At 72.2% G+C, this 55,308-nt stretch carries 57 protein-coding genes and 1 pseudogene (2 of these 58 only partly in view); 24 read left to right on the top strand and 34 right to left on the bottom strand.

The features are described 5' to 3' along the window. The 4 genes from BXA11_RS28275 to BXA11_RS28290 all read left to right on the top strand — a co-directional run. On the top strand, positions 1-1,038 hold the 3' portion of the coding sequence (locus BXA11_RS28275) for a L,D-transpeptidase (protein WP_239105180.1). 144 nt of this gene lie to the left of the window's left edge; the window shows 1,038 of its 1,182 coding nt (coding positions 145-1,182); the start codon falls outside the window, past its left edge; the stop codon is at positions 1,036-1,038. A 46-nt stretch (positions 1,039-1,084) separates the two neighbouring features. Continuing rightward, positions 1,085-1,507 (top strand): VOC family protein, encoded by a 423-nt coding sequence (locus BXA11_RS28280; RefSeq protein WP_076439427.1) that lies wholly within the window; start codon positions 1,085-1,087, stop codon positions 1,505-1,507. Between the two features lie 112 nt (positions 1,508-1,619). Next, on the top strand, positions 1,620-2,051 hold the full coding sequence (locus BXA11_RS28285; protein WP_030509138.1) for an NfeD family protein: 432 nt from the start codon (positions 1,620-1,622) through the stop codon (positions 2,049-2,051). Positions 2,052-2,054: 3 nt separating this feature from the next. Next, positions 2,055-3,149 carry an SPFH domain-containing protein gene (locus BXA11_RS28290; RefSeq protein ID WP_076439429.1) on the top strand — a complete coding sequence of 365 codons (1,095 nt, stop codon included), beginning with the start codon at positions 2,055-2,057 and terminating at the stop codon, positions 3,147-3,149. Between the two features lie 93 nt (positions 3,150-3,242). Here the strand turns inward: BXA11_RS28290 and BXA11_RS44890 are convergent, their stop codons facing one another. Further along, positions 3,243-3,593: an FAD-dependent monooxygenase gene (locus tag BXA11_RS44890; protein WP_239105181.1), complete on the bottom strand. Its 351-nt coding sequence runs from the start codon at positions 3,591-3,593 to the stop codon at positions 3,243-3,245. 69 nt (positions 3,594-3,662) lie between these two features. Beyond that, positions 3,663-4,621: pseudogene (locus BXA11_RS28295) on the bottom strand (FAD-dependent monooxygenase); the annotation flags it as partial. A 248-nt stretch (positions 4,622-4,869) separates the two neighbouring features. Here BXA11_RS28295 and BXA11_RS28300 point away from each other — a divergent pair. The 3 genes from BXA11_RS28300 (at position 4,870) to BXA11_RS28310 (ending at position 7,365) form a co-directional block, all read left to right on the top strand. Continuing rightward, positions 4,870-6,324, top strand: a complete 1,455-nt coding sequence (locus BXA11_RS28300; protein WP_083744645.1) for an MFS transporter — start codon at positions 4,870-4,872, stop codon at positions 6,322-6,324. 121 nt (positions 6,325-6,445) lie between these two features. Continuing rightward, complete coding sequence (locus BXA11_RS28305) at positions 6,446-6,925, top strand: DoxX family protein (RefSeq protein ID WP_076439431.1); 480 nt, start codon at positions 6,446-6,448, stop codon at positions 6,923-6,925. A gap of 80 nt (positions 6,926-7,005) precedes the next feature. After that, positions 7,006-7,365 (top strand): carboxymuconolactone decarboxylase family protein, encoded by a 360-nt coding sequence (locus BXA11_RS28310; protein WP_076439433.1) that lies wholly within the window; start codon positions 7,006-7,008, stop codon positions 7,363-7,365. A gap of 4 nt (positions 7,366-7,369) precedes the next feature. Here BXA11_RS28310 and BXA11_RS28315 read toward each other — a convergent pair whose 3' ends face one another. The 9 genes from BXA11_RS28315 to BXA11_RS28355 form a co-directional block, all read right to left on the bottom strand. Further along, a complete protein-coding gene (locus BXA11_RS28315; protein ID WP_204053908.1) occupies positions 7,370-9,082 on the bottom strand; it encodes a YfjP family GTPase in 1,713 nt (570 codons plus the stop codon). Further along, positions 9,079-10,806, bottom strand: coding sequence for an ABC transporter (locus BXA11_RS28320; protein ID WP_076439435.1), 1,728 nt, complete (start codon positions 10,804-10,806; stop codon positions 9,079-9,081). The genes BXA11_RS28315 and BXA11_RS28320 overlap by 4 nt, the downstream gene beginning before the upstream one ends. Positions 10,807-10,884: 78 nt before the next feature. After that, entirely contained in the window at positions 10,885-11,445 is a 561-nt protein-coding gene (locus BXA11_RS28325) for a hypothetical protein (RefSeq protein ID WP_076439437.1), read from the bottom strand. An 11-nt stretch (positions 11,446-11,456) separates the two neighbouring features. Next, positions 11,457-13,064 carry a sensor histidine kinase gene (locus BXA11_RS28330; protein ID WP_239105183.1) on the bottom strand — a complete coding sequence of 536 codons (1,608 nt, stop codon included), beginning with the start codon at positions 13,062-13,064 and terminating at the stop codon, positions 11,457-11,459. After that, positions 13,048-13,734, bottom strand: coding sequence for a response regulator transcription factor (locus tag BXA11_RS28335; RefSeq protein ID WP_076439439.1), 687 nt, complete (start codon positions 13,732-13,734; stop codon positions 13,048-13,050). Before BXA11_RS28335 ends, BXA11_RS28330 begins: the two co-directional genes overlap by 17 nt. Beyond that, a complete protein-coding gene (locus tag BXA11_RS43335; protein ID WP_159454849.1) occupies positions 13,731-14,354 on the bottom strand; it encodes a hypothetical protein in 624 nt (207 codons plus the stop codon). Before BXA11_RS43335 ends, BXA11_RS28335 begins: the two co-directional genes overlap by 4 nt. A 28-nt stretch (positions 14,355-14,382) precedes the next feature. Then, a complete protein-coding gene (locus tag BXA11_RS28345; RefSeq protein WP_076439443.1) occupies positions 14,383-15,666 on the bottom strand; it encodes an ABC transporter permease in 1,284 nt (427 codons plus the stop codon). Beyond that, complete coding sequence (locus BXA11_RS28350) at positions 15,663-16,397, bottom strand: ABC transporter ATP-binding protein (protein ID WP_030509151.1); 735 nt, start codon at positions 16,395-16,397, stop codon at positions 15,663-15,665. The genes BXA11_RS28345 and BXA11_RS28350 overlap by 4 nt, the downstream gene beginning before the upstream one ends. Before the next feature lie 62 nt (positions 16,398-16,459). Continuing rightward, the gene (locus BXA11_RS28355) at positions 16,460-17,623 is read right to left on the bottom strand and encodes an efflux RND transporter periplasmic adaptor subunit (RefSeq protein ID WP_076439545.1); all 1,164 of its coding nucleotides are present in this window, start codon (positions 17,621-17,623) and stop codon (positions 16,460-16,462) included. Positions 17,624-17,768: 145 nt separating this feature from the next. Between BXA11_RS28355 and BXA11_RS28360 the strand changes: the two genes are divergently transcribed. Both BXA11_RS28360 and BXA11_RS44040 read left to right on the top strand, forming a co-directional pair. After that, positions 17,769-19,631 carry an efflux RND transporter periplasmic adaptor subunit gene (locus BXA11_RS28360; RefSeq protein WP_076439446.1) on the top strand — a complete coding sequence of 621 codons (1,863 nt, stop codon included), beginning with the start codon at positions 17,769-17,771 and terminating at the stop codon, positions 19,629-19,631. A gap of 16 nt (positions 19,632-19,647) precedes the next feature. Continuing rightward, positions 19,648-20,217 carry a PIN domain-containing protein gene (locus BXA11_RS44040; RefSeq protein ID WP_204053909.1) on the top strand — a complete coding sequence of 190 codons (570 nt, stop codon included), beginning with the start codon at positions 19,648-19,650 and terminating at the stop codon, positions 20,215-20,217. A gap of 288 nt (positions 20,218-20,505) precedes the next feature. On the opposite strand, the gene BXA11_RS28370 is transcribed toward BXA11_RS44040, so the two are convergent. From BXA11_RS28370 to lhgO, 4 genes are all read right to left on the bottom strand, one after another. Further along, a complete protein-coding gene (locus tag BXA11_RS28370) occupies positions 20,506-20,877 on the bottom strand; it encodes a hypothetical protein (protein ID WP_076439547.1) in 372 nt (123 codons plus the stop codon). A gap of 62 nt (positions 20,878-20,939) precedes the next feature. After that, positions 20,940-22,334: a sensor histidine kinase gene (locus tag BXA11_RS28375; protein ID WP_275409738.1), complete on the bottom strand. Its 1,395-nt coding sequence runs from the start codon at positions 22,332-22,334 to the stop codon at positions 20,940-20,942. Between the two features lie 3 nt (positions 22,335-22,337). After that, positions 22,338-23,060, bottom strand: a complete 723-nt coding sequence (locus tag BXA11_RS28380) for a response regulator transcription factor (protein ID WP_030509157.1) — start codon at positions 23,058-23,060, stop codon at positions 22,338-22,340. 18 nt (positions 23,061-23,078) lie between these two features. Then, on the bottom strand, positions 23,079-24,263 hold the full coding sequence (gene lhgO, locus BXA11_RS28385) for an L-2-hydroxyglutarate oxidase (protein ID WP_076439447.1): 1,185 nt from the start codon (positions 24,261-24,263) through the stop codon (positions 23,079-23,081). An 88-nt stretch (positions 24,264-24,351) separates the two neighbouring features. Here lhgO and BXA11_RS28390 point away from each other — a divergent pair, with 88 nt between their 5' ends. Together BXA11_RS28390 and BXA11_RS28395 are read left to right on the top strand one after the other, a co-directional pair. Next, on the top strand, positions 24,352-24,726 hold the full coding sequence (locus BXA11_RS28390; protein WP_030509159.1) for a hypothetical protein: 375 nt from the start codon (positions 24,352-24,354) through the stop codon (positions 24,724-24,726). Between the two features lie 51 nt (positions 24,727-24,777). After that, positions 24,778-25,212, top strand: coding sequence for a CBS domain-containing protein (locus BXA11_RS28395; protein WP_076439449.1), 435 nt, complete (start codon positions 24,778-24,780; stop codon positions 25,210-25,212). Positions 25,213-25,416: 204 nt separating this feature from the next. Here the strand turns inward: BXA11_RS28395 and BXA11_RS28400 are convergent, their stop codons facing one another. The 3 genes from BXA11_RS28400 to BXA11_RS43340 are packed head-to-tail and all read right to left on the bottom strand — an operon-like array spanning position 25,417 to position 27,384. Beyond that, positions 25,417-26,079 carry a response regulator gene (locus BXA11_RS28400; protein WP_076439451.1) on the bottom strand — a complete coding sequence of 221 codons (663 nt, stop codon included), beginning with the start codon at positions 26,077-26,079 and terminating at the stop codon, positions 25,417-25,419. Further along, entirely contained in the window at positions 26,076-27,206 is a 1,131-nt protein-coding gene (locus BXA11_RS28405) for a sensor histidine kinase (RefSeq protein ID WP_083744647.1), read from the bottom strand. Before BXA11_RS28405 ends, BXA11_RS28400 begins: the two co-directional genes overlap by 4 nt. 10 nt (positions 27,207-27,216) lie before the next feature. Beyond that, positions 27,217-27,384 (bottom strand): hypothetical protein, encoded by a 168-nt coding sequence (locus BXA11_RS43340; RefSeq protein WP_159454850.1) that lies wholly within the window; start codon positions 27,382-27,384, stop codon positions 27,217-27,219. Here BXA11_RS43340 and BXA11_RS28410 point away from each other — a divergent pair. Continuing rightward, positions 27,383-27,790 carry a hypothetical protein gene (locus BXA11_RS28410; RefSeq protein WP_076439454.1) on the top strand — a complete coding sequence of 136 codons (408 nt, stop codon included), beginning with the start codon at positions 27,383-27,385 and terminating at the stop codon, positions 27,788-27,790. The two genes, BXA11_RS43340 and BXA11_RS28410, sit on opposite strands and share 2 nt — an antisense overlap. Further along, positions 27,787-29,307, top strand: coding sequence for a multicopper oxidase family protein (locus BXA11_RS28415; protein WP_076439455.1), 1,521 nt, complete (start codon positions 27,787-27,789; stop codon positions 29,305-29,307). The genes BXA11_RS28410 and BXA11_RS28415 overlap by 4 nt, the downstream gene beginning before the upstream one ends. Positions 29,308-29,335: 28 nt before the next feature. Here BXA11_RS28415 and BXA11_RS28420 read toward each other — a convergent pair whose 3' ends face one another. Both BXA11_RS28420 and BXA11_RS28425 read right to left on the bottom strand, forming a co-directional pair. Then, positions 29,336-30,391, bottom strand: a complete 1,056-nt coding sequence (locus BXA11_RS28420) for a hypothetical protein (protein WP_239105184.1) — start codon at positions 30,389-30,391, stop codon at positions 29,336-29,338. A gap of 121 nt (positions 30,392-30,512) precedes the next feature. Continuing rightward, positions 30,513-31,646, bottom strand: a complete 1,134-nt coding sequence (locus BXA11_RS28425; RefSeq protein WP_076439459.1) for an epoxide hydrolase family protein — start codon at positions 31,644-31,646, stop codon at positions 30,513-30,515. Positions 31,647-31,708: 62 nt separating this feature from the next. On the opposite strand from BXA11_RS28425, the gene BXA11_RS28430 reads away from it, so the two are divergent. Next, on the top strand, positions 31,709-32,707 hold the full coding sequence (locus tag BXA11_RS28430; protein ID WP_076439460.1) for a helix-turn-helix transcriptional regulator: 999 nt from the start codon (positions 31,709-31,711) through the stop codon (positions 32,705-32,707). On the opposite strand, the gene BXA11_RS28435 is transcribed toward BXA11_RS28430, so the two are convergent. From BXA11_RS28435 to BXA11_RS28450, 4 genes are read right to left on the bottom strand one after another with little or no spacing between them, the layout of a single operon-like run. Then, positions 32,699-33,451, bottom strand: coding sequence for an SDR family NAD(P)-dependent oxidoreductase (locus tag BXA11_RS28435; RefSeq protein ID WP_076439462.1), 753 nt, complete (start codon positions 33,449-33,451; stop codon positions 32,699-32,701). The two genes, BXA11_RS28430 and BXA11_RS28435, sit on opposite strands and share 9 nt — an antisense overlap. Then, positions 33,452-34,807: an MFS transporter gene (locus tag BXA11_RS28440; RefSeq protein WP_076439464.1), complete on the bottom strand. Its 1,356-nt coding sequence runs from the start codon at positions 34,805-34,807 to the stop codon at positions 33,452-33,454. Between the two features lie 31 nt (positions 34,808-34,838). Next, a complete protein-coding gene (locus tag BXA11_RS28445; RefSeq protein WP_076439466.1) occupies positions 34,839-35,420 on the bottom strand; it encodes a TetR/AcrR family transcriptional regulator in 582 nt (193 codons plus the stop codon). 37 nt (positions 35,421-35,457) lie between these two features. Continuing rightward, on the bottom strand, positions 35,458-36,630 hold the full coding sequence (locus BXA11_RS28450; RefSeq protein WP_076439467.1) for an FAD-dependent oxidoreductase: 1,173 nt from the start codon (positions 36,628-36,630) through the stop codon (positions 35,458-35,460). 55 nt (positions 36,631-36,685) lie between these two features. Here BXA11_RS28450 and BXA11_RS28455 point away from each other — a divergent pair, with 55 nt between their 5' ends. Continuing rightward, entirely contained in the window at positions 36,686-37,255 is a 570-nt protein-coding gene (locus BXA11_RS28455; protein ID WP_036407348.1) for a PadR family transcriptional regulator, read from the top strand. A 50-nt stretch (positions 37,256-37,305) separates the two neighbouring features. Beyond that, entirely contained in the window at positions 37,306-38,274 is a 969-nt protein-coding gene (locus BXA11_RS28460) for an aldo/keto reductase (RefSeq protein ID WP_076439469.1), read from the top strand. Between the two features lie 97 nt (positions 38,275-38,371). On the opposite strand, the gene thpR is transcribed toward BXA11_RS28460, so the two are convergent. From thpR to BXA11_RS28485, 5 genes are all read right to left on the bottom strand, one after another. Continuing rightward, positions 38,372-38,941, bottom strand: coding sequence for an RNA 2',3'-cyclic phosphodiesterase (gene thpR, locus BXA11_RS28465; protein ID WP_030509170.1), 570 nt, complete (start codon positions 38,939-38,941; stop codon positions 38,372-38,374). Then, positions 38,904-40,157: an MFS transporter gene (locus BXA11_RS28470; RefSeq protein WP_076439470.1), complete on the bottom strand. Its 1,254-nt coding sequence runs from the start codon at positions 40,155-40,157 to the stop codon at positions 38,904-38,906. Before BXA11_RS28470 ends, thpR begins: the two co-directional genes overlap by 38 nt. Positions 40,158-40,162: 5 nt before the next feature. After that, complete coding sequence (locus BXA11_RS28475) at positions 40,163-40,606, bottom strand: MarR family winged helix-turn-helix transcriptional regulator (protein ID WP_030509172.1); 444 nt, start codon at positions 40,604-40,606, stop codon at positions 40,163-40,165. Positions 40,607-40,764: 158 nt separating this feature from the next. Then, positions 40,765-41,190, bottom strand: a complete 426-nt coding sequence (locus BXA11_RS28480) for a VOC family protein (protein WP_076439472.1) — start codon at positions 41,188-41,190, stop codon at positions 40,765-40,767. A gap of 10 nt (positions 41,191-41,200) precedes the next feature. Continuing rightward, entirely contained in the window at positions 41,201-41,683 is a 483-nt protein-coding gene (locus BXA11_RS28485; RefSeq protein WP_051761914.1) for a helix-turn-helix transcriptional regulator, read from the bottom strand. A gap of 96 nt (positions 41,684-41,779) precedes the next feature. Between BXA11_RS28485 and BXA11_RS28490 the strand changes: the two genes are divergently transcribed. Together BXA11_RS28490 and BXA11_RS28495 are read left to right on the top strand one after the other, a co-directional pair. Beyond that, the gene (locus BXA11_RS28490) at positions 41,780-42,343 is read left to right on the top strand and encodes a TetR/AcrR family transcriptional regulator (RefSeq protein ID WP_076439474.1); all 564 of its coding nucleotides are present in this window, start codon (positions 41,780-41,782) and stop codon (positions 42,341-42,343) included. A gap of 34 nt (positions 42,344-42,377) precedes the next feature. Then, entirely contained in the window at positions 42,378-42,848 is a 471-nt protein-coding gene (locus tag BXA11_RS28495; RefSeq protein WP_076439476.1) for a hypothetical protein, read from the top strand. A gap of 52 nt (positions 42,849-42,900) precedes the next feature. On the opposite strand, the gene BXA11_RS28500 is transcribed toward BXA11_RS28495, so the two are convergent. After that, a complete protein-coding gene (locus BXA11_RS28500; protein ID WP_076439477.1) occupies positions 42,901-44,406 on the bottom strand; it encodes an NCS2 family permease in 1,506 nt (501 codons plus the stop codon). A 94-nt stretch (positions 44,407-44,500) separates the two neighbouring features. Here BXA11_RS28500 and BXA11_RS28505 point away from each other — a divergent pair, with 94 nt between their 5' ends. After that, positions 44,501-44,761: a DUF2530 domain-containing protein gene (locus tag BXA11_RS28505; RefSeq protein ID WP_239105186.1), complete on the top strand. Its 261-nt coding sequence runs from the start codon at positions 44,501-44,503 to the stop codon at positions 44,759-44,761. Between the two features lie 11 nt (positions 44,762-44,772). Here the strand turns inward: BXA11_RS28505 and BXA11_RS28510 are convergent, their stop codons facing one another. After that, a complete protein-coding gene (locus tag BXA11_RS28510) occupies positions 44,773-45,201 on the bottom strand; it encodes a nuclear transport factor 2 family protein (protein WP_076439481.1) in 429 nt (142 codons plus the stop codon). 89 nt (positions 45,202-45,290) lie between these two features. Between BXA11_RS28510 and BXA11_RS28515 the strand changes: the two genes are divergently transcribed. Beyond that, positions 45,291-46,079 carry a helix-turn-helix transcriptional regulator gene (locus tag BXA11_RS28515; protein ID WP_076439483.1) on the top strand — a complete coding sequence of 263 codons (789 nt, stop codon included), beginning with the start codon at positions 45,291-45,293 and terminating at the stop codon, positions 46,077-46,079. On the opposite strand, the gene BXA11_RS28520 is transcribed toward BXA11_RS28515, so the two are convergent. Together BXA11_RS28520 and BXA11_RS28525 are read right to left on the bottom strand one after the other, a co-directional pair. Further along, complete coding sequence (locus tag BXA11_RS28520; RefSeq protein WP_076439485.1) at positions 46,076-49,048, bottom strand: sacsin N-terminal ATP-binding-like domain-containing protein; 2,973 nt, start codon at positions 49,046-49,048, stop codon at positions 46,076-46,078. The two genes, BXA11_RS28515 and BXA11_RS28520, sit on opposite strands and share 4 nt — an antisense overlap. 2 nt (positions 49,049-49,050) lie before the next feature. Next, on the bottom strand, positions 49,051-49,848 hold the full coding sequence (locus tag BXA11_RS28525; RefSeq protein WP_076439487.1) for a DUF3027 domain-containing protein: 798 nt from the start codon (positions 49,846-49,848) through the stop codon (positions 49,051-49,053). A gap of 107 nt (positions 49,849-49,955) precedes the next feature. Between BXA11_RS28525 and BXA11_RS28530 the strand changes: the two genes are divergently transcribed. Next, positions 49,956-51,215 (top strand): MFS transporter, encoded by a 1,260-nt coding sequence (locus BXA11_RS28530; protein WP_239105187.1) that lies wholly within the window; start codon positions 49,956-49,958, stop codon positions 51,213-51,215. 163 nt (positions 51,216-51,378) lie between these two features. Here the strand turns inward: BXA11_RS28530 and BXA11_RS28535 are convergent, their stop codons facing one another. Next, the gene (locus BXA11_RS28535) at positions 51,379-51,777 is read right to left on the bottom strand and encodes a cold-shock protein (protein WP_030509184.1); all 399 of its coding nucleotides are present in this window, start codon (positions 51,775-51,777) and stop codon (positions 51,379-51,381) included. 207 nt (positions 51,778-51,984) lie between these two features. Here BXA11_RS28535 and BXA11_RS28540 point away from each other — a divergent pair, with 207 nt between their 5' ends. The 3 genes from BXA11_RS28540 to BXA11_RS28550 all read left to right on the top strand — a co-directional run. Beyond that, positions 51,985-54,357, top strand: a complete 2,373-nt coding sequence (locus BXA11_RS28540) for a helicase-associated domain-containing protein (RefSeq protein ID WP_076439491.1) — start codon at positions 51,985-51,987, stop codon at positions 54,355-54,357. Positions 54,358-54,404: 47 nt separating this feature from the next. Beyond that, positions 54,405-54,917: a hypothetical protein gene (locus BXA11_RS28545; RefSeq protein WP_076439493.1), complete on the top strand. Its 513-nt coding sequence runs from the start codon at positions 54,405-54,407 to the stop codon at positions 54,915-54,917. 72 nt (positions 54,918-54,989) lie between these two features. Continuing rightward, a protein-coding gene (locus tag BXA11_RS28550) for a DNA repair helicase XPB (protein ID WP_030509187.1) crosses the window boundary here: on the top strand, positions 54,990-55,308 show its beginning. Its footprint extends 1,337 nt past the window's final position; only the first 319 of its 1,656 coding nucleotides appear in the window; it begins with the start codon at positions 54,990-54,992; the stop codon falls past the right edge of the window.

Consider the following 55,308-nt stretch of genomic DNA (forward strand, 5'->3'; position numbering starts at 1 on the left):
GTCCCGCCGGACGCGGGACTGGTCGTCAGGGCGGAGGGCGGCAGGCTGACCAGTGTGCTGGCGTTCGCGGGACGCGACCCGGTGCCCGGCGCGTTCGATCCGGCCCACACGGTGTGGCGGTCGTCGTGGACGCTGCGTCCGGGCACCCAACATGTCGTCAACGCCGTCGCGACCGGGCCCCAGAGCGTCACCGCCCAGGTCGCGGGCCGGTTCCGCACACTCACCCCGCGCCACGAGCTCGCCGTGGCCTCGGTCGTCCCGTCCGACGGGGAGACCGTCGGGGTCGGCATGCCGGTCATCATGACGTTCACCGGTCCGGTCGAGGACCGCGCGGCGGTCGAGCGGGCGCTGGAGGTCCGGGGCCCGGCCGAGGGCGCCTGGCACTGGGCGAGCTCCACCCAGGTCGTCTACCGGCCGCGGAAGTGGTGGCCGGCCGGTGGCGAGGTGCGCGTCACCGCCCATCTCGCCGGCGTCCGCGCCGCCCCCGGCACGTACGGCTCCGCGGACCGGACCGTGGCCTTCACCGTGGGGCGGGCCATGGTCAGCACCGTCGACACCCGCACCCACCAGATGGTGGTGCGGCAGGACGGGAAGCCGGCCCAGCACATACCGATCAGCGCGGGCAGGGCGACCACCAGGGAATACACGACCACGAGCGGGATCCACCTCACAATGGACAAGGGCAACCCCGTCCGCATGGTCTCGCCGGGCCGCCGCAAGGGCGACCCCGGCTACTACGACAAGCTCATCGACTACGCCGTGCGGATCTCCAACAGCGGGGAGTACGTCCACGCGCTGGACAACGTGTGGGCGCAGGGCCGGGCGAACGTCAGCCACGGCTGCGTGAACGTCCGTCCCGACCAGGCACGGTGGTTCTACGATCACGCGCTGCGCGGCGATCCCGTCATCGTCACCGGCACCACACGCGAGCTGGAGTGGAACAACGGCTGGGGCTACTGGCAGCTCTCCTGGCCCCGGTGGCTGGCCGGCAGCGCCCTCCGGCACGAGGGCGCCACGACCCCTTCCGCCGCCTCTTGACAGAGGTGGCCGCATTCAAGTCAGCGTTCTGCATTACGGTCGAGTCATGGCAGTAGCAATCGATCTGACCCTTTACTGCGAGAACGCGCGGCTCGTCGCCGAGTTCTGGAAGACGGCGCTCGGCTACGTCGACGAGGTCCCGGCAGCCGGGCACGCGACCGGTGAGGAGTCGTTCGCGCTGCCGGCCGGCGGCGCGGAGGACGACGGCGCCTGCCTCCGCGACCCCGAGGGGGCCGGTCCCCGGCTCTCCATCTTCCGCGTCCCGGAGCGGAAGACGGCGGAGAACCGGCTCCACATCGACGTCCGCGTGCCGGGGGACGGCACAGCCGCCGACCGGTGGGAGCGGATCAGGGCGGAGGCCGCCCGGCTGGTGCGCGCCGGCGGCACGATTCTGGAGGCGTTCGACGACCACATCCTGATGGCCGACCCCGAGGACAACGAGTTCCGCGTCACCGCTTCCCCTGCGTGAGGCTCCGAGTCCCCTGGGTGAGGCCCGGCCTCTGGGACAACGCGACCTAACGCGTTAGGTTTGAGGAGGAACCCCACCCGAGCGGTGTTCGTTCATCGCTATGGAGGCGGCAATGGACCCGTGGATCATTTGGCTCATCCTGGCGGCGGCGCTGGGCGTGGCGGAGATCTTCACGCTGACCGCGTCATTGGGGCTGCTGTCCATCGCGGCGCTGCTCACGACCGCCGTCGCGGCCGTCGGGCTGCCGCCCGCGCTCCAGCTGGCCGTGTTCGTCATCGCCTCCGCCGCCGGCCTCGCCGGAGTGCGCCCGATCGCGCTCCGGCACATCAAGCAGCCGCCGCTGAAGCGCTTCGGGGTGTCCGCCCTCGTCGGCAAGTCCGCGTACGTGACCAAGGAGGTCACCGGCAGGGACGGCCGGGTGCAGATCGGCAGCGAGGAGTGGTCGGCCCGTGCCTACGACGAGACGCTCGTGATCCCACCGGGGGCCACGGTCGACGTCATAGAGATCGAGGGCGCCACCGCCCTCGTATATCCCCGGGAGTGAGCAATGGACGCTGCACTGATCGCCGGAATCGTCATCGCGTTCGTCGCGATCCTGACGGTGCTGCGAGCGGTCCGGATCGTGCCCCAGGCCAGAGCCGGCAACGTCGAGCGCCTGGGCAGGTACTACCGCACGCTGGGCCCCGGCCTGAACTTCGTCATCCCCTACATCGACCGGGTCCGCCCGCTGCTGGACCTGCGCGAGCAGGTGGTGTCGTTCAAGCCGCAGCCGGTCATCACCGAGGACAACCTCGTCGTGGACATCGACACGGTGCTGTATTTCCAGGTCACCGATCCCCGGGCGGCGGAGTACGAGATCGCGAACTTCATCCAGGGCGTCGAGCAGCTCACCGTGACGACGCTGCGCAACGTCGTCGGCGGCATGGATCTGGAGAAGACGCTCACCTCCCGTGACATGATCAACAGTCAGCTGCGCGGCGTGCTGGACGATGCCACCGGCAAGTGGGGCATCCGGGTCAACCGGGTCGAGATCAAGGCGATCGACCCGCCGAAGACCATCAAGGACGCCATGGAGAAGCAGATGCGCGCCGAGCGGGACAAGCGGGCGGCGATCCTCACCGCCGAAGGCCAGCGGCAGTCGCAGATCCTCACCGCCGAGGGCGACAAGCAGAGCGCGATCCTGCGCGCCGAGGGCGAGCGCACCTCCCAGATCCTCAAGGCCCAGGGTCAGTCGCAGGCGATCGACGAGGTGTTCCAGGCCGTGCACCGCAACGACCCCGACCCCAAGCTGCTCGCCTACCAGTACCTCCAGGTGCTGCCCCAGCTCGCCCAGGGCCAGGGCAACACGATGTGGGTGATCCCGAGCGAGGTCACCTCGGCGCTCAACACGTTGTCCAAGGCGTTCACCGAGTCGCTGCCCGCGAGCCGGGCCACCGTGACGGACGCCAGGGAGCACGAGCGGAGGACGGTGCGCGACGAGGCGGTCGCCGAGGCCGAGCGCGCCGCCGCCGAGGCAAAGGCGGCGGCCGAGGACAGCGAGCTGGGGCCGCGCCAGATCGAGGCGGGCCGCCCCGCCCTCGGCACGGACGGCGTGCCCAACCCCGACCCGGCCCACGCCGTACGCCCGGACGAGCGGCCGTAGCTCCCGGACGGCTCGCCCCCTGCCCGGCCGCGGCTTCCCGGCCTCCGGGCGGGGCGCCGCCCCGGCTGTGCACGACCGGTCCTCAGCCCGGCGTCAGACCATGGCCAGGTAGGCGGCGAGCTCCTCGTTCGAGGACGTGGAGACTCCGACGTATCCGTCCGGGCGCACGAGGGTGTGCCGCTCGCCGCCGTACGGCTCGGCCGGCGCGTACGCGCGCACCGCGGGACCGCCGGGGACGCGCGGAGCGGGGCCGGGGGACAGCAGGGTGAAGTGCGGGCCCCGCAGCAGGTCGAACATGCGGGCCCGCGTCCCTCCCGCGAGCGTCAGCGGGCCGTCCGGCACCCGGTCGCCGCCGCGCCGGGCGAGCGAGCCGCCCCGATAGCTCAGCGAGAGCTGGTAGGTCTCCTCTCCGCGTTTGTAGGACTTCTTGCCGGCGAGATCCACGCTGAGTCCGAGCACCCGGGCGGCGACGGGCCTGCGCTCCTCCTCGTAGGTGTCCAGCAGCGCCTCCGGCGCTCCCGCGAGCACCCTGGCGAGCTTCCAGCCCAGGTTGTAGGCGTCATGGACGCCGGTGTTGAGCCCTGCCCGCCCGCCGGCGGGTGCACGTGGACGGCGTCCCCGGCCAGGAAGACCCGGCCGGACCGATAGCGGTCGGCGAGGCGGATGTTCACCCGATAGAGGGAGGACCACAGCAGCTCGGTCAGGCGCACCCCGCGCAGCATGGACCTCTCGGCGAGGATCCGCTGATACGCGGGCAACGTCTGCTCCGGCGCGGCCCCTGGCTTCAGCGAGGCGATCATCTGGAAGGTGCCGGTGCCGGCCATCGGGTAGAGCGCCACCATCCCCCTGCCCGGCCGCACCCAGACGTGGATGTGGTCCCGGTCGATCCCCTCGGCCCGTACGTCGCCGAGGGCCATCCGCTCCTCCTCGCGGGTCTCGCCGGTGAAGCCGATGCCGAGGGCCTTGCGCACCGGGCTCCTGCCGCCGTCCGCCGCGACCAGGTAACGCGCCCGCAGGCGCTCTCCCGTGCCGAGCCTGGCGGTCACCCCGTCCGCGTCCTGCTCGAAGCCGGTCAGCGCGCTGCCCTGCTCCACCTCTCCGCCCAGCTCGGCCAGGCGCTCGCGCAGCACCGCCTCGGTGCGCCACTGCGGATGCATCAGCACCATCGGGTACGGCACGGCGTCCGTGGCCGCGGCCGACCTGTGCATGCGGGCCCGCCAGATCGGCACCGCGCCCATCCTGACCCGCAACGGCGGGTAGGGCGTCGCCGCGGCCAGGATCGGGCCGATCACCCCGAGGTCGTCGAAGACCTCCTGCGTACGCGGTTGCAGGCCCTTGCCCTTGGAGCCGGCCGCGGGCTCGGGCGCCTGGTCGACGATGCGGAAGGCGACGCCCCGGCGGGCCAGGTCCACCGCGAGGGTGAGCCCGGTGGGACCGGCCCCGGCGATCAGTACGTCCGTGTTCTCATGCATGTCCTGACCGTGACAGGCCGCTCTGCCGAATCCCTGTCAGGCGCCTGCCACGCCCTGCCGCCGCGTCGCCCCACCAAATTCCCGTGACGACTGTCGTCGCTGTAGGTGAGGAGGGAGTTGACGGGTACCCGGTCAGGGGGACTACTGCTGCCGGACGCGTGGGGGGAAGGCTTTGACCGGGTGCGTGGACATCTCCGGGGAGGGTGAGCGGTTCCCCGCCGCTTCGCCAAGACGAGGTGCGCGTACCGGTGCCTGACCGGGTCAGCAGCGGAGTCCCCGCAGGTGGGACGCCCGGCAGGCACGGGCAGAAGGTCGCCGACCCCCGCCGCTGGAAGGCGCTGACCGTCTGCCTGATCGCCGGTTTCGTCACCTGGCTGGACATCAGCATCGTCAACGTGGCGCTGCCCTCCATCCGCATCGCGCTGAACGCCCCGCCGAGCGACCTGCAGTGGGTGGTGTCGGGATACGCGTTCGCCTTCGGGCTGCTGCTGGTGCCCGCCGGGCGATTCGGTGACACGCACGGCCGGCGCAACGTGTTTCTCTTCGGCGCGGCCCTGTTCACCCTGGCCAGCGCCGCCGCGGGAGCCGCCCCCGAATCGAGTTGGCTGATCGTGGCACGAGTCGCCCAGGGGGCGGCAGCGGGAGTGATCGCTCCGCAGGTCACCGGTCTGATCCAGCAGCTTTTCCAGGACGCGGAGCGCGGCCGGGCGTTCGGCCTGCTGGGTGCCACGATGAGCATCTCGACCGCGGTCGGCCCGCTGCTCGGCGGCCTGCTCATCCGGTTCAGCGGTGAGCGGGAGGGGTGGCGCCACGTCCTGCACGTCAGCATCCCCATCAGCCTCATCGCCATGATCTTGGCGTACCTGTACATCCCCGGGCGGCCGGCCGGGAAGCGGCGGCGGCGGGAAAGCATGGATCCTGTGGGAGTGCTGCTCCTGGCCGCCGGCGTCCTGCTGCTGATCCTTCCGCTCGTGGAGGGGCGCGCATGGCCGGGATCGAGCAAGTGGCTGCTGATACTGGCCGGGGCCGTCGTGCTCACCGGCTTCGTGGGCTGGGAGCGCTGGTATGGGAAGCGCCACGACCCGATAGTCGATCTTTCTTTGTTCCGCCGAGGCTCGTATGCCCTCGGAACCCTGCTCGCGCTGCTCTACTTCGGCGGATTCACCGCGATCTTCTTCCTCATCACCCAATATCTGCAGGAGGGCCTGCACTACTCCGCGCTGCGAGCGGGCTGGGTGAGCGCGGCGTTCGCGCTGGGATCGGCACTCAGCGCCGCGTTCGGTGGCCGGGTCGTCGTCCGGTTCGGCCGCCCGCTGGTCGTGTTCGGGCTGGTGCTCGTCACCCTCGGATTGGCCGCCACCGAACCCGCCATGCGGCTGGTTTCCGGCCAGAACGCGGCCTGGGCGGTCGCGGCGCCCTTGTTCGTCGCCGGGGTGGGCAACGGCCTGATCGTCTCGCCCAACCAGACGCTGACCTTGTCGGCTGTGCCTGTCGCCGAGGCAGGGGTTGCCGCCGGCGTGTTGCAGATGGGACAGCGCATCGGCGCCTCCATCGGTATCGCGGCGGTGGGCTCGGCTCACGGCATCTATGCGGCGTCGTTTCAGCAAGCACTGCTGGTCAACATCGTGTTCGTGCTGGCCGCCCTGGCCGCCGGGGTCGCCGACGTGTTCGTCGAGCGCCGCGCCGACCGGCAGCCCGGATGAAGCATTCGGGCAGGACGGCCCGTGGATAACCGGACGGACCATTGACCGGACAGGGCTTGTCCGGCTGTCCAACCGGACCATAGCGTCGTGAATATGTCGCCTCGTCGCTCGGTAGGCCGCCATGGACGCGCGTGCGGGTAGCCCCACGTCGAACGATCAGCCGGCGCTGATCGAGAGGGCACGGCGGATCTCGCTGCTACTCGCCCGCATCGGCCTGGGCACCGTCTTCATCGCGAACGGGTGGGAGAAGTTCGCGATGTCGGGCATCGGCGGCACGGCGGCATTCTTCAAATCTCAGGGCGTGCCCTTCCCGTGGGTGTCGGCCCTAGGGATCGCGACCTTGGAGCTGGCCGGAGGCATCGCACTGGTGCTCGGGCTGCTGCTGCCGGTGGTCGGCACGCTGCTCACGCTCGACATGCTGGGAGCGATCGTCTTCGTTCACGGCAGCAAGGGCTTCTTCATCGCCGACGACGGCGTCGAGTTCGTCCTGGGTCTCGCGGCGGCGAGCCTCGCCATCGCCTTCAGCGGAGGAGGCGCCCTCGCCGCCGACAACCTGTGGCAGGGGCGCAGGGCGAAGGTCATGGAACACACGTCCCGATGACGCCCGTATGACGTGCCGAGGCTTGACGACGCTCGGGCTCACCGGCACCACCGCATGCCTACGGAAAGGAAGGCGACGGCGTGACCGAGCCCGTCTACCACAGGACCACGCCTGAGATCGCGAAGTGGCGCAGGCGACTCGCCCCGGACATTCACGAGGCGTTCGACGACTTCGGCCGTGCCGTGTTCGCCGACGGTGCGCTGCCGGAGAAGACGAAGCAGCTGATCGCGGTGGCGGTCGCGCACGTCACGCAGTGCCCGTACTGCATAGACGGGCACACCCGTCTGGCCCGTCGCAAGGGGGCCAGTCCGGAGGAGATCATGGAGGCGATCTGGGTGGCCGCGGAGATGCGCGCCGGCGGCGCCTACGCGCACTCCACCCTTGCCCTGCACGCGATGCGCGAAGCCGCGCCGGACAAGGGTGGCTCCTCCGCCCGTTGAAGGGTCAGGAGGTGGCACGGGTGATGCGATCGGCGAAACGGGCGTAACGCGCCAGCTCGTCGCGTGTCGGTGCGACGATCAGCTCCCCGGCGACCTGTGCGATGCCGGCGCGCAGCGCCTTGGCGGCTCTGCGGGCCCTGCGCCGCCCTCCCGCCCAGGCGAACACCCGGCACAGCGCGGCGATCACCACCCCCGCCAGCGCGCCGCCCAGCAGGAGCACCGTCGGCCACGGCGCGCGGCCGACCGTGGGGGTGGGAAGCCCGGGCAGCATGAGATAGTCCAGCGCGAAGCGCACGAGAAGCCAGAGCGCGCCGGCGACCATCGCGGCGACGGTCAGCCACTGCGCCGTCCCCGCCACACGCCACCACCGAGGGGCGCCGGAGACGCGGCCCGAGGTCGCCGCCGCGACCGTGCGGTCCAGGGCGTCCGTCAGCTCCTCCGACCGCGACCGCGCCGCGTGCCGTACGGCCGTCGCCCACGGCTCGGGCACCGTGGCCGAGGCGGCGGCCCCGACGTCGCGCAGGGCGGTGTCCACGGCCGAGACCTCCACGGCGGTGGCCGCGGGCAGCGAGGAACGGGCGCCCTTGGCCAGGTGGAGACGGCGCAGCGGGTCGGGCCGCAGCCTGCGCAGCCAGCGCGTCACCGGCCAGCCCGTCGCGGCGATCGAGCGGTGCCGATGCGACTTCGCGACCGCCTCGACCACGGCGGGCACCCCCGCCGCCCGGGCCAGCGCCCGCGTCAGCGCCCTGCTCACGGCGACCTCCGGCACCGCGACCTGTCCCGGCGCGGGCGGCGCGCCGGCCGCCTCCGGCTCCCGCGCGGCCGGCAGGGCGCCCGGAGGCTGCGCGTCCAGCGAGAAGACGTCCGGGGGCTGCGCGTGTGGGGACGGGGTGTCCGGGGAGAGGGCGTCCGGAGGCCGGGTGCCGGCCCAGAGCGCGGCGGCGGCCGAGGCCACGTCGGCGGCGAGCCGGGACGACCATGCGCGGCGGCGGGAGACCTGCCGGTCGAGCAGCGCCCGCAGCTCGGGGACACCCTCGCCGGTGCGGGCGGAGACGCCGAGCACCGGCACCCCTTCGAGCCCGTCGGCCGCGAGCAGGCCGCGCAGGTCGTCGAGGCAGCGCTTGACCGACCGCTCCGGCAGCCGGTCCACCTGGTTGAGCACGACGACCATGACGTCGCGGTGCCGGGCGAGCGGGCGCAGGTAGCGCTCGTGCACGGCGGCGTCGGCGTACTTCTGCGGGTCGAGGACCCAGACCAGCAGGTCGACCGCGGCGACCAGGCGGTCGACCTCCCTGCGGTGGGACAGCTCGATGGAGTCGTGGTCGGGCAGATCGAGCAGGATCAGCCCCGACGCGTCGGCCTCGACCGTGTGACGCAGCGGGACGTCGAGCCAGTCGAGCAGCGGTCCCGAGCCGCCGGCGCCCCACAGGGCCGCCTGCGCCTTGGCCGTCGTCGGCCGGGTCACCCCCACCGTCGCCAGCTCGGTCCCGGAAAGGGCGTTGAACAGCGACGACTTGCCGCTCCCCGTCGCCCCGGCGAGGGCGACCGCGGTGTGCTCGACCGACAGGCCGCGCCGTACGCCGGCCCGGGCGACCACGGCGCGCGCGTGGTCCACGGCCTCCTGGCCGAGCCGGCCCTCCGCCAGGTCGCCGGCCTCCGCGAGCGCCTCCAGCCGGTCGTCCAGCGACACCTCCGTCTTCCTGCCCAGGAGCTTCACAGGAGGCCCCTCTCCTGCACGGCCTTGGCGGCCTCCCGCAGCCGGGCCGCCGTCTCCGGGGCCGGGCCCAGTCCCTCCACGAGGGAGATGAAGCGGGCGCGTTCCTCGTCGAGCAGCGCGCGGACGCGCCGCCGCAGGTCCTCGCGGGCCTCCTGGGTCAGCGTGCGCACGGCCTGGTCGCCGAAGACGGCTTCGAGCAGCTTCTGGCTGAGCACGCCGGTGCCACCGGCGATGCCCAGCTCGATGCCGGTGATCCCGCCGGTCGTGGAGAACACCGCCAGCATGATCAGCACGCCGAGACTGTTCACGCCGAACGACGCCGCCCGGGCGAGCGTGCGCCGGTCGGCGCCCTCGGAGCGGACGAGGTCGAGCACGTGCCCCTGCCAGGCGCGTACGGCCGCGCCGGCCCGGCCGGGCAGATCGGCGGACGCGCGGCCGAGCCGCCCGGAGACGGCGACACCCGACTTCTCCAGCAGGTCACGCCCGGCGGGAAGCGCCAGCCACGCCTCCACGGCCCGCTCCGCGGCGGCGTCGGCGGTGGCGCGGATCAGTGACTCCACCCCGCTCTCCAGCGCGATCCGCAGCTCCCTGTCGGGCGCAGGACGGCCCCGGAACGTGGCGACGAGGCGGTCGCGCAGCCAGCCGATGCGGGACTCCAGGGCCCGCATGAGGTCGCCGGTGCCGACGAAGTCCTGCCAGCGGGCCAGCACCTCGCCGCGCAGCAGCCTGCCGTCGCGCATCCCCTCGTCGAACGCCGACATCGCCACGTCGTACGCCCTGCTCGCGATGTCGCGCAGCTCGGCGATCCCTGCCCGCTGGCGCTCCACCCGGTCGGCCAGGTCGGGCACCCGGGTGCCGAGGCTGTCCAGTGCGCCGGTCAGAGTCCGCCGTACGACCTCGGCCCGCGCCTTGGCGTCCACGGTCAGATCGGCGAGCCAGGTCGCGATCGGCTGCACGACGTGGGCGGGCAGCCGGGCGCGCTCCGACGGCAGCTCCAGCTCGGGGACGGCGAACAGCGGTGTGCCGCCCAGGCCGTTCTCGTGCAGGAGCCGGGTCAGGTCGGCGGCCACGGGCTCGCGTGCCTCGGCCGGGACCCGCTGGAGGATCACCGCGAGCGCCGTGCTCCGCTCCCGGGCCAGGCGCAGGAAGCTCCACGGCACCTCGTCGGCGTACCGCGCGGCGGTCGTGACGAACAGCCACAGGTCGGCCGCGGCGAGCAGCTGCGCGGCCAGTTCGCGGTTGGCCGTCACGACCGAGTCGATGTCGGGGGCGTCGAGCAGCGCCAGCCCTGGAGGCAGCGCGTCCACGGGGGCGATCCGCAGGGTGCCCGGCTCGCCGCGTCCCGCGCAGGCCGCCCCGCCCGTCACCCTGGCCAGCCCGGGCAGGACGGTGGCGGAGGTGAACCAGGCGACGTCGGCGGGGCTGCACACCAGGGTCGGCGCGAGCGTGGTGGGCCGCAGCACCCCGGGCTCGGTCACGATCACACCGGCCAGCGAGTTGACCAGGGTGGACTTGCCCGCCCCCGTGGAGCCGCCGACCACGGCGAGCAGCGGCGCGTCGATGGCCGACAGGCGGGGCAGCAGGTAGTCGTCGAGCTGCCCGCGCAACTCTCCCAGGACGCGCCGGTCGGCCGCGGCGTCCCCGATTGCCAGGGGGAACAGGTCCTGATCGAGGTGACGCCGCAGGCTCTCCAGGGCGGCCCGCAGCCTGTCGTTCCCCGCCATACTTGCGACCTTCCCTGTGGAAGGCCGCCGAATCAGCCGCTCCGGCTAGCTCCGGGTGGCTCCGGCCGCTCTCGGGGGTCAGCCGGTGGGCGCGGCTGTGGGCGTCGGGAGCAGCACCTTGCACTTGTCGTACGCCTTGGCCACCTTGGGGTCCGCTGTGGCCAGGCCGCGTACGCGGCCGTCGGCGGGCAGTTCGGCGCCGTTGTCCTTCATGCAGGTGCGGAACGCCTGCATGGCCTGGGGGTCGGCGCCGCGCCGGCCGCCGAACCCGCCCCGGCCGCCTTGCGGCATCAGGGAACGGCACGCCTCGAACGCCTTGCTCATGGCGGGGTCCATCGACCGGAACCCGCCGAATCCGCCGCTGGGCCGCCCGCTCGGCCAGGCGCTGGGCCGTTCTTTCGGCCAGGTGCTGGGCCTGCCGCTCGGCCGTCCGTCCGGCCCCCGGGAAGGACGCCCGGTGGGCAGCGTGACGCCGTTCTTGCGCAGGCACTCGGTGAACGCGGCCCGGGGGTCGGCGCTCGAACCACCGCCGGCGGCGGCCTGCGTGGTGGTCGTGGCGGCGGTGTCGTCACCGCCGCCGCAGCCGGTCACCGTGAGGGCCAGGGCCGCCGCGGCGACGGCGATGGACAGGTATCGCAAGGGGGATCACCCTAGCCTTTCGTCGGAGCCTCTTGTCGAGGGGTCTCTCTTCGAGGAGGGCACGCGGGGAGGCGGACGCGGAACACCGCGCCGCGGCCGGGCTCGCTGTCGGCCGTGATGGTGCCGCCGTGGGCATGCACGAGAGCGGCGGCGATGGACAGCCCGAGCCCCGTGCCGCCGGAGTGCGACCGGCTGCGCGAGGGATCGGCGCGGTAGAACCTCTCGAAGACGCGCTCGGCGTCGCCGGGGCCCAGGCCGGGCCCGTCGTCGGCCACCTCGATCAGGGCCTGCGATCCGGACACGATCCCCACACCGACGCGGAACGCGGTGCCCGCGGGGGTGTGCCTCAGGGCGTTGCCGACGAGGTTGCCGACGACCTGGCGCAGCCGCGCCTCGTCGCCGAGCACCCGCACCGGTTCGTCCGAGTCGTCCAGCCGCAGCAGGTCGATCTCCCGGTCCGGCGCGAGGGTCTGCGCGTCGAGCACCGCCCCCGCCGCGAGGCTGAGCACGTCGACCGGGCGGCGTTCGAGGGGGCGCTGCTGGTCGAGCCGGGCGAGCAGCAGCAGGTCGTCCACCAGCAGGCCCATGCGTACGGCCTGGTCCTCGATGCGGCGCAGCAGCAGGACGGGGTCCTGCGAATTCTGCTGCCGGTACAGCTCGGCGAAGCCGCGGATCGAGGTGAGCGGGGTGCGCAGTTCGTGGGAGGCGTCGGCCATGAACCGGCGCATCCGCTCCTGCGACGCCTCCCGCTCCCGGAAGGCCGTCTCGATCTGGGCGAGCATGCCGTTGATCGACCGGCCGAGACGGCCCATCTCCGTGCGCCGGTGCCGGAGCGGGACGCGCCGTGACAGGTCGCCCGCCGCGATCGCCTCCGCCGTCCGTTCGATCTCCCCCAGCGGGCGCAGGCTGCGCCGTACAAGCCAGTAGCAGGCGACCCCGAGCGCGACGAGCACCGCCAGGCCGACCCCGAGGACGATCACCGCCAACCGGGAGACCGTGCCGTCGATGTCGGCCAGGCTGATGGCCGCGACGCGGAAGCGGGTGCCGTCCTCCTCGCGTACGGCGATCGCCCGCCACAGCGCTCCCGAAGGGTCCTCGACCGTGAACAGCCACTGCCTGCGGTCCTGCCGGGGGGTGGGCAGCGCGGGCAGCGGGTCGGCGTTCGGCGGCTCCTGGACGGTGCGGACGACGGTGCCGTCCCGGTCGAGCAGGACGATGTAGAACGAGCCGAACTGCCGCGGCGGCCGGAACGCGTTGCCCATGACCTGGGGCGGAGGCAGTTCCGTCGGGCGCCGGCCGACGGCCGTGAGCTGCGCGTCGACCCGGTCCACCAGGTAGCCCCGCAGGAGCTGTACGGCGAAGCCGCCGGTGAGCGCGATCGCGAGAGTCACGAGCAGCAGCGTCCCCGCCACGAGCCGCAGCCACAGCGGGGTCCTCGCGGCCCGCCGCCGCAGCTCGCGGATGCTCAGCAGGCGCAGCACACCGGCCATGCGCGGCAGCCGGGGCCACCGGCGGGCGCGCTCGGACTCACCGGCCGCAGCTCCGGCTTTCGCACCGGCCTCGGCGCCGGCGTCGCCGGCCGGCCTGCGGGCGTGGAGCAGGTCACTGACGCGGCGCACGGAGGACATAGCCCACGCCGCGGAGCGTGTGGATCAGTTTGGGCTCGGCGGTGTCGATCTTTCGCCGCAGATAGGAGACGTACGACTCGACGACGTTGTGGTCGCCGCCGAAGTCGTAGTGCCAGACGTGGTCGAGGATCTGCGCCTTCGACACCACCCGGCCCTGGTTGACCATGAAGTAGTGCAGCAGCTTGAACTCGGTGGGCGACAGCCGTACGGGGGCGCCCTCCCGCCAGACCTGGCGGGATTCCTCGTCGAGCTCCAGATCGCCGACGCGCAGCCGGGCGGGGGCGGCGTCGCCGCGTGTGCGCCGCAGCACGGCCCGGATCCGCGCGAGCAGCTCCTCCAGGCTGAACGGCTTGGTGACGTAGTCGTCGCCGCAGCCGAGCCCGATGATCTTGTCCTCGTTCGCGTCTCTGGCGGTGAGGAACAGCACAGGGATCCGCCGCCCGGAGGCGTGGAGCCGGTCGGAGACGGCGAAGCCGTCCAGATCAGGCAGCATGACGTCGAGCACGATCAGGTCGGGGCGCACCTTGCCGGCGATCTGGACCGCGTCGCGGCCGGAGGACGCGGTGATCACCTCGAACCCGGCGTAGCGCAGGCTCGCCGACAGCAACTCCCTGATGTCGGGCTCGTCGTCGACGACCAGCAGACGGCCTTCCCCGATCACGACCCCACCCTCCGGCCCGTGGCCGCGCCCTCGGTGACGGACGTCGCCGCCACCTGGCCCTCCGCGTCGGCGGTCCCCGCGACGGTGACGAAACTGCCCGGCTTGAGGTCGGAGACCTTCCCCGACCGGGTGACCCGCACCTTGGTGCCGCCCGAGGTCGTCACCGTGACCACGCCGCCGTTCACGGTCTGGACGTAGATCTTGTCGCCGTCGACCAGCTTGACCGTGCCGAAGGTCATGCCGCCGGGCCCCGCTCCTGCACCTGCCCCTGCGCCCGCTCCGCCGCCCGCACGCCCGGCGCCGCCGCCCGCGAAGCCGTCGGCCCCGCCCGCGCCCCGGGCGTACCCGCCGCCCGGTCCGCCACCTCCCGCGGCCTGACCGGCGCCCGCGAACGCACCGGCGCCGGGCGCGCGGGACGGGAACCGGCCCGCCGTGGAGCCGCCCAGGAGCTTCTGCACCTGGATGCCGAGGAGCAGCCCGGCCACGAGCAGGACGCCTCCGGCCAGGGCCAGCGTCAGCTTCGACCCGCCCGCCCGGGCGGGACGCGCCCCCAGCACCTCCTGGAGGTCGTCGTCGTACGGCGAGGTCTCCAGAAGCTCCTCGGTGTCGCTCCTGCTCACATCCATCTCCCTTCCATGGGTCCGGCCATCACTCGAAGCGGAGGGCTTCGATCGGCCGCAGCCCGGCGGCACGGTTGGCGGGATAACTGCCGAAGAACAGGCCGATCGCGACCGAGACGCCGAGCGCCAGCACGATCGACGTGGGGACGATCACCGGCTGCACGCCCGCGATGGTGAACTGGGCGCCGACCACGGCGATCAGCACACCCAGCAGGCCGCCGACGAGGCTGAGCATCGTCGCCTCGGCGAGGAACTGGCCGAGGATCGCGCCCTTGGGCGCGCCGATCGCCTTGCGGATGCCGATCTCCCTGGTCCGCTCGGTGACCGTGACGAGCATGATGTTGGTGATGCCGATGCCGCCGACGAGCAGGCTGATCGCGGCCACCGCGCCGAGCAGGACCGTGAACGTCCCGGTCGCCGCGCTGACCGTCTCCTGCAGGGTCGCCTGGTTGAGGATGCGATAGTCGGCGCTCGCCGAGCCGGTGATGCCGTGCCGCTGGTTGAGCACCTCGGTGACCTCGGTCTGCGCGGCGTCCACCGCCTCGGCGCTCTTGGCCTGGACGAGGATCTGTCCCAGCGGCCCGAATCCGGTCAGGCTCTGCTGCACGGCGGGCAGCGGGGCGATCGCCACGTCGTCGGCGTCCTGGAATCCGGACGAGCCGGCCTCCTTGAGCACTCCCACGACGGTGAACGGCACGCCCGACACGGTGATCTGCTTGCCGAGGGGATCGACCGTGCCGAACAGGTCGTCGGCCACCGTCTGCCCGATCACCACGACCTTGCGCGCGGCGAGCACGTCGTCGTTGTAGAAGTACGCGCCCTTGGCCACCGGCTTGTTGGACGTCTCGAAGTAGCTCGGGTAGGTGCCCACGAGCTGGCTGATCGCGTGGCTCGCCCCCTCGTACGTCGCGGTCTGGGACTGGGCCGTCACGACGGGCGAGACGCTCTTGACCGAGGGGGCGCTCGCCGGGTCGGCCAGCGCCCGCGCGTCCTCGACGGTCAGGTCCTTCGCCTGGGTGCGCGGGCCGCTGTTCTGCTGTCCGGCCTGGCCGCGGCCTCCCCCGCCGAAGGCGCGGGCGAACCCGCCGCCGGGGCCGCCCCCGCCACCCGAGGTGGAGGGCGTGATGGTCAGCGAGTTGGCCCCGAGCCGCTGGATGTTCTGCTGGATCTGCCGGGAGGACCCTTCGCCGATGGCGACCAGCAGGATCACTGCGGCGACGCCGATCAGGATGCCGAGCATGGTGAGCGCGCTGCGCATCTTGTTGGCGGACAGGCCGCGCAGGGCGAACCTCAGCACCTCCACCGCGTTCACGAGGCCACCCCCGCGAGCCGCGGGGGCAGCCCGCCGACCGGCGTGGTGCGCACGTCCTCCACGATCCGGCCGTCCATGAGGCGGACGACCCGTTTGGCGTGCGCGGCGACCTCCTCCTCGTGCGTGATGACGACCAGGGTCCGGCCGCTCGCACTGAGGCGGTCGAAGATGTTCATGACGTCCTCGCTGGACTTGCTGTCGAGAGCGCCCGTGGGCTCGTCGGCCAGCAGCAGGGTCGGCGCGGTGACGAGCGCGCGGGCCACCGCCACCCGCTGCTGCTGGCCTCCGGACAGCTCGTTGGGCTGGTGGTGGACGCGGTCGGCGAGCCCGACCCGGTCGAGCGCGGCCAGCGCCCTGCGGCGCCGCTCCGCGGCCTTGACCCCGCCGTACGCCAGGGGAAGCTCGACGTTGGTGAGCGCGCTCATCCGGGGGATGAGGTTGAAGGACTGGAAGACGAAGCCGAGTTTGCGGTTGCGGACGATCGCGAGCCGCCGTTCGTCGAGCCCGCCGACGTCGGTGCCGTCGAGGTGGTAGGTCCCGCCGGACGGGACGTCGAGGCAGCCGATGATGTTCATCAGCGTGGACTTGCCGGAGCCGGAAGCGCCCATGATCGCCACGTAGTCGCCGCGCTCCACCCTGAGCGACACGCCGCGTAGCGCGCGCACCGCGGTCTCGCCCTCGCCGTACACCTTGGTGACGTGGTCCAGATCGAGCACAGGGGGGTCGAGCACAGGGAGGCCGGAAGCAGGGCGGCCGGGAACAGCGCGGCCGGGCACCGGCGGCGGGCCGGCCCTCATCGGCTGCCTCCGCGGCCGCCGCCACCACCGCCGCCGCCACCGAAGCCGCGGCCGAACCCGCCTCCGCCGCCGGGGAACTGGATGCCGCCGCCTTCACCGGTCGTCGACGCCTGTGGCCGCACCACCTGGTCGCCCTCCTGGAGTCCCGACTTGATCTCGGTGGTGGTGTCGCCCTTCAGGCCGACCTCCACCCGCTTGACGACCTGCCTGCCGTTCTCCAGCACGGTCACCGTGGTCTGGCCGCCCGCCGTCGTGACCGCCGAGGAGGCCACCGTGAGCACGTCGTCGGCCTTACCCACGGCCACCTGGGCCGTGGCCGTCTGCCCGAGCCGTACGGTGGACGGCACGTCGGTCAGCGAGATCGTCACGGCGTACTGGACGACGTTGTTGTTCGTCTGCGGCTGCGGGTCGACCACCGTCACCTTGCCGGCGGCGGTGACTCCGGGGAGAGCGTCGAAGGACACGGTCGCCGCCTGGCCGACCTTGATCCTGCCGACGTCGGCCTCGGTGAAGTTCCCCACGATCCGCAGGTGGGCGGGGTCGGCGATCTCGATGAAGCCGCTGGACTTGCCGGTGCCGGCGGAGGCCGAGGAGCCGCTCTGCGACTGCCCCTGGCCGCCCTGGGAGGACCCGCCGGATCCGCCGGACGCGCCCGAGGAGCCGCCCACGGCCCCGTTGACCGCCGTGACGACCGCGGCGAAGGGCGCCTTGATCACCGTGCCCGCCAGAGCCCGCTTGGCCGATCGGTAGGCGTTCCTCGCGTTGATGTACTGCGAGTAGCCCGAGGCGGTCGAGGTGTCCGCCTCCTCGGCGGCGTCCAGGCTCGCCTGGGCCGCCTCCAGGCTCTCCCTGGCGGCCGTGTCGTCGATGCGCGCGAGCACCTGACCCTTCTTGACCTTGTCGCCGCTCTCGACCAGGACGGACTCGACGGTGCCGTTCGCGGCGAAATCGAGGGCGCGCGTCCTGGCGCTCTCGACGGAACCGGAGGCCGATACCGAGGCGAGCACGGTCCCGCGGGTCACCCGGGTCGTCAGCGGTGCGGCGCCGTTCCCGGAGGAGTCGCCTCCCACGGACGCCCAGGCCGCCGCGATCCCGCCGAGCAGCAGTACCACCAGGACACCGTTGATGATCAGTGTCCTGCGCTTCGTCGACAGCTTCACGACGTCGAACCATGGCAAACCCCGCTTCGGGCAACCTAGGCCGATGCTGAGGGTTTGCTGACAGTCCTCGTCAGGACCCGCATTTACAGACAACTCTCAGGTACGGCCAAGCCACCGGTCACGTGACGTCAGCAGGATGTCCGCCATGAGATCGAGCACTCCCCTCAGCGTCGGAGGGCTCGCGCTGGCGGGGATCGTCATCGCGAGCGTCGCCGTGATCTCCGCCACCGGCGGCGACACCTCCGTGGCCGACCGGATAGCGCTCGCCTCGGTCAAGCGGGGCACGGTCGCGTCGTACGTGTCGGCCGCCGGCAACACGATCGACACCGGAGTGCGCGATCTCGCGTTCGGAGCGGAGGGCACGGTCGAGAAGATCTACGTCAAGGTGGGCCAGAAGGTCCGCCGCGGCAAGGTCCTCGCCCGGATCGACGACACCATCGCCACGGAGAACTACGAGGCCGCGAAGGCCGCCCTCGCCGCCGCCAAGGAGACCCTCGACGACGTCCAGAACGGCACCGCCGCCGGGAGCGGAGCCGCGGCCCCGAGCGCGGGTGGCTCCGGAGCCCGCACCTCCGGCGGCTCAGGCGGCGGAACCAGCGGCGGCTCAGGCGGCGGCTCCGGCGCGGGCGCGTCCACCGGCGGCATGGCCCGGAACCCCGGCGGCACGACGGGCGCGGGGGCGGGAAACGCGAATGGGGCCAGAGGCGTCTCCGGAGCGGGGAACGCGGGCGGCTCCGGCGGCGGCTCCGGCTCGGGCCACGCGGGCGGGATTGGCGGCGGCGGCCCTGTCTCGTGCCCGACCCCCTCCGTCCGGCCTTCCGGACAGGGGTCCACGCGCCCCTCCTCGCAGCCCTCGTCGCGGCCTTCCCCGACCGCCCGGCCTTCGAATTGGCCGGCGGACGCCGCGGTGAACAAGGGCGCGAGCGCAGCGAGCATCGCGCTCGTGGCGTACCGGGGTGGTGCCCACGGCGGCTCCACACCCCAGCCCAGTCCGGCCCCGACGGCCACGGCACGCCCGCACCCGCATCCGTCCAAGACGCACCGTCCGGCCCCCACGGACGGCGCGAGCGCGCCGAACCCCGAGGTGAGCGTCTCGATCCCGCCCACACCACCGGCGCCGCAGCCGTCCGCCACGCCGAGCCCCTCCTCCAGCGGTTCCTCCGCCTGCGCACCCGGCCAGGGCGGCCACGGACAGAACCAGGGACAGAACTCTCAGGGACAGCCCGGGCAGGGGCAGGGCGGCGGCGCGCAGGGACGTGCAGGGTTCGGCGGCGCGCAGGGACGTGCGGGCTTCGGCGGGGGCCAGGCGGGTCAGGGCGCTCAGGGCCGCCAGGGGGGCCAGGGAGGCGGCGCCCGGCTCACCGAGGCACAGGCCGAGGCGCAGGTCAGCCAGGCGACGACCGAACTGGCCGAGGCCAAGGAGGCGCTCGACGGTGTGAGGATCAAGGCTCCGGCGGACGGCACGATCCTGTCCGTCGCAGGGACCGCCGGCTCCCGCTACACGTCGGGCACGTTCATCACCCTCGGCGACCTCGACGACCTGCAGGTGCAGGCGATGTTCACCGAGTCGGACATCCGCTTCCTCAAAGTCGGTCAGGCGGCCACCGTGACGCTGCCCGCACAACCGGGGCAGGAGTATCCGGGAACGGTCGCCCACATCGACCCGACCGCGACCACCAGCAACCGCCTGGTGCGTTACGGCGTGACGATCGTCCTGAACAAACGCCCCGCCCGGCTGCTGCTGGGCCAGAGCGCCACCGTGCGGGTGACGACCGGCGAGGCGGCCGACGCGCTCTACGTCCCCTCCCAGGCCGTACGCGCCCAGGGCGACGGCACGGCCGTGGTCACGGTGGCCGACGGAGGGACCCGGTCCCGGCGGACGGTCCAGGTCGGCGTACGCGGCGACAGTTACGTGGAGATCACCGGCGGCCTCTCGGAAGGCGACCAGGTCGTGCTGCCCGGCGCCTCCACCGCCTTCCCCGACGAAGGCTTCCCCGCCGCCCGCTGACCCCTCGGCAGCCCATATGCCGTCCAGCACGGTCACCGCGCAACTGCCGAGCAAAGACGAGGTCACATGTTTTCCGGGCGAGTTGACACTGTCCTCGCTCTCGTATAAAGAAATCACTGCTCCCCGCCGTCCGGGCATCGCCCGGACTGGCGGGGATTATTCGTTGCGGGGCAAAGTGACAGATCGCCTCATTCTGTTCATCGACTATCAGAACGTCTACAAGGGCGCCCGCAGCTGCTTCTACTCACAATTGCATCCTCCCCACACAGCCGGGCAGGTATCCCCGCTTGCGCTTGGACAACATCTAGTCCGCAGCAGCCCCTACGACCGCGAACTGGCTCAGGTAAGGGTCTATCGCGGCAGGCCCGACTCGACCAAGGATCCCAAGGGTTACGGAGCCTGCACACGGCAAGTCGCCGCGTGGGAACGCAGCGATCGGGTGGTGACCGCCCTCCGCACCCTTCGCTATCCGTACGGATGGCCCGAGCGTTCCGGCGAAAAGCCGCAGGAGAAGGGTATTGACGTCGCGCTGGCAGTCGACTTCGTGCGGCTGGCATCGAGAAGGAGTACGACGTCGGGATCTTGATGTCGACCGATACCGACCTCAAGCCAGCCCTGGAAGTAGTTGCTTCATTACGGTCATCAGGGGGCCCGCGTGTCGAGGTAGCGGCCTGGAGCGGAGACAACATGCACAACAGGCGCTTGTCGATCTCTGGCATGAACCTTTGGTGTCACTGGCTGAACGCTGAGTCTTACGACCAGGTCAAGGACCCCACCAACTACACCCTGGACTGATCGCGGGACCGCCGGCAGCGCATGCCCCGCCGAACCCAGTGCGGCGACGATGCGTCGGATCACCAAGTGCGGGAGGCTGTCACCGGCGGGCGAAGGGGACTTCGTAGACGGGCGGTCCGCCCAGCATTGCCACCAGATCGTCCTCGGTGACGTCGAGGTCGAAGGCGCGGCCCGCCTGGCGGGGGTCCCAGCCTTGGCCCAGAGCCATCCGGACGGCCTCCGCCACGAGCGCCGGCCGTACGGCCATCGTTCGCTCTCCCACCCAGACATCCGGTAGGGAGAAGGGGAGCGACACGAGGAGAACCAGGCCGGGCCCTTCCGCGAGCTCGATCGCAAAGGACAGTGACCCCTCGCCGATCGCTTGCCCATATGTGGGCTTGCGGCGGATCCGCCACCGGTAGGCGACGCCGTCGACCGTGATGAGCCGTGAACCCTTCCGGGGAATCGCCATGCGCACCTCCCGCCCCCCAAGCTCCACCGCCGAGGGCGCGTGCGTCAAACGGAAAACAGCGGTCAGGTGCGGGTTTCCGGGGCGAGGGGGAGGATGACCCGGAAGGTGGCGCCGGCGCCGGGGGCCGTCTTCACGCCGACCTCGCCGCCGTGGGCCCGGACGAGGGACTCCACGATCGCGAGCCCGAGGCCGCTGCCGCCGGCCGGCCTCGTACGGGAGGGGTCGGCACGGTAGAACCGCTCGAAGACCCGGGCCGCCTGCTCGGGTGTGAGACCGGGCCCCTTGTCGGCCACCTCGATGAACGCCGCGCCGTCCAGGCTGCCGGCACGCACGGTGATCGGCGTTCCCTCGGGCGTGTGGATCGTGGCGTTGCTCATCAGGTTGCCCAGGACCTGCCTCAGCCGCACCTCGTCTCCCGAGACGATCAGCGCCACGTCCCCCTCGACCACCAGCGACACGTCGCGGTCGGGACAGAGGGTCCTGGCGTCGTGCACCGCGTCGGCCGCCAGGGCCAGCAGGTCCACGGGCTGCGTACGCAGCGGGCGCTGCTGGTCGAGCCGGGCGAGCAGCAGGAGGTCGTCCACCAGCAGGCCCATGCGGGCCGCCTCGCTCTCGATGCGCGACAGCAGGCGCGTGGCGTCGGCGTCCGGCACCTGCCGGTGGAACTCGGCGAAGCCCCTGATCGAGGTGAGCGGCGTACGCAGTTCGTGCGAGGCGTCGGCCACGAAGCGGCGCATGCGCGCCTCCGACTCCCTGGCCGCGGCCTCGGACGCCGCCCGGGCCTCGAACGCCGCCTCGATCTGGGCGAGCATGCCGTTCAGCGAACGGGCGAGCCGCCCGACTTCGGTGCGCGGGTCGCGGTCGGGGACCCGGCTGCCGAGGTTCCCCCGGGCGATGGCCTCCGCGGTCGCCTCGATTTCCGCCAGGGGCCGCAGGCTGCGCCGTACGATCACGACGCCGACGACGGCGAGCAGGACCATCAGGGCGCCGCCGACCAGCGCCTCGATGAGAGCGAGCCGGCCGGTGATCTGCCCGACCGAGGCCATGTCCACCGCGACGACGACCGTGCCGAAGCCCTCCACGGGCACCACCCGGGCCCGCCACTTTCCGTCACCCGACAGCGCCGGCACCGTCACGGGGGCGCGGGAGGTCACGGCGCCGGGCCCCGGCAGGGACTCCACGCTTACGCCCGCCTGCGCGAGCAACGTCCTGCCGGCGCCGTCGCGGATCTCGACCCGGCCCTCGGGCAGCACCCTGAGCTGCGGGAACGCCCCCGGGCCCCGGTCGAGCCGTCTTTCCGCCTCGTGTGCCAGCACGGCGACCTTCCAGTCGACCCGGGTGACCAGGTAGTCGCGCAGCACCGAGACGCTGCCCACGCCGATGACCGCGAGGGCGACCGCGACCAGCGCGAGCATGGCCGCGCTGAGCCGGATCCGCAGCGGCGTGCGCCCCGACACGGCTCAGGCGCCGCTGGGTGGTGTCCGCATGACGTAGCCGACGCCGCGCAGCGTGTGGATGAGCCGGGGGTGACGCCGGGAGTGGGCGTTGTCGAGCTTGCGGCGCAACACCGAGACGTACGACTCGACGATCCCGGCGTCGCCGCGGAAGTCGTAGTCCCACACGTGGTCGAGGATCTGGGCCTTGGACAGCACCCGGCCGGCGTTGCACATGAAATAACGCAGCAGCTTGAACTCCGTCGGCGACAGGGGTACGGCCCGGCCGCCGCGCCAGACCTCGTGGGACTCCTCGTCCAGTTCGATGTCGGCGAAGGTCAGCCGCGGCGGGGTGATCATCGGGTCTCCGGCGGTGCGGCGCAGCACGGCCCGGATCCGGGCGACGACCTCCTCGAGGCTGAACGGCTTGGTCACGTAGTCGTCGCCGCCGAGCGTCAGGCCCCGGATCTTGTCCTCGGTGGCGTCCCGCGCGGTGAGGAAGACCACAGGGGTGAGGGTTCCACCGCTGCGCAGCCTGCGCAGGATGTCGAACCCGTCCATGTCGGGCAGCATGACGTCGAGCACGATCAGGTCCGGCCGGTGCCGCTGAGCCGCGGCCACCGCTTCGCCGCCGTTGGATGCGGTGTGGACCTCGAATCCGGCATACCGCAGGCTGGCCGCGAGCAGCTCGAGGATGTTCGGCTCGTCCTCGACGATCAGCAGCCGGGCTTCGGGAGATTCAACGACCATGGCGGCAGCACTCTAGACCTAGAAAGTTAAGGGAACCGTTAAAGCGATGTGCCGCGCGATCGCCAGGCTGCTCGTCGCCGCAGGCGAGGGCGCGTTCCGCACCAGCACGATCCGCCCGCGGACGTCGATGACGAAGTCGTCGAGCAGCCTGCCGTCCCGCGCCACGGCCTGGGCCCGCACGCCGCCCTGGGCGCGTACGAGGTCGGCCGGGGCCAGCTCGGGCACATACCGCCGGGCGGCGGCCACGAAGGCCCGCTTGACCAGCGAGCCGTAGACCTCACGCAGGCCGGTGCGCCAGTGCTCGGCCGCCATGCGCCGGGCGCCCGGCCAGGCGACGATCCGCCGCAGGTCGCGCAGCGACGCCGACCGCCAGGAGTAGCCCTCCAGGGCGAGCGCGGGCACGGCGTTGGGCCCGACCAGCACCTCCCCGTCGATCCTGCGGGTCAGGTGAACGCCGAGGAAGGGGTAGCGGGGGTCGGGCACGGGATAGATGAGCCCTTTCACCAGGCCGCGTGCCGGGCCGGCGAGCCGGTAGTACTCACCGCGGAACGGGACGATCCGCACGTCGCCCCCGGCTCGCGCCAGGTCCGCCACGTGGTCGGTGCCGAGGCCGGCGCAGGAGACCAGCCGGTCGAAGGTGAGCCTCTCCGGCCCGGCCGCCACCGCCACGCCGTCGGTGGTCTGCCTGATCGCGCGCACGGGACGCGAGAGCCGTACGGACCCGCCGGCCTCGGCCAGGTCGGCGGCGAGGCGGCGCGCGACGGCGGAGAAGTCGGTGATCGCGGTGTGCGGTGAGTGGACGGCGGCGACCCCGACCGCGTGCGGCTCCACCTCCCGCAGGCCGATCGCGTCGAGCTCGGCGATGCCGGGCACGCCGTTCTCCCTGGCCCGCTCGGCGATGCGGCGCAGTCCGGGCAGTTCGGCCCGGGTGGAGGCCACGACGAGCTTGCCCGCCTCGTCGTACGGCAGGCCGTGCTCGGCGCAGTACTCGCGCAGCATGGCGGCGCCCTCCCGGCACAGGGTCGCCTTGAGCGAGCCGGGCTGGTAGTAGATCCCGGCGTGCACGACCCCGCTGTTGTGCCCGGTCTGGTGGGCGGCGATCCGGGACTCCTTCTCCAGGACGGTCACCTCGGCACCCGCCCGCGCCATCTGCCGGGCCACGGCCAGACCGAGGATCCCGGCGCCGACGATCCCGATCCTCATGTCCGCGTGGTTGTCGACAGCATGCCGGACATTGTCTCAGCCGGAGCCGCTCCACGGTGATCGAACCTGTGTTCGGTACGATGGCGGCGTGTACGTGCCACCCGGCTGGCCACCGGAGGTGCGCCCTCCTGGCAGCCCCGACTGGGAGGTCTCGGCCGTGTCGTGGCTGCTCGACGCGGTGCCCCCCGACTACCGCGCGTACGGCGTGCTGCGCCGGCACCCGCTCGCGCTCGCCCGGATGGCCCGCCAGCAGGTGGCGGCCTCGATCCAGGCGGCCAGGGAGGGATACCGGGGGGCGGCGGTGGACCTGAAGGAGCATCTGCCCCCGCACGCGATCGAGGCCGTCCTGGACGCCTACCGCCAGGAAGGCCCCCGGCTCGTACGGCTGGCCGAGTCGGTCGCGCTCGTGGAACGGGCCCTGCGCGGCGAGCACTTCCTCCCTCGCCTGCGACCACGCTCTTAAATCCGGACATATGGGGCATATCACTCATAAAGAGGGAATCGGGGGTTAGCCATGACCACAGAGGGACCGACCAAGACCGCCGGCCAGGTCATGCACGAGGGCGCCGAATGCATCGGCGAGCACGAGAGCCTGCGCAGGGCCGCGGAGATGATGCGGGACATGAGCGTCGGCGCCCTTCCCATCTGCGGGGACGACGACCGGCTCAAGGGCATCATCACCGACCGCGACATCGTGATCAAGTGCTGCGCCGAAGGCAGGGATCTCGACCAGACCACGGCGAGCGAGCTCGCCCGCGGTCTCGTCTGGGTCGACGCCGGCGCCAGCGTCGAGGACGCCCTGGCGAAGATGGAGGAGCACCAGATCAAGCGCATGCCGGTGATCGACAACCATCGCATCGTCGGGATGATCACCGAGGCCGACCTGGCCAAGGAGCTACCCGACAGCAAGCTCGCGGAGTTCGTGCACCGCATCTACGCGCGGAGCTGACTCTCGCGGCGATCTTCGGGCCGGGTGTCGCCGGGAACGGCGGCCCGGCCCTCCGCATGCCCCGTTCCCGCGGCGTGGCCGGCGGGCGCCGGGGAGGAGCGCTCGCGCCGGGCCGCGCAAGTTCCGGACCGCCTCCTCCACAGTGGGATCGGGCACTGTGGTGGGATCGGGCGCCCTGGGCCGGCGGGCGCCGGCCGCGCACCGCTAGCGACGTCCCGGCGTGACGAGCCCGGACTCGTAGGCGTGCACGACCAGCTGGGCGCGATCACGAGCGCCCAGCTTGGCGAGCATCCTGCTGACGTGGGTCTTGACGGTGGCGTGGCTGATCGTCAGGTGGCCGGCGATCTCCTCGTTGGACATCCCCGTCGCCACCAGCGACAGGACCTCGCGCTCCCGGTCGGTCAGCCGGTCGAGGCCGGGTCCCGGCACGGGCCTGGGCGGGGTGGAGACGTACTCCTCGATCAGCCGCCTGGTGACCGAGGGGGACAACAGCGCCTCGCCGCCGGCCGCCACCCGCACCGACTGCAGCAGGTCGGCCGGTTCGATGTCCTTGACCAGGAATCCGCTGGCCCCGGCACGCAGGGCGGCGAAGACGTACTCGTCGAGGGCGTAGTTGGTGAGGATGACCACGCGCACCGAGTCGAGCTCCGGGTCGGCGCCGATTCTCCTCGTGGCCTGGATGCCGTCCAGCAGCGGCATCCGTACGTCCAGCAACGCCACGTCTGGGCGCAGGGCACGGCACAACTCGACGGCCTCGCCGCCGTTGCCGGCTTCCGCGACGACCGTGACGTCCCCGGCCATCTCCAGCAGTGCGCGGAAACCGGCGCGGATCAGTGGCTGGTCGTCGGCCAGCAGCACCCGGATCACGGCGCGGCCGCCGTCGGCAGTTCGGCCCGTACGGCGAAGCCTCCCCCCGGTCGCGGCCCGGCTGTGAGCGAGCCGCCGAGAGCGACCGCGCGCTCGCGCATTCCGATCAGCCCCATCCCGTTCTCCGCTGTCCCTGTCGTGGTCTGTCCGTTGTCCTCGACGCTCAGCTTGAGCATCTGAGTCGCGTACTCGATCGTCACGGTGACGGAGGCGGCCCCGGCGTGCCGCAGCACGTTGGTGAACGCCTCCTGCACGATGCGGTAGGCGGCCCGGTCGACCTCCGGGGGCACCTCCCCGCGCGTGCCGATGGTCAGCGTCGTGACCGGCAGCCCTGCCGCTTCGGCCCGGTCCACCAGCCGGGGCAGCCTGGCCAGCCCCACCTCCGAGCCGTCGGGATCGGCCTGGCGCAGGACGCCCAGCGTGGCGCGCAGCTCGTGCATCGCCTCCTTGCCGGAATCCTTGACCGCGAGCAGCGCCTGACGGGTCAGGGCCGGATCCCGCTCCAAAGTCTGTAAGGCGACGGAGGTCTGGACGTTGATGACGGAGATGGTGTGTGTGAGCGTGTCGTGGAGCTCTTGGGCGATCCACAGGCGCTCCTCTCCCGCCCTGCGCAGCGCGGCCTCCTCCTTGGTGAGTTCGGCCTGGATCGCCCGTTGCTCGACCTCTCCGAGGTAGGCGCGCCGGTTCTTGGTCACCTCGCCGAGCACCACCATCGCGACCAGCCAGCCGCTGAGCAGACTGAGGCCACCGGGTTCGGGGTCGGTGTCGGCCAGGGCGACCGGAACGGCGATGCCGGAAGCCAGTGCCGCGGCAAGACCGATCGCCAGGCGGCGCCGCCCCAGAGTGGCCGCCGTGTAGGTCGCGATCAGGGCGGGCCCGGCGGCGAAGATGCCCGGGTAACGCGCGCCGTAGTAGGCGACGGCGCACCCCACCGCGACCACGCCGACCGGCACGGGAGCGGCACGCCGCCAGGCGAGCACCAGAGACGACACAACGATCAGCGCCAGGCCGGGCGCGTCCAGTGGCCCCTCCGTCAGGCCCGAGCTGGACAACCCGCCATAGGTGCCCGCGACGCCGAGCGTGAGCATGGCCACCGTGATCAGCGCATCGGTCTTCCAGGGGTGCACGCCTGTCACGCTAAGCCACGACGCAGGCCGGGCCCACCCGCCTGCGGATGACCCGGCGCCTGCATCCCTGGTCGTACTCGTGCTCCGCGTGGCCGTGCCCTACACCCTGGGATGTACGGCGGAGCGCCGACCCCAGTCTGACGATCTTCCGCTCGATGCGCAGCAGCATGCCGGGCATGAGCGTCTCACCTGTTCCGCCGCGGGCCGACCCCGGCCGTGCGCCCGGCTGGATCGTCCGGCCGCTGCGGTCGGCCGCCGTGCTGCACCTGTTCGGCGTGCTCGCACAAGCCGTCCTTGCCGGACTGTTCGTCACCGGTGACGTGGACATGCTCGCCTGGCATCGCACCAACGCCGGATTCACGCATGTCACGCTCTACCTCCAGCTGCTGGCCTCGATCCTGCTGTGGCGACCGGCGCGCGGACCGGCGTGGCCCGCCCTGGCCGCGGCCGGGCTCGTGGCCGCCGAAACCCTTCAGGTCGTGGCCGGGCAGGAGCGCGTCCTGGCAGTGCACTTCCCGCTCGGCATGGCCGTTTTCGGCGCCACGACCATACTGACCGTCCTGGTCTGGCGGGTGACGCGATGATCTCCCGTCGCGGTTTCCTCGGGCTGCTCGGCGGGGCCGGCCTCACCGTCGCCGGCTGCGGCGCCCTGGCACCCGAGGTGGCCGGTGAGAGCCTGACGAGCGCGTTGCCGTTGCCCGCCCGGTTCACCGTGCCGCTCCCGATCCCCGCGACCGCCGTTCCCGTACGGCCCGGCCATTACGAGGTCGTCCAGCGCGCGGCCAAGGTGGAGATCATCCCCGGCACCACGACCGAGATCTGGGGCTACGACGGCACGTTCCCCGGGCCGACCTTCCACCTGGACTCCGGCGGCCGCACCGTCATCCGGGTCCGCAACGAGCTGCCCGTGCCCACCTCGACGCACCTGCACGGAGGAGTCACCCCGTCCCAGTCCGACGGCTACCCCACGGACGTGGTGATCGCCGAGGGACGGGGATTCCGCCCGCCCCAGGGCGATCACTCTCACGACGACCTGTCGCAGTGGACCTTGCACGAGGCGGCCAGGGACTACGTGTATCCGCTGGAGCAGCGTGCCGCCACACTCTGGTACCACGACCATCGGATGGACTTCACCGCGCCGCAGGTGTGGCGTGGCCTGGCCGGTTTTCTCGTGGTTCGCGACGACGAGGACGACGCGCTGCCGTTGCCGAAGGGTGAGCGGGACATCCCTCTGATGATCTGTGACAGGGCGTTCGAGGAGGACGGCTCCTTCCGCTATCCGTCCCTCGATCCGACCCTGCTGATGCGCCCGGGGGTGGACGACGCCTTCATGGCGGGAGTCGAGGGCGATGTCATCCTGGTCAACGGCGCGCCCTGGCCTTTCCTCGAGGTCGACGCGGTCCGATATCGCCTGCGACTGCTCAATGCCTCGAACGCACGCCGTTTCCGGCTGCGGTTGACTCCCGGCGGCCGGTTCGTGCAGGTCGGCAGCGATCAGGGGCTGCTTACCGCTCCCCTGGCGCACGACGCGATCACCATCTCCCCGGGAGAACGCTTCGATGTCATCGTGGACTTCTCCGGCCGTCCCGCCGGCACCGAGGTGACCATGGTCAACACCTTGGGCGCGGGCGCCGCACGCGATGTCATGCGGTTCCGTGTGCGGCGCGGAGCCGCCGACGACAGCGTGATCCCGAAGCGGCTGTCACCGGCCGGGCCGGTCCCCACGGCGGTCGCCACCCGCGTCTTCGACTTCCGCCGTACGGGTCAGAGGGGCGGCGGGTCCTGGACGATCAACGGACGGCGCTTCCGGCCGGGGCGGCCACTGGCCACCCCTCGTCTGGACACCAGCGAGATCTGGAGGTTCACCAGCGACTTCCATCACCCTGTGCACGTCCACCTGGCTCGATTCCGGGTGCTCTCACGGAACGGCGGGCCGGCGGCGGCGACCGACGCCGGCTGGAAGGACACGGTGGACGTGCGGCCCTACGAGGTCGTCGACGTCCTGGTCCGTTTCGAGGGCTACCGGGGGCGCTACATGCTGCACTGCCACAACCTGGAGCACGAGGACATGGCGATGATGGCCGATTTCGAGGTCGTCTGACGGTCCTCGGCGGCCGCGGTGAAGGCCTTCAGCGGCCCGTGCGGTAGGCGACGAACGCGATGATCCCGATCGCCCCGACAGCGACCGCCAGCCATAACACCGGCATCGGCACGGCGAGGACTCCGTCCCCGGCGGCCGCCCCGCTCGTCGCCTTGACCGCCCTCGGCCGGGCGGAGGCCCGGGCCGGCGTGGGCGACGGAGCCGGCCGGGCGGCGGCGGGCAGCGGCACCCGGTAGACCGGGCTGTCCTTCCCCTCGCTCCCGGTGAGCAGGGCCGTGCCGTCCCGCGTGTACGCGATCGACTCGGCCTGGCGCAGCGGCGGCATCGTCACATGCGCGATCAGCGTGCCGGGCGAGCGGTAGACGGACGCCGAGAAGTACGTGCGGATGACGAAGCTCGACCCGTCGGGCGCGTACGCCGCGTCGGTGGCCATGAGGGGGGCGGACCCCACCCGGCGCAGGACGTTCACCTTGTCGGTGCGCAGCTTCGCGGGAGCGGCGTAGACGCCCCCGGAGAACTCCTTGCTGACGACGTACAGCCGGCCCGCACGGGGATCGACCATCACCCCCTCGGCGTTGCGGGGGCCGTCGGCGTAGCGGAAGCGATACCGGACGGCCCGCAGCGTGGCGTCCTCCATCGTCCTGGGCTCGACGACCTTGTAGACCGACACGTCCGGCCAGGCGCCGTCCATGTTGTCCCCGATGTCGGCGATCCACAGCACGCCGCGCCCGGTCGCGCGGTCGGTGGAGGCCGCGATGCCCTCCCAGTCCCTGGCCTCGGCGTTGCCGATCGTGAAGGTCGCCCGGGTGCGGCCGTCCGGGCCGACGGCGTAGATCTGGGGTCCGTTGCCGCTGTCGTTGTGCGTGTAGACGATGCCCTTGTGGGTGGGCGAGACGGCGAGGCCGCTCGACTCGCCGACACGCTCGTCCCTGATCCGGAACAGCAGCCGCTCCCGGTCGTCCGCCCAGGCCGCCGTCGTGGTCGTCGCCGTGGCCGCCCGGGCCGCTGTCGTCGTCGCCGGGAGCACCGTGCCGGTGCCCGCGACCGCGAGGAGAGCCAGGGCGGCCCGCGGAATCCTGCTCATCCGCGTTCGCCCCGTCATGCTCCCCATGCGGCCATCATTCCCGATGCCCGTCCCGCGTGCGGTGGGGCGACATGCCCCGGCCGTCCCGGAATCGGTCAGGAGCGGGTATGCGGGCGGCCTGTCACCGCAGGGCCGCGTAGAAGTCGCGCAGGTCGGCGGCGAGCACGTCCGGCCGCAGGTGGGCGGCGTAGTGACCGCCCCCGTCGTAGGACCGCCAGTGGACGATGTTCTTGTGATCGCGCTCGGCGAAGGTGCGCATCGACACGAAGTCGCCCTCGAACATCGCCAGGCCGATCGGGACCGTCGTCGGCTCCTTGGGATGCTCGGCGCGCGCGTCCTCGTAGTAGAACCGCGTGGCCGAGGTGGCGGTGCCGGTCGCCCAGTAGAGCATCGTGTTGGTCAGGATGAAGTCGTCGTCGACGTCCTCACCGAACAACTGGGCGTTCCAGCCCAGCAGCCCGGCGGGCGAGTCGAAGATCCCGTACGACAGCGTCTGCGGCTGCTGCGAGTGGACCATGTTGAACGACATCTTGTTCTCGTAGAACCACTGCAGCACCTCCAGGCCCTTCCGCTCCTCGTCGGTGAGGTTCGCCATCTCCGCCGGGTCGCCGGAGGGGAAGGAGTAGATCTGCGTCACGTGGACGCCGGCGACGTGCTCGGGGTCCACCCGGCCCACCTCGGGCGAGACGAACGAGCCGCCGTCGTTGCCCACCGCGCCGTACCGGCCGTAGCCGAGCCTGCGCATGAGCTCCGCCCACGCCCGGGCCGTACGGAACCGGTTCCAGCCCCGCTCCCTCGTCGGGCCGGAGAAGCCGAAGCCGGGCAGCGACGGGATCACCAGGTGGAACGCCTGCGCCGGGTCCTCGGGGTTCGTCAGCGGTTCGACGACCTTGAGGTACTCCACGATCGAGCCCGGCCAGCCGTGGGTGAGAATCAGCGGAAAGGCGTCCTCGTGCGGCGACCGCACGTGCAGGAAGTGGATGTCCTGCCCGTCGATCTCGGTGATGAACTGCGGATACCGGTTGATCTCGGCCTCGTGGGCGCGCCAGTCGTACCCGTCGCGCCAATACTCGGCCAGCCGCTTCACGTACGCGACCGGCACGCCGTACTCCCAGCCGCTTTCCGGGATCTCGTCGGGCCAGCGGGTCCGGCCGAGCCGGTCCTTCAGGTCGTCGAGGTCGGCCTGCGGGACGTCGATGCGGAAAGGCCTGATCTGCGACGCGATTTCGGGCGTGATCTGCGTGTTCTCGCTCATGACGCCGACATTACGCACCCTTCCGGACAGCTTCTGTCCTGAAGTGACGCCAGACTGAGGACATGCTGGAAACCTCGGCGCGGCTGCTGCGCCTGCTGTCGTTGCTCCAGGCCAGACGCGACTGGCCCGGCGCGATCCTGGCCGATCGGCTGGGCGTGAGCGAGCGGACGGTGCGCCGCGACGTCGATCGGCTCCGCGATCTCGGCTATCCGGTGGAGTCCACCCGCGGCACGGACGGCGGCTATCGCCTGGTCGCCGGGGCGGCGATGCCACCCCTGCTCCTCGACGACGACGAGGCGGTGGCCGTGGCGATCGGGCTGCGGGCCGCCACCGGCGTGACGGGCGTCGAGGAGGCGGCCGAGCGCGCCGCCGCCAAGCTCGAACAGGTGCTGCCGTCACGCCTGCGCCGCCGCGTCGGCGCCGTGCAGGCGTACACCGAGCCGGTGCCGCCCGACCGGCCGGGTCCCGCGGTCGATCCCGCCGTGCTGAGCGTGCTGGCCGCGGCCTGCCGTGACCGCGAGCGGCTGCGGTTCGACTACCGCGGCCACGACGGCTCCTCCGGCGTCAGGCTGGCCGAGCCCTACCGGCTCGTGTCCTGGGGGCGCCGGTGGTACCTCGTGGCCTGGGACGTCGACCGCGACGACTGGCGCACGTTCCGGGTGGACCGCATCGCACCGCGCACTCCCACCGGGCCGCGATTCCCGCCCCGCGACCCGCCGGAGGGCGGCGCGGCGGCGTACGTCGCCCGCGGCGTGTCGTCGGCGGCCTGGCGGCACCACGCCCGGGTGCTCGTCCACGCCCCCGCCGAGGTGGTCGCCGCACGGATCAACCCGGCCGTCGGCGTCGTGGAGGACGTCGACGGCCACACCTGCGTGCTCGTGACGGGGGCCGACACCGTGAACTCGCTCGCCGTCCACCTCGGCCTGCTCGACCTCGACTTCGAGGTCACCGGCCCGCCTGACCTGGTCGACCACCTGCGCGCCCTGACCGCCCGCTACGCCCGCGCGACCGCCAAAGCGGCAGGGGGAGCGGCAGCGGCTTCGGCAGCGGGGTCAGGCTGAGGCGCCGCCGTCCAGCGCCAGATCGAGCCCCACCGCGAAACCGGCGTCGTCCGAGGCGAGCCAGAGCACGGTGCCGGTGATCTCGCCGAGGGCGCCGACGCGGCCGATCGGCAGCGTCTCCCGGAGCCGGGCGGCCCGGTCGTCCTCGGTCTCACCGGGGCGCAGGGACATGCCGGTGTCCAGCGGCCCCGGGCTGACCGCGTTGATCCGCACACCCGCCCGGATGTTCTCCAGCGCGGCCGTGCGGGTCAGCGCGCTCACCGCGGCCTTGGACGCGGCGTAGGCGCCCAGCCCGGGCATCCGGATGTGCGCCCCGATGTTCGAGGCGATGTTGACGATCACGCCGGAGCCCTGGGCGCGCATCGCGGCGATCTGGTGCTTCAGGGCGAGGAAGACGCCCGTCGTGTTGACCTGGAGGACGCGTGCCCAGTCCTCCTCCGGCATGTCCACGACGGTTCCTCCCGCGAGCGTTCCGGCGCTGTTGACCGCGACGTCGAGGCGGCCGAACCGGGTGACGATCTCCCCGACGAGCCCGGCCACCGCGGCCGAGTCGGTCACGTCGAAGGTGAGCGCGGCGGCCCTTCCTCCCTCGGCCTCGATCAGCTCGACGGTCTCCTCCAGCGGCTCCCGCCGCCGCCCGGCCGCCACAACGCTTGCGCCCTCCCGGGCGAACCCACGGGCGACCGCCCGGCCGATGCCGGAACCCGCCCCGGTGACCAGCACGACCTTGTCCGCGAACCTCATCTATCGCTCCTTTGTCCATGCGAAAGCGGCGGCGACCGCCGCCGCCGCGAGAAGGAAGGCCGGGGCCATCGCGGTGAGGGCGAACCCGTAGCCCTCCGTCATGGCCCGGGCGCCGCCGGCGGGCACGTCGCCCGCGCGGGCGGCGGCGAGTGCCACGAGCACGGCGAGGCCCACCGTCGGCCCCGCCTCCATGGCGGTGTTGACCAGTCCCCCGGCCGCCCCGGCGTCCTCGGCGCGTACGCCGTCGAGGGCCGCCACGGTGGCGCCGGAGAAGGCCAGCCCCGAGGCGACCGGGAAGACCAGCAGTCCGGCGAGCACGGTTCCCCCTGACGTGACACGGCCGAGCAGCAGCATCGACACCGCCGCGAGCAGCGACCCGGCGACCAGCACGTGCCGCACGCCGAGGCGGCGCAGCAGGCGGCCGCTCACCGGGCCCATGACGACGACCAGGAGGAAGGGCAGGAAGGCCAGGCTCGTGTCGATCGGCGACAGCCCGCGCACCTGCTGCAGGTAGAGACTCAGCAGGAACGTGCTCGTCGCACTGGCGGCCGCCGTGAGGAAGACCACGAGCAGGGCCGCACCCCTGCGCGGATGTGCCACCAGCCGGAGCGGCAGCAGCGGCCGCGGCGTCCTCGCCTGAAGGACGACGAAGCCCGCCGTCAGCACCAGGCCGGCGACGACGACGGCCGTCGCACCCTCCAGCAGGCCGTAGGCGAGCGCGATCAGCCCGGCCGTGGCGAGCAGCGCGCCCGGCACGTCAAGGCGGGCCACCGTACGAGGTGCGGGCGGCAGCAGGACGATCCCGGCGGTCACGGCCACCACGCCGGCGGCGGCGGGCAGGAGGAACGACCAGCGCCACGAGGCCGCGGCGGCGACGAGGCCGGACAGCAGGCTGCCGGTGACGGCCCCGGTGACCGACAGGGTGCCCCACACCGCCAGAGCGCGCTCACGCTGCCGAGCGTCCGGGCGGAGCCGCGTCACCAGCAAGACTGCCGCGGGGGCGGCCATCGCGGCGCCCACTCCCTGCGCGAAGCGCGCGGCCAGCAGGACCGGGTGGTCCGGAGCCAGCCCGCCCGCCGCCGACGCCAGTGCGATCAGGGCCATCCCGGCGAGGAACATCTCCCGGGCGCCCCACCTGTCGGCGAGCCTGCCCCCGAGGAGCAGCAGCCCACCGAAGGTCAGCCCGTACGCCGAGGTCAGCAGGGCCAGGCCCCCCTGGCCGAGGCCGAACTCCCGCTGGATGGCCGGCAACGGCACGGTGAGAAGGGTGATCGCCGCGACGAGCGTCACCTGTGCCCCGCCGAGCACGGCGAACGCTGCCGTATTTTTGGATCGATCGGTCAAGAATGAAGGCATGAAAAAGCGCACTCCTCTTCCCACGGAGAGATCAGCGGAGCACCGCGAGGGCCTGTGCGGCGGCGTCGCGGAGGCGGGCGGGGTCACAGTGCCCCTTCCCCATCACCCGCAGCCCCTGCAGGAAGACGAGCACGAACCGCGCCAGCGCCCGGGGATCGGACTCGGCGGAGATCTCCCCCTGGGCGCGGGCGCGGATGAGCGCCGAGGTCAGCGCCGTCTCCAGGCCCGTCCAGCTGGTCTCGACGACCCGGGCGACCGGCTCGTCGTCCGGGAGGAGTTCGGTCGCCGCATTGACGATCATGCAGCCACGCCGGTCGCGGTCGCGGATCGAGTCCTCGGTATAGCGCTCGACCAGCGTTCGTACGGCCGGCAGGGCGGGGCCGGGCTGGGACAGCAGTTCGACAGGGTTCGGGTCGCACATCTGCGCGTAGCGCTCCAGCGCCTTCACGTAGAGGTCATGCTTGCCGCCGAAGGTGGCGTACAGGCTGGCGCGGCCGATACCGAGGTGCTCGACCAGGTCGGCCATCGAAGTGGCCTCGTAGCCGCGCCGCCAGAACAGATCGAGGGCCCGCTCCAGCACGACATCGGGGTCGAACTCCTTGGTTCTCGCCATGCACTCGACCCTAGACCAATCGGGAACGATCGGTCAATTAAGCCGCGACGCGCTCGTCCCAGGTGATCCGGTAGTCGTGCATCCAGGCCAGCGCGTTGCGCTTCTCCACCTGCCGCATGACCACGGGAAGGATCAGGTCGCGGACGAAGGCCCCGCCGGCGCCCGGCGCCTTGCCGTCCCCGTTGCGCTTGCCCTGCGCCACGACACGCTCGACCCGTTCGCGCCGCAGCCGCTCGAAGGCGGCGAACGCCTTCGCGGTGTCCGGCACGTCGCGCAGGCACTTGCCGAGCACCACGGCGTCCTCGACGGCCATCGACGCGCCCTGCCCGGAGGACGGAGAGGTGGCGTGGGCGGCGTCCCCGACGAGGACCATGCGCTCGCCGGACCACTTGGGCACCCTCGGGAAGTCGTAGGTGTTCCAGCCGGGCAGGATGTCGGGGGTCGCCGCGATGATCTCCCGCATCGGCCCGGCGTCGCCCTCGAACAGGTCCATGAGCCTGGCCCGCCACTGCTCGGGAGTGATCGCCGCGAGTTCCTCGGGGGGCATCTCCCTGCGGCTCGGCGGGTTGGCGAACCACCACACCTGCCCCTCCGGGTGGATCATGTACCCGAAGAAGCACCGCCTGCCGAAGATGAAGTAGCAGACCCCCGGCCTGCCCGGCGCCCGCACCCCCTCGGCGTAGCCGCCGGTGTTCAGCAGCCCGACGTAACGGGCGCAGGGGGCCTCGGCGTCGATCAGGGCGCGAGTGCGCGAGCGCAGCCCGTCGGCGCCCACCAGCAGGTCGCCCTCGGCCTCGCCGCCGTCCGCGAAGACCGCCCGTACGCCGTTCGCGGTGGCCGAGGCGCCGGTGAGCCGCTTGCCGTAGTGGATCCGCACACCCCGCCGTACGGCCTCGTCGCGCAGCGCCTGGTAGAGGTCGGCGCGCCGGAGCGTGCGGCTCGGCTGGCTCGTGGTCGCCAGCAGCCTGCCGCGCGCGTTGCGGATCTCCATGACCGGCGTGTCCATGCCGAGGTCGCGGACGAGGTCGTGCAGGTCGAGCAGGCGCAGGGCCTCCAGCCCGTTCACCGCGAGCGTGAGGAAGGCGCCGACGCCCTCGGCGCCCCGGTCGTAGGCCTCGAAGACCTCGCTGTCGATTCCGGCGCGTCGCAGCGCCATGGCCGTGACGGGACCCGCGATCCCACCGCCGATGATCAGAGCTCTCTTGGTCATGCAATGACTATACATATTATGACTATTCCCCGACAAGGCCCCTATGATGGGCGCCATGTCGACACGGCGCTCTCCCCTGGCCGCGGCCGTGCTCGCCCTGGTCTGCGAGTCGCCGATGCACGCGTACCGGATGCAGCAGCTGATCAAGGAACGGCACCAGGACGACGTGGTCAACGTCGCGCAGCGCAACAGCGTCTACCAGACGATCGAGCGCCTGCTCCGCGACGGACTGCTGGCGGTCCGCGAGACCACCCGCGAGGAGAACCGGCCGGAGCGGACGGTCTACGAGGCCACCGAGACGGGCCGCGAGACGCTCAAGCAGTGGATGCGGACCATGCTGTCCACCCCGGCCAGGGAGTTCCCCGAGTTCCCCGCCGCGCTCGCCTTCCTGCCCGTGCTGACGCCCGAGGAGGCGCTGGCGGCGCTGCGGCAGCGGATCGCGGCGCTGGAGGCGCGGCTGTCCGCGCTCGACGCCGAGATGGCCGACAGCCTGAGCTTCGTGCCCCGCCTCTTCCTCGTGGAGTCCGAGTATCAGCGGGCCCAGGTCGCCACGGAGCTGGAGTTCGTGCGCGGCCTCGCAGGCGACCTGAGCGAGGGCCGCCTCACCTGGGACTTCCAGATCTGACGCGTGCCTGACTCGCCTGGAGTCCACTCCAGGTACCTAGGGTGGAGGGCATGGAATACGGACACCTTGGCCGCACCGGCCTGCTGGTCAGCAAGCTCTGCCTGGGGACCATGAACTTCGGTCCGCAGACCACCGAGGAGGACTCGTACGCGATCATGGATCGCGCCCACGAGCTCGGGATCAACTTCTTCGACACGGCCAACGTCTACGGCTGGAAGAAGGGCGAGGGGATCACCGAGAACATCATCGGCCGCTGGTTCGCCCAGGGCGGCGGCCGTCGTGAGCGTACGGTCATCGCCACCAAGCTGTACGGCTCGATGGGCGACTGGCCGAACGAGGAGAAGCTGTCGGCGCTGAACATCCGGCGGGCGGCGGAGGCCTCGCTGCGCCGCATGCAGACCGACTACATCGACGTCTACCAGGCCCACCACGTCGACCGGGACACCCCGTTCGACGAGTTCTGGGAGGCCATGGACATCCTCAAGCAGCAGGGCAAGATCCTGTACGTCGGCTCGTCGAACTTCGCGGGCTGGCACATCGCCAAGGCCCAGGAGTCGGCCCGCCGCAGGAACACCCTCGGCCTGGTCAGCGAGCAGTCCCACTACAACCTGCTCGTCCGCGCGCCCGAGCTGGAGGTCATCCCGGCGTGTGAGGACTACGGCCTCGGGCTGATCCCGTGGAGCCCGCTCGCGGGCGGCCTGCTCGGCGGCATCCTCCGGAAGATCGACAAGGGCCGCTCCGCCACCGACCAGATCGCCGCCCAGCTCGACAAGCACCGCGACAAGATCGAGCGGTACGAGGCGTTCTGCGACGAGCTCGGCGAGGACCCGGCCAACGTCGGGCTGGCGTGGCTGCTGCACCAGCGTGCGGTCACCGCGCCGATCATCGGCCCCCGCACGGTCGAGCAGCTCGACGGCACGATCCGGGCGCTGGAGATCGAGCTGAACGACAAGGCGCTCGCCCGGCTCGACGAGATCTTCCCCGGCTTCAAGACCGCCCCGGAGGACTACGCCTGGTGATCAGGCGTTGAGCAACGCCCCGACGATCACGATGAACACGAGCAGCGCGAGCACCGTGGGCAGCAGCCAGCGACGAGGACGATCCACGCCATGGAGCCTAGTCGCGGACTGCCAATGGGTACGCCTCGACCTGCTCGTACCGCACGCTCGCCCCGATGTGGCTGCGTACGAGGTGCACCGACGACACCTCCCAGCGCCGCCCGCCGAAGGCGCCCAGGGCGCCGACCAGGGGGCGCAGGTCGTCGCCGTGGCGTGACCGGGTCCTGGAGCGGGCCAGGGTGAGGTGGGGATGGAACCGCTTGCGGTCCGTCTCCGCCGCCCCGGCCCGCCGGGCGCCGGCCGCCACCGACCCGGCGAGCCTCGTCAGCGCGGGCCCCGCCTCCAGGCCGACCCAGAAGATGCGTCCCCGAGAGGCGGAGGGGAAGGCTCCCGCGCCGCCGAACGACACCGTCTCGGGGGAATACCGGGCGGCCGCGCGGGCCAGCCGCACGCCCAGCTCGGGCAGGACCTCGTCGGGCACCTCGCCGAGGAATGCCACGGTCACGTGCCACAGCGCGGGATCGACCCAGCGCAGCTCCGACCACTCGGCACGTACGGCCTCGACCGCCGTGGCGATCTCCGCCAGCGCCTCAGGCGGCGGCAGCAGCGCCACGAACAATCTGCTCACGTGCCGATTCTTCCCTGCGCGCCACGCGCGCCGCGACCATCCGGGTCACCAGCACCGCCAGGCAGACGCCGCACATGCTCAGCACACCGGCCGCCACGACCGAGACCCGGGGGCCGGCCAGTTCGGAGAGCCAGCCCACCAGCGGCGCCCCGATCGGCGCTCCCCCGGTGAAGACCAGCACGTAGATCCCCATGACCCGGCCGCGCATCTCGGGAGAGGCGCCGAGCTGCACCATCGTGTTCGCGGTCGTGTTGACCGTGATCATCGCGATGCCCGCGGGGACGAGCATCAGCAGGAAGGCCGCGTACGCGGGGGCGAGCCCGGCGGCGACCTGGAACAGCCCGAAGCACAGCGCCCCGGCGATCAGGAACCTGCGGCTCGGCTTGACCCGTCGCGCGGCCAGCAGCGCCCCGCCGAACGCCCCGACGGCGAACGCGCTGGACGCCACGCCGAAGGAGGACGCGCCCGCGCCGAACGCCTGCTTGGCCATCAGCGCGATGCTTGTCGAGAAGCTCTGGGCGAAGATCGCCATGAACGCCACGAGCAGCAGCGGCAGCAGCAGGTCGGGCCGGCCGCCGACGTAGCGCAGGCCCGCACGCAACTGGCCCTTGCCGCGCGGCACGGGCTCCGGCGAGCGCAGCTCGGACACCCGCATGAGCGCGAGCCCGGTGATCACGGCGGCGAACGACACGGCGTTCAGCACGAAGATCGGGCCGGTGCCCATCCAGGAGATCAGCAGGCCGGCCACCGCCGGGCCGACGACCCGGGCGAGGTTGAAGGTCGAACTGTTCAGCGCGATGGCGTTCGGCAGGTCCCGCCGGCCCACCATCTCGACCACGAACGACTGCCGCGTGGGCACCTCGACACAGGACACCAGGCCGAGCGTGAACGCCATGGCGTACACGTGCCAGACCTGGGCGGTCCCCGTGATGACCAGCACGCCCATGGTGAGCGCCAGCAGCCCCATGAGCGTCTGGGCCACCATGAGGATCCGGCGCTTGGGGTAGCGGTCCGCGATGACCCCGCCGAACATGCCGAACAGCATCGTCGGCAGGAACTGCAGCGCCACGGTGACGCCGAGCGCCGAGCCGCGGCCGTGCGCGAGGTCGAGGACCAGCCAGTCCTGGGCAGTGCGCTGCATCCAGGTGCCGACGTTGGAGATCACGCCGCCGGAGGCGAACAGGCGGTAGTTGTAGGTCCGCAGCGAGCGGAACATGCCGCCTACATCGTGGACAGCTTCTCCAGGATCGGCGCCGCCGCGCGCAGCGTCGCCCTCTCCTCCGGCGTCAGGTCCTTGAGCCGCTGCGCCAGCCAGGCTTCCTTGGTGAGGCGCTCCTCCTTCAGCAGCGCCGCTCCCTGCGGCGTCACGCTCACCGTCACCTGCCGGCGATCGGTCGGATGAGGTTTGCGCTCCAGCAGACCCCTCGCCTCCAGCTTGGCGATCACCCGGGTCATCGAAGGAGGCTGCACCTTCTCGTGCTCCGCGAGTTCGCCGGGGGTCATCGCGGTGTGGCGCTCGACGGCGACGAGCGTCGCGAGCTGTGTGGGCGTCAGTGAGTGGTGCGCGGCCTGCTTGCGCATCCGTCGCGTCAGCCGGGCGAGGGACACGCGCAAGGCGGACGCGAGAGCGGCGTCGCTGCGCAAGTTCTGGGCGTTCGTTAGCATGACTCATTACCTTTGCTAACTATATGGCGCATGTCCGTATTCCTCCAAATCGTCCTGCTCTGCAGGGTGACCGCGACACACCGTACCGGCGCGGTCCACGCCATGGACGATCAAGGCCCGGCCCCCGCATGGGGGCCGGGCCTCGTACGCGCCTCGCGTCAGGCGAAGTCCTCCGGCGTGAACTCCCTGGGCTCGACCAGGACGAGCCAGTTGCCCTGGTTGTCGCGGATGACCGCCTCCACCCCGTACGGCCGATCCGAGGGCTCCTGCAGGATCGTCACGCCCTTGGCCGTGAGCTCCTGGCAGGTCTTGCGGCAGTCGTCCACGCGCAGTCCCAGGCCGCCGGCCTGGCCCTTGTCGAGCTGCCTGCGGTAGAAGTCGGTGCCCTCCTCGTCGAGCGGCGGCCCCGGCTTCATCAGCGTGATCTCGAGCTCCGGCTGGCCCGGGTGGTTGATGGTGACCCAGCGGAACCCGTCCAACTGGACGTCGGTGTTGGGGACGAAGCCGAGGACGTCCACGTAGAAGTCGCGGGCCTCGTCCTGGTCCTGGCAGTAAAGCGTGATCAAGGAGACGTTCCGAATCATGCGGAAGACGCTACTGCGCCCCCTCTGACCTGGGCTTCTCCGAAATTGCACAATCGTCGTGCCGCTTCGGCGCGCCCTCGAGGTGGAGCACTCCGTTCATGAACAGGTAGCAGCCGGGGACGCGGGGGCCGCCGCGCGCCGCCCACCGGTCGCGGTATTCGCTCGGGCTCTCCCCCACCATCCGGCGGAACTTGGCCGAGAACGACCCCAGGCTGCTGAAGCCCACGGCCATGCAGATCTCGGTCACCGTCAGGTTGGCGAAACGCAGCAGATCCTGGGCGCGCTCCAGCCGCCGCCGGGTGAGGTAGCGCATCGGCGTCTCGCCGTACGCCGCCTCGAAGGAACGGACGAAGTAAAACTTGGAGACCCCGGCGACGGCCGCGAGCCGGTCGAGATCGAGCTCGCTCCGGTAGTCGCGGTCCATGCGGTCCCTGGCCAGGCGCAGCCGAGGCAGCAACTCCGCCGGCACCGCCCGCTGTCCCCTCACGGCCACGTTTCGACCCTAGCCCGCCCCACCGACAGATTCCCGCACTTGCCGAGGCGTTCTAACAGCGTTAGATTGGTTCTAACGCTGTTAGAAAGGAGCCGTATGAGCCCGGCCTCACGCATCGACACCGAGGGGATCGTCCGCGCCGCCTTCGACGTCCTGGACCGGGAGGGCTTCGCCGCCCTCTCGATGCGCACGCTGGCCGCGCGGCTGGAGGTGAAGGCGGCGTCGCTTTACTACCACGTGCCGAACAAGGCGGCCCTGCTCCAGCTGGTCGCGGACCGCGTCGCACGTCAGGTGATCGCGGCGTTCGCCCCCGGCCTGCCGTGGCGGGAACTGCTGCACGGCATGGCGCGCGACCTGCGCGAGGCCCTGCGGACCCACCCCGGGGCCGCGGCCGTCGTCGCCGTGCGGAACACCTCGCCTGAGGTGTTCGAGAAGGCCGTTCCCCTCGTCCTGTCGGCCATGCACGAAGGGCTGCGCCTCACCGACGACGAAGCGCTCCATCTGGTGCAGGCGCTGTACGTCCTGGTGACCGGTCTCGCCCTGGCCGAGTTCGGCGAGACGCCGGATCCGCCGGCCGCACCCGCCGCCTACTACGACGCCTGGTTCGACACCGCCGTCTCGACGTTCCTGGACGGAATCCAGGCGCGGCACGGCGCGTGACCCCTCGCCCCCCGCTCAGGAAGGACTCCCCGCCGTGTTACTCGCCGCACTGCTCCTGGTCGTCGCCGCCGACGCCTACTTCGTCGTGACCACGCTCGCCGACCTCTTCCCGTTCAACAACGTGCGAGAGGCGAAGAGGTCGGAGAAGCTGACCGAGGTGACCGTGAACGCGCCGGTCCTGGCCCTCCCCGCCCTGCTGCTGGTCTGGGCGTCCGCGGCGGGTCTGCCCGTCCTCGCCTACGCCGCGGCGGCCGTCGAACTGCTCGCGCTCCTGGGCGGCCTGGCCCTGTGGTGGCTGCCGTACCTGGCGGGGGTGACCGTGCCGTGGGCGACGGCGGGCACGGGCGAGACCTGGGCCGCGCTGCACGCGCGCACCTACGCGAAGACCGTCATCGTGCTCCCCCGCCGGGGAGATCGTCCACGGCCCAATCTGGAGCACATGATCCTGCACACGCTCATGCTCCTGGCCACCGTCTGCGCGTTCGCCGCCGCCCGCGCGATCTGACATGCGAAGAGGCCGCCGCGGCGTCGCCACGGCGGCCTCCGTACCGCGCGGATCAGCTCAGGCCGAGCAGGCTCTTGAGGGGCTCCAGCGCGAAATACACGACGAACAGCGCGCCCACCAGCCACATCAGGGGGTGGAGATCGCGCGCCTTGCCGCGGAACGCCTTGATGGCGATGTAGCTCACGAAGCCCGCGCCGATCCCGGCGGTGATCGAGTACGTGAACGGCATGAGCACGATGGTCAGGAACGCGGGGATCGCGGTCTCGAAGTCGCTGAAGTCGATCTCCTTGACCTGGGTCATCATCAGGAAGCCGACGACCACGAGGGCCGGGGTCGCCGCCTCGAACGGCACGATCTCCGTCAGCGGGGCGAAGAACATGGCCAGCAGGAACAGCACACCGGTGACGATGCTCGCCAGGCCGGTGCGCGCGCCCTCGCCGACGCCGGCCGCCGACTCGATGTAGGTGGTGTTGGACGACACGCCGGCCGCGCCGCCGGCCGCCGCCGCGAGCGAGTCGACGAGCAGGATCTCCTTGGTGCGCTCGACGGTCCCGTCCTCCTGGACCAGGTTCGCCTGGCGGCCCACGCCGACGATCGTGCCCATCGTGTCGAAGAAGTCGGCGAGCATGAGGGTGAAGACGAACATCACGGCCGCCAGGCCGCCGATCTTGGCGAAGCTGCCGAACAGGCTGAACTGGCCCAGCAGCGACAGGTCCGGCAACTCGATGAAGTTCTTGGGCCACGCCGGCACGTTGAGCGACCACCCGTTGGGGTTGCTCCCGTCCGGGATCTGCGGCCCGATCTTGCCGATCGCCTCGACGATCATGGCGAGCACGGTCGTGCCGACGATCCCGAGCAGGATGGCGCCCTTGACCCTGCGGGCCACGAGGAAGGCCGTCACGAGCAGGCCGACGACGAAGACGAGCGTGGGCCACCCGGTCAGCGAGCCATTGCCCAGCGCGCCGAGCTTGACCGGGACCGTGGTGCCGCTCGCGTCCGGCATGCGCCGGACGAACCCGGCGTCGACGAACCCGATCAGCGCGATGAACAGGCCGATGCCGACGCTGATCGCGGTCTTGAGCTGGGCGGGGATCGCGTGGAACACCGCCACGCGAAAACCCGTCACCACGAGGATCGCGATGACGATGCCCTCCAGCACCACCAGGCCCATCGCGTCCTCCCACGACATCTGGCTGGCGATGCCGAAGGCGAGGAAGGCGTTCAGTCCGAGGCCGGTGGCCAGGGCGAACGGCACCCGGCCGAAGACGCCCATGATGATCGTGAGGATGCCGGCGACGAACGCGGTGGCCGCGGCGACCAGCGCGATGTTGGGGTTGTTCCCGTCACCGAGGAACTGGCCCGTCTTGTCGGCTACGGTGCCGATGATGAGCGGGTTGAGCACCACGATGTAGGCCATCGTGAAGAAGGTGGCGAAGCCGCCGCGGACCTCCTGTCCCACGGAGGAACCACGGGCTGAGATGGAGAAGTATCGATCGAGGAAACCAGGGGTGTTCATGGGGTTCGCATTCACGCGCGCAGAGTCGCAGGCCCTTACCATCCGCGGAAAGAGCCAGGGGAGCAGCGTTGTCCTTTCGTGACGGGTTTGTCATGGAGATACCGGCTCACTGCCGCGACCTTCTAAGCTGGCTGGCGTGAGCGAACGCCGGCCGGACCCCATGCCTCTCAGGACGAGGGACACCCTCACGATCCTGGTCGGGACGGCCCTGTGGGCGATCGCCCTGGCCGTCGTGCTGCTGGTGGTCAGACCGGCCGACCCGCGGCCTGTCTGGGTCTGCGTCGCGGGGATCGGCCTCGGCCTGTTCGGCATCCTCTACATCCGCCGCCGCGACGCCCGCCTGCGCGAGCCCGTCCCCGCCGCCGAAACCGGCGAATCGGAACCCCGCCGCCCCTGAGCGGAGCAGCTTCAGCCGAGCCCGCCCTCCCTCGCGGGTTCCCACCACGTCAGGTGGCCGGTCGCCTCGGCCACCGGCTCGATGATCTCCCACGCCTCGGCGATCAGACCGTCGTCGAGCCGCCAGATGTCGACGACCGCGATCTCCGGCGCGGCATCGGGCAGCCGGCGCAGCGAGTGCATCACGACGTGGTCACCGTCGGCCAGCAGGTGCCGGATCTCCACCCGCATGCCGGCGAGCGGGACGAGAGCGGCGCGGACGTCGGCGAGCCACTCCGCCTTGGTCCTCGTCCCGTCCGGCCGGTGGTGGACGAAGTCGTCGCGTAGCGACGAGGCGAGCGTGTCGACGTCACCGGTCGCGATCAGTGCGGCGAGTGCCTGCCGCACGATGCTCCCGTTGTCTGTGCTCCCGTTGTCTGTGGTCATGTCCTTGGCTTGCATGATCGGCAGTGTTTCCGCCGCTCGCGTGGATTGTCGATGAAATGGCATTTCATCGGCGTACGGCTCGCCCGGGAGTAGCATCGGCGGCCATGCACACGGTCGGGGAACTGTTGCGGCGGTGGCGGCATCACCGGCGGCTCAGCCAGCTGGATCTCGCGATCGCCGCCGACGTCTCGGCCCGCCACGTCAGCCTGGTGGAGACCGGCAAGTCCCACCCGAGCGCCGACATGATCCTGCGGCTCGCCGAACAGCTCGACGTGCCGTTGCGCGAGCGCAACCGGCTGTTGCTCGCCGCCGGCTTCGCCCCCCGCTACGCCGAGCGGCCGCTCGACGGAGACGAGCTGTCGGCCGCCCGCGACGCGATCGGGAGGGTCATCCGGGCGCACGAGCCGTACCCCGCGCTGGTCGTCGACCGCCGGTGGAACATCGTGATGGCCAACAGCGCCCTCGACCCGTTCCTCGCCCACGTGGCGCCCGATCTGTTGCGGCCGCCGATCAACATGGTGCGGCTCGGGCTCGACCCGCGCGGGCTCGCTCCGCACATCGTCAACCTGGCCGAGGTACGGGCGCTGCTCCGTATCCGGATCGGACGTCAGCTCGTCGTCGCTCCCAGCGCCGAGCTGACCGCGCTCTACGAGGAGCTGCTGGCACCGGGTGCGGGCCCCGAGGACGCGCGGCACCCGATCGAGGCCGAGATCGCCGTTCCGATGATCTTCCGCTTCGGCGGACGGGAACTGCGGCTGTTCTCGACCACCACCACGTTCGGCACCCCGATGGACATCACCCTGGACGAGGTCGCGATCGAGTCGTACTACCCCGCGGACGTGGAGACCGCCGCGTACTTCACCGCGTTCGGCCAGGCCTCCTGCGACGCCTAGATCGAGGCCGTGGGGTCGAGGTCGGCCTCGGCGAGCAGCAGGGGGACCCGGGCGGGATCGCGCAGGAGCGCCGCCACGGCGAGGCGGTCGCCCCACTGGCCGGAGGCCCACGCGAGTCCCCTGGCCAGGCCGTCGACGCCGGTCGCGTGCACCGCGCCCTCGAAGAACCGCCACGGCACCGGCCTGCCGTCCACGAGCAGCTCGTCGTGCTCGACGTACGTCGCGGGGGCGCCGGGCAGCAGCGACCGCACCTCGGGCGGCACGGGCTTCTCGGTTCCGGCCGAGGTGACCGCGCCGGTGACCACCTCACCGGCGAGCGGCAGGTCGAGCACCTCCGACAGCGCCTCGGCGAGGTCGAACGGCGCGAGCACTAGCGGCCGGTCCTCCACCAGGGCGAGCAGGTCGGGCGCCTCCACCACGACCGGGCCGTCCTCGACGTCCGCGACCGTGACCGTGCCCTTCAGCACGACCCGTACGGCCTCGGGCGGGCTCACCCGCGCGGGGTCGACGGCCGCCAGCGCGATCCACAGGGACCGCAGCTGGGCCCGGTCGACCTCGAGGGACGAGTCGGCCAGCAGGTCGAGCAGCTCTTCCGGGCCGCCGTGCGAGTCGAGCAGCTCGGTGAGCGTGGACCGGACGCCGATCATCTTCAGCGCGTCCGCGTCGATCCCCGCCGGCGCCTCGCCGTACAGGCCGAACAGCAGCGGGTCGCCCGCCGGGAGCCGCAGCTCCGTCGGCCTGCGCCCGCCGAGCACCTGGTGCCGCGACAGCCACCAGGCCGTGTACGACGGCACCTCGACGGTCTCCCCCGCGGCGAGCACCCGCAGGGGCCGCAGGGCGGCGCGCAGCGGGGGCCGCGACAGCAGCGCGAGGGCGCTCGGCCAGTCGGCGACGTACTCCAGGTCGCGTACGGCGGTGAACTCCCGGACCACCGGCGGCACGTCGAGATCGGTGTTCAGCAAGCCGGGCAGCAGGTCGAGCACGGCCTCCAGCCACTCGTCCTCGAGGTCGAGGTCGTGGTCGCACTCGGTGGGGTCGAGCAGCACGTCGGAGTCGTTCACCACGGCGAAGCCGTCGAGCACCCCGGCCGCCGCCAGCACGTGCGGGCCGAACTTCTCCACCAGGTCGGGGGCGGCGACGCCGAACGGCACCTCGGGGTCGATGAGACCGGCCAGCGAGCCCTCGGCCAGCAGCAGCTCGCCCGCCGCGTACAGCTCGCCGTCGGCGCCGCGCAGCGCCAGTTCGGCCAGCCACGGGGCCTCCCCCGCGGTCAGGCCCGCCGCGTCGACCAGGGCCAGCACGGCCTGGGCCACCGGCTCGGGGTCGGTGCTGTTCAGCGACTCGGACACGGCCGCGTGGGTGAGCGGGTCCTCCAGCACCGTACGCGGGGTCGCCTCGGCCGCGCCCAGCCGTAGCAGCAGCGGGTGCGCGGCGTCCGGGTGGACGATCCGCAGCCCCAGCGGCGCCAGCAGGGCAGGGTCAAAGGTGCCCGACTCCTGTGACAGCACGAGCGTGCCGCGCGGGCCGCGCACCAGGCGGCCGTCGGCCAGCGGCACGGCGATCGCGCCGATCGCCTCCGGGTCGTCGGCGGGCAGCACCTCGTAGAGCGACCGCCACCAGGCCGGGTCCTTGTCCTCCACGGCCTCGCCGGACAGCATGTCCACGACGTCGGCCAGGTCGGCCCGGCGCACGCCGAGCGTGGTCAGGGCCGGGTTCCGGGAGGACCAGCCCGCGGGCAGCAGCCCCGGCACGATGCCGGCGATCTTCTCCAGGAACGCGGCCTGCCCCTCGACCGCCCTGGCCTGGTTTCCCGGCACGACGCCCTCGGAGATCGTCGGCAGCAGCGGCGTGTCCGGCAGCGCCTTGACGATCTCCCGCCTGATCGCCGCGTCGAGCGCGCCCTTGCCCATCAGGCCGGGCACGAGGTCGAGCAGGTCCGGAGTCGCGGGAAGCTCCCCCAGCAGCCGTACGTACGTCTCGGCTGCCCTGGCGACCAGGAAGTCGGTGAGCGGCCCGGGGGCGACGTGCCGCCGGTCGGTGGTCATCGGGAACGACGCGATCAGCAGCGCGGGCAGGTCGAGCGGCTCGTCGCTCGGTGTCGGCGCGTGCACGACCCTGTGCACAACCCCGCGGACGTCGCCGCGGCGGTCGCCGGGGACGGCCCAGCGGACCTCCCAGTAGGGCCGGGCCCGCTCCTCGGTCGGCCGGTCGGCGAACAACTCGGCCACCTGCTCGGGGCCGAACGTGCCCGACTCGGCGACCACGTGCCAGCCCTCGGCCGAGATCGTGCGGGTCCGCCCGTCCACCTCGATCTCGACGGCCTCCAGCGCCGGCATCGACAGCGGCAGCGCGGGCCCCGCCTCCTCAAGCATCCGCCGTACGGCCTGCTCGGCCGCCTCGTCACGCAGCGGGAGCCGGACCAGCGTGTCGAATCCCTCGGGGGCCTCGGGCGAGTCGTCGGAGAACGGCAGCCGCAGCAGCGGGACGTGCCCCTCGCGGCCCTCCAGCTCGGCCGCGAGCTCCGGCCTGGCGGCGACCAGAGCGGCGGTCTCCTCACGGGACCACCGCACCCCGTGCACCTCGCCCGAGGGCAGCCGAGAGGCGATCGAGGGCGTGTCGGTGACCGACACCACGGCGGCGAAGCCGACGCCGAACCGGCCGGCCGCCCCCGCCTCGTCCTTCTTGCCCGAGACGCGGAGGGTGCACAGGCCCTCGACGCCGGTCTGGTCGAGCGGCGCGCCGACGTTGGCGGCCAGCAGCACACCGTCGGCGAGCGTCAGCCGCAGGCGGCCCGGGACGCCGGCCCGCAGCGCGGCGTCGGCGGCGTTCTGGGCGAGCTCCACGACCAGCCGGTCGCGGTAGCCGCCGAGGGCGAAGTCCTCCTCGGCGTTGGCGTCCTCGCGGAAGCGGGCAGGGGAGGCCGTCCAGGCCGCGAGAACGGTGTCACGCAGGCGTGCGGTATCGAACATGATCAGACGTGGCCCAGGGGTTCGGAGCCGGCCTCGTCCACGGAGCCCGACTCGATGAGGTCGTATCCCAAGTCGTCCAGGATCGGGGGCGCCGGATCCGTGACCATCGAGGGCACGGTGGTCGCCTCGGAGTGCGCCCCGCAGCCGTGGTCGGCGGACACCACGCGGCCGTCGTCCGGCGCGTACTCGTTGGCGCAGACGCCGAAGCCGAGGCCCAGCGCTCCGGCGAGCGGCCAGTAGAAGCCGCAGGTGGAGCATTGCGCGGGGGCGGCGTGCGCGATCGGGGTGTGCGGCCCGGCCTCACCGGCGCGCCAGCGCCGCGCGGCGAGGTCACGGCCGAGCACCGACAGGACGCGGGCGCGTCCCAGACCCAGCTCGAAGAGCATCTGCTTGTCGATGTCCTCGTCGGCGGAGGCGAACCCGGGCACGAGCCGGTCGTCGTCCGCCTCGACCGGCAGCAGGTCGCCCACGCCGAGGTCGCCCGGGCGCAGCCGCTCGTTCCACGGCACCCAGCGGGGAGCGAGCAGCGCGCCCGAGCCGGGCAGCAGCACGGTCTCGCTCACGGTGACGACGCGGGCGCGGGAGGCCCGGGTGACGGTGACCGCCCAGCGCCAGCCGCGGTAGGCGCGGTCGAGGCACTCGAAGTAATGGGCGACGACCCGGTCGCCCTCGTTGTCGAAGCCCAGGTGCTCTCCCACCTCCCCGGGGCGCGCGATGTCTTCCGCGGCCCGGCGGGCGAGGTCGACCGCCGCGGCACAGGCCTGGTCGACTGGAGTGCTACGGATTCGGGTACGACTCACACTCCATTTTCACCCACGCCGCGAGCGGACCGCACCGGCTCGATGGGCAAAACATGGAAGGACCCTCGGTGCCTATGGTGAAGATTTGGGCGAAAGTTACGCGTGTTGTGAGAGCACCGGCGCGCGCGACGCGCCGGTTGACGCACGCCCAGGGAGCGGGCCGCACCGGTCTCGGCCACCTCATCGAGGTGACGGCCGCCCATTCCGCCGGGGACGCGCTGGTCACCGTGGCCCTCGCCGGGGCGCTGCTGTTCGGGCTGCCGGTCGGCCAGGCCCGCGGTCAGGTCGCGGCGTACCTGCTGATCACCATGCTGCCGTTCGCGGTGGTGGCGCCCTTCGTCGGGCCGGTGCTCGACCGGCTCCGATCGGGCCGCCGCTACATCATGGCCGGCACCCTGCTCGCGCGGGGCCTGCTGTGCTGGGGGATGGCCGGCGCCGTCCACACCTCCGACGCGGTCACGCTGTTCCCTTCTGCGCTCGCCGTACTGGTCCTGTCGAAGGCCTACAACGTGTCCCGGGCGGCGATCATGCCGAGCGTGCTGCCTGCCGACATCCCGCTGGTGACGGCCAACGCCAGGGTCGCGTTGTTCGCGCTGGTGTCGGCCGGCGTCGGCGCCGGAGTGGCCGCCGGCCTGTCCGCCGCGGCAGGGGCCGACTGGGTGCTGCGCGCCGCCGTGCCGCTGTTCCTGCTGTCCGGGGCGTTCGCCGTACGGCTGCCGCGGCACGTGGACGCGCCCGACCTGGAGGAGGCCGGGCCACGCCCCCGATGGCGCACCGTGCTCCACCTGGGCCCGGTGGTGAGCGAGGCCATGGGGGCCAACGCCGCGATCCGGGTGCAGTCGGGCTTCCTCGTGTTCTTCCTGCTGTTCCTCGTCCAGGACGGCCACCTGCGCGGCGTGGATCCGAAGGCCGCGCTGGCGCTGCTGGCCGCCGCCGCGGGCGCGGGCGGCCTGGCCGGGGCCGCCGCCGGCTCCTGGTCCCGCTCCCGGTCGCCGCACCTGACCGTCATGGCCACGCTCGCGCTGGCCACGGTCGTCACCGTCGCCGCGGCCTTCTTCTTCGACGTGTGGACCGCCGCCGTCGTGGCCCTCGTGGGCGCGTTCGCCCAGGGCCTCGGCAAGCTCGCGTTCGACGCCATCGTGCAGCGTGAGATCGGCGAGGAGGTGCGCTCCTCCGCGTTCGGCGTGGCCGAGACGCTGCTTCAGATCGCCTGGGTCCTCGGCGGGCTGCTGGGCCTGGTGATGTCGCTGTTCGTGGCCGGTCCCGCCGGGCTCGGCGTGATGTCCGCCGCCCTCGCGCTCTCCTTCGGCCGACTCGTCATGCTCCGCCGCCGCAGGCTCGCCGCCCGCACGGCCACGGCCACCTGAACCGGTCACCCGCGTTCCAGGCCACCCCGCCCTTCCGGGGCCGCCGCATCGTGCCCACCACACGGCACGGCATCACACGGCACCGCATCACGGCCGCGCCGCACCCTGCCGCCCGGGGCCTGGCCGGGCGGCGGAAAACGGATGCGGCAGGCCGGAGGATGGATCAGGCGTCGAGGTCGTCGGCGACGGCGCGCAGCACGGTAGCGATCTTCTTGGCGTGCGCGGCGTCCGGGTGCTTGCCCCGCTGGTAGGAGTTCGAGATGTCGTCGAGCAGCTTGATCAGATCCTCGACGATCACGACCATCTCGTCGGGCTTCTTCCGCTTCGCCTTGCCCTTGACGGTCTTGGCCAGCGTCGGGGGCTGGTCGATCACCCGCACAGAGAGCGCCTGCTGACCGCGGCGGCTCTCGGCGACACCGAACTCGACCTTCTGCCCGGGCTTGAGCGCGTCGACCCCCTTGGGCAGGGCGGAGGAATGCACGAAGACCTCACCGCCGTCGTCGCGGGTGAGGAAGCCGAAACCCTTGTCGGCGTCGTACCACTTGACCTTGCCACTCGGCACAGGGGTGACCTCGTTCAGACTGTCGTGAAGGTGATGGATGTAGGTTATGCCCACAGACCGGCCCCGTGGACCCACCAAGAGGCGATTGAAGCGTCCCATGACCAGATTCGTGTGGATCTTCCTTCGCGGTGCCGGGACAACGCGCGAAACCCCTGCCGTACGGGCGCTCCGGCGGCCGGATGAAGGTCCCGCCCTACCATGGAGAGAATGACGGGCACGGACTTCAACGAGTGGCTTCGCGGCCGTTCCGACGAGCGGCTGCGGGCGCTCGTGGCGACGCGGCCCGAACTCGTGACGCCCGTCCCCGCGCACATCGACGGCCTGGCCGCCCGCGCCTGCAGCCCCTCCGCCATCGGCCGGGCGCTGGACCGGCTCGACCGGTTCTCACTCGCCGTGCTGGAGACGCTGGCCCTGCGGCCCGGTCCCGCCGATCGCGAGGCGTTGCTGTCCCTGCTCCGCCGTGCCGTTCCCGGTGATCTGGGCGACGCGGCCCTCGGGTCCGCTCTCGACGCGGCGCTCGACGTGCTGACCACGCGCGCCCTGGTCTACGGGACCGACGACGCGCTGCTGCCCGCGCCGGGCGTGGCCGAGGCGCTCGAACCCCCGGCCGCCCTGGGGCCGCCGGCCGCCGAGGTGTTCCGCCACCACTCGCCGGAACGGCTCGACGTGCTCCTGCGTGACATCGACCCGGCGTACGAGGGCGGCGGCCGGACGGACGACGGGCGGCCGGCCAGGGAACGGCTCGCGGCGCTGCTGGCCGAACCCGCGACGGTCGCCCGCCTCGTCGGCGAGGTCTCCCCGCAGGCGAGGACGGCCCTGAACGAGCTCGTCTGGGGCCCGGCGAGCGGACGGCTGCCGAACGCCCGCCGCGAAGTCGACGCCGCGAACGCCCAGTCGCCCATCGAACAGCTACTGGCCCGCGGGCTGCTCGGCGCGACCGGGGAGGAGACCGTCGCGCTCCCCCGCGAGGTCGCCCTCGTGCTGCGCGACGGCCGGGTGCACCGCGACCTGTCCCCCGGCCCGCCCGCCCTTGAAGGGTCCGTACGCGACCAGGATCTGGCCGACCGGACGGCCGCCGGGCAGGCGTTCACGTTCGTGCGCACGGTCGAGGAGCTGTGCGAGCTGTGGAGCGTCGACCCGCCGGGCGTGCTGCGCGCGGGCGGCCTCGCCATACGTGACCTCAGGCGGACGGCCCAGCTCCTCGACCTGCCGGAGTGGGCGGCGGGGCTGGTGGTCGAGGTCGCGCACGCGGCCGGGCTGGTCGCGGCGGGCGAGGGGGAATGGCTGCCGACGGGCGCCTACGACGGCTGGCGGATCAAGGCCACCGAGGACCGCTGGGCCGTGCTCGCCGACGCGTGGGCCGCGATGGAACGCGCCCCCGGGCTGATCGGCGAACGCGACGACCGCGACCGTCCCCTGAACGCCCTCCACCCCGACCTGCGCAGGCCGGGGGCCGCCCAGACGCGGAGGCGCACGCTCGCCGTGCTGGAGCCGGCACCGCCCGGCCTCGCGCCGACGCCCGAGTCCGTGCTGGCCCGGCTCGCCTGGGAGCAGCCCCGCCGCCGCCCCGCGCTGCGCGACCGGCTCGTACGCTTCGCCCTGCGCGAGGCCGAGCACATCGGCGTGACCGGGCTCGGCGTGCCGTCCTCACACGGCCGCGCCGTGGCCCGGGGCGACGGCACGGCGGCCGGCCTGCTCGGCCCGCTGCTGCCCGAGCCGGTCGACCACGTGCTGCTGCAGGCGGACCTCACGGCCGTGGCGCCGGGCCCGCTGACCACCGACCTCGGCCGCAGGCTCGCCCTCATGGCCGACGTGGAGAGCAAGGGCGGGGCGACGGTGTACCGCTTCTCCGAGCAGTCGGTCCGCCGTGCGCTCGACGCGGGGCACTCGGCCGACGACCTGCTCACCGTGCTGGAGCGGCACTCGGCCACCCCGGTCCCGCAGCCGCTGAGCTACCTGGTCACCGATGTGGCCCGCCGCCACGGGCGGATCCGGGTCGGCACGGCCTCGGCGTACATCCGGTGCGACGACCCGGCCCTGCTCGACGAGGTGCTCGCCGACAAGCGGGCCCACCTGCTGCGGCTGCGGCGGCTCGCGCCGACCGTGCTGGCTTCCAAGACGTCCAGGGCCGCGCTGGTCGACTCGCTGCGGGCGATGGGATACGCGCCGGTGGCCGAGTCGCTGGAGGGCGACGTGGTCGTCGCGCGGGCCGACGCCCGGCGGACCGAGGGACAGCTCGCCGCCCGGGTGACCGCGAACACCGCACCCGATCCCGAGGTGGTCGCCGCGGCCGTGCGGGCGATGCGGGCGGGGGACTCACGGCGGCGGCCCGTGGAGGCGCCCGAGGGCCAGGTGCCCCGATCCCCCGCGACCGCCACGATCAGCGCGCTCCAGGAGGCCATCCGGCAGGGGTCGCGGGTGTGGATCGGCTACCTCGACTCGCAGGGGCACGCCACCAGCCGCATCCTCGAACCGGCCCGGATGGAGGGCGGTTACCTCACCGCGTACGACGAGACCCGGGCCACCGTCCACCGCTTCGCCCTGCACCGCATCACGGGCATCGCCGAGATCGGCCGATGACACATCCGTGGTAAATCTTGAGGTCCTTCGTAGTAAAGGATTTCAGGATGACGACTCCGGAGCAGCCGGGGCAGGGACCCCAGGATTGGCAGACGCCGTCCAACCCCTATGGACCGCCGTCCGGCTCCGCCCCCCACGGACAGCAGCAGTACGGGCCGTACGGCCCGCCGCCGGGCCCCGACCCCAACCAGCAGTACGGGCAGCAGTACGGGCAGCAGTACGGCCAATATGGCCAATACGGCCAATATGGCCAGTACGGGCAGCAGCAGTACGGCTACTACCCGCCCGGCGGTTACCCGCCGAGGCAGGAGGGCCCGCGCACGCACGCGATCGTGGCCCTCGTCATCAGCATCGTGCTGGCGCTGAGCTGCTACATCTCGCTGGGCGGCATCGCCGGGGCGATCCTGTCCGGGGTCGCGCTCAGCAAGGTGGACACCGCGCCGGACCAGGCCCGCAGGCTGCTGAAGTGGGCGTGGATCGCCATCGGCATCAACGTCGCGCTGTTCGTGATCGGGATCGGCGCGGTCATCTGGGCCGGGTTCAACGGCTACCTGGACTGATTCCCGCGACCGGGACTGATTCGGCCCGGCCTCGTGTTTGATAGGCGATAGCCGTACGAGGGGGAGCAGGCATTGAGTGACGGGCCTCTGATCGTCCAGTCGGACAAGACGCTGCTGCTGGAGGTCGACCACCCGAGGGCGGACGAGTGCCGCAAGGCCATCGCCCCGTTCGCCGAACTCGAGCGCGCGCCCGAGCACGTCCACACCTACCGGGTCACCCCGCTCGCGCTGTGGAACGCCCGGGCCGCCGGGCACGACGCCGAGCAGGTGGTCGACGCGCTGATCGGCTTCAGCCGCTATCCGGTGCCGCACGCGCTGCTCGTGGACGTCGCCGAGACCATGGCGCGGTACGGCAGGCTGCGCCTGGAGAAGCACCCCGTCCACGGCCTGG

The organism is Microbispora rosea (assembly GCF_900156315.1).
Classification (GTDB): domain Bacteria; phylum Actinomycetota; class Actinomycetes; order Streptosporangiales; family Streptosporangiaceae; genus Microbispora; species Microbispora rosea.

What these genes read in the sequence shown, in the direction of transcription:
- BXA11_RS28280 (WP_076439427.1), top strand. Translation starts at nt 1,085, where the DNA reads ATGGCAGTAGCAATCGATCTGACCCTTTACTGCGAGAACGCGCGGCTC.
- BXA11_RS28285 (WP_030509138.1), top strand. Translation starts at nt 1,620, where the DNA reads ATGGACCCGTGGATCATTTGGCTCATCCTGGCGGCGGCGCTGGGCGTG.
- BXA11_RS28290 (WP_076439429.1), top strand. Translation starts at nt 2,055, where the DNA reads ATGGACGCTGCACTGATCGCCGGAATCGTCATCGCGTTCGTCGCGATC.
- BXA11_RS28305 (WP_076439431.1), top strand. Translation starts at nt 6,446, where the DNA reads ATGGACGCGCGTGCGGGTAGCCCCACGTCGAACGATCAGCCGGCGCTG.
- BXA11_RS28320 (WP_076439435.1), bottom strand. Translation starts at nt 10,806, where the DNA reads ATGGCGGGGAACGACAGGCTGCGGGCCGCCCTGGAGAGCCTGCGGCGT.
- BXA11_RS28360 (WP_076439446.1), top strand. Translation starts at nt 17,769, where the DNA reads ATGAGATCGAGCACTCCCCTCAGCGTCGGAGGGCTCGCGCTGGCGGGG.
- BXA11_RS44040 (WP_204053909.1), top strand. Translation starts at nt 19,648, where the DNA reads ATGCCGTCCAGCACGGTCACCGCGCAACTGCCGAGCAAAGACGAGGTC.
- BXA11_RS28370 (WP_076439547.1), bottom strand. Translation starts at nt 20,877, where the DNA reads ATGGCGATTCCCCGGAAGGGTTCACGGCTCATCACGGTCGACGGCGTC.
- BXA11_RS28380 (WP_030509157.1), bottom strand. Translation starts at nt 23,060, where the DNA reads ATGGTCGTTGAATCTCCCGAAGCCCGGCTGCTGATCGTCGAGGACGAG.
- lhgO (WP_076439447.1), bottom strand. Translation starts at nt 24,263, where the DNA reads ATGAGGATCGGGATCGTCGGCGCCGGGATCCTCGGTCTGGCCGTGGCC.
- BXA11_RS28395 (WP_076439449.1), top strand. Translation starts at nt 24,778, where the DNA reads ATGACCACAGAGGGACCGACCAAGACCGCCGGCCAGGTCATGCACGAG.
- BXA11_RS28410 (WP_076439454.1), top strand. Translation starts at nt 27,383, where the DNA reads ATGAGCGTCTCACCTGTTCCGCCGCGGGCCGACCCCGGCCGTGCGCCC.
- BXA11_RS43340 (WP_159454850.1), bottom strand. Translation starts at nt 27,384, where the DNA reads ATGCCCGGCATGCTGCTGCGCATCGAGCGGAAGATCGTCAGACTGGGG.
- BXA11_RS28415 (WP_076439455.1), top strand. Translation starts at nt 27,787, where the DNA reads ATGATCTCCCGTCGCGGTTTCCTCGGGCTGCTCGGCGGGGCCGGCCTC.
- BXA11_RS28420 (WP_239105184.1), bottom strand. Translation starts at nt 30,391, where the DNA reads ATGAGCAGGATTCCGCGGGCCGCCCTGGCTCTCCTCGCGGTCGCGGGC.
- BXA11_RS28425 (WP_076439459.1), bottom strand. Translation starts at nt 31,646, where the DNA reads ATGAGCGAGAACACGCAGATCACGCCCGAAATCGCGTCGCAGATCAGG.
- BXA11_RS28430 (WP_076439460.1), top strand. Translation starts at nt 31,709, where the DNA reads ATGCTGGAAACCTCGGCGCGGCTGCTGCGCCTGCTGTCGTTGCTCCAG.
- BXA11_RS28435 (WP_076439462.1), bottom strand. Translation starts at nt 33,451, where the DNA reads ATGAGGTTCGCGGACAAGGTCGTGCTGGTCACCGGGGCGGGTTCCGGC.
- BXA11_RS28440 (WP_076439464.1), bottom strand. Translation starts at nt 34,807, where the DNA reads ATGCCTTCATTCTTGACCGATCGATCCAAAAATACGGCAGCGTTCGCC.
- BXA11_RS28445 (WP_076439466.1), bottom strand. Translation starts at nt 35,420, where the DNA reads ATGGCGAGAACCAAGGAGTTCGACCCCGATGTCGTGCTGGAGCGGGCC.
- BXA11_RS28450 (WP_076439467.1), bottom strand. Translation starts at nt 36,630, where the DNA reads ATGACCAAGAGAGCTCTGATCATCGGCGGTGGGATCGCGGGTCCCGTC.
- BXA11_RS28455 (WP_036407348.1), top strand. Translation starts at nt 36,686, where the DNA reads ATGTCGACACGGCGCTCTCCCCTGGCCGCGGCCGTGCTCGCCCTGGTC.
- BXA11_RS28460 (WP_076439469.1), top strand. Translation starts at nt 37,306, where the DNA reads ATGGAATACGGACACCTTGGCCGCACCGGCCTGCTGGTCAGCAAGCTC.
- BXA11_RS28470 (WP_076439470.1), bottom strand. Translation starts at nt 40,157, where the DNA reads ATGTTCCGCTCGCTGCGGACCTACAACTACCGCCTGTTCGCCTCCGGC.
- BXA11_RS28475 (WP_030509172.1), bottom strand. Translation starts at nt 40,606, where the DNA reads ATGCTAACGAACGCCCAGAACTTGCGCAGCGACGCCGCTCTCGCGTCC.
- BXA11_RS28480 (WP_076439472.1), bottom strand. Translation starts at nt 41,190, where the DNA reads ATGATTCGGAACGTCTCCTTGATCACGCTTTACTGCCAGGACCAGGAC.
- BXA11_RS28490 (WP_076439474.1), top strand. Translation starts at nt 41,780, where the DNA reads ATGAGCCCGGCCTCACGCATCGACACCGAGGGGATCGTCCGCGCCGCC.
- BXA11_RS28500 (WP_076439477.1), bottom strand. Translation starts at nt 44,406, where the DNA reads ATGGTAAGGGCCTGCGACTCTGCGCGCGTGAATGCGAACCCCATGAAC.
- BXA11_RS28510 (WP_076439481.1), bottom strand. Translation starts at nt 45,201, where the DNA reads ATGCAAGCCAAGGACATGACCACAGACAACGGGAGCACAGACAACGGG.
- BXA11_RS28515 (WP_076439483.1), top strand. Translation starts at nt 45,291, where the DNA reads ATGCACACGGTCGGGGAACTGTTGCGGCGGTGGCGGCATCACCGGCGG.
- BXA11_RS28520 (WP_076439485.1), bottom strand. Translation starts at nt 49,048, where the DNA reads ATGTTCGATACCGCACGCCTGCGTGACACCGTTCTCGCGGCCTGGACG.
- BXA11_RS28540 (WP_076439491.1), top strand. Translation starts at nt 51,985, where the DNA reads ATGACGGGCACGGACTTCAACGAGTGGCTTCGCGGCCGTTCCGACGAG.
- BXA11_RS28545 (WP_076439493.1), top strand. Translation starts at nt 54,405, where the DNA reads ATGACGACTCCGGAGCAGCCGGGGCAGGGACCCCAGGATTGGCAGACG.